This window comes from Paraburkholderia caledonica NBRC 102488 (assembly GCF_000685095.1).
GTDB classification, from domain to species: domain Bacteria; phylum Pseudomonadota; class Gammaproteobacteria; order Burkholderiales; family Burkholderiaceae; genus Paraburkholderia; species Paraburkholderia caledonica.
Map to the genome: position 1 here is coordinate 397,613 of NZ_BAYE01000006.1, position 51,330 is coordinate 448,942.

Annotated in this window: 42 protein-coding genes and 1 pseudogene (1 of these 43 running past the window's edge); 23 read left to right on the forward strand and 20 right to left on the reverse strand. The window is 62.2% G+C overall.

Features of this window, described 5'->3' with window-relative positions:
- Together BCA01S_RS15700 and BCA01S_RS15705 are read right to left on the reverse strand one after the other, a co-directional pair.
- A protein-coding gene (locus tag BCA01S_RS15700) for a substrate-binding domain-containing protein (protein WP_027777721.1) crosses the window boundary here: on the reverse strand, nt 1–371 show its 5' end (the start). Its footprint begins 412 nt before the window's first position; only the first 371 of its 783 coding nucleotides appear in the window; its start codon is at nt 369–371; its stop codon lies off the left edge, out of view.
- A 54-nt stretch (nt 372–425) separates the two neighbouring features.
- Complete coding sequence (locus BCA01S_RS15705) at nt 426–1,724, reverse strand: MFS transporter (protein ID WP_027777722.1); 1,299 nt, start codon at nt 1,722–1,724, stop codon at nt 426–428.
- A 274-nt stretch (nt 1,725–1,998) separates the two neighbouring features.
- Here BCA01S_RS15705 and BCA01S_RS15710 point away from each other — a divergent pair, with 274 nt between their 5' ends.
- From BCA01S_RS15710 to BCA01S_RS15730, 5 genes are all read left to right on the forward strand, one after another.
- A complete protein-coding gene (locus tag BCA01S_RS15710; protein ID WP_027777723.1) occupies nt 1,999–2,886 on the forward strand; it encodes a LysR family transcriptional regulator in 888 nt (295 codons plus the stop codon).
- Between the two features lie 111 nt (nt 2,887–2,997).
- Nucleotides 2,998–4,014 (forward strand): succinylglutamate desuccinylase/aspartoacylase family protein, encoded by a 1,017-nt coding sequence (locus BCA01S_RS15715; protein WP_027777724.1) that lies wholly within the window; start codon nt 2,998–3,000, stop codon nt 4,012–4,014.
- A 28-nt stretch (nt 4,015–4,042) separates the two neighbouring features.
- Nucleotides 4,043–5,401: an MFS transporter gene (locus tag BCA01S_RS15720; RefSeq protein ID WP_027777725.1), complete on the forward strand. Its 1,359-nt coding sequence runs from the start codon at nt 4,043–4,045 to the stop codon at nt 5,399–5,401.
- Between the two features lie 60 nt (nt 5,402–5,461).
- A complete protein-coding gene (locus BCA01S_RS15725; RefSeq protein ID WP_027777726.1) occupies nt 5,462–6,337 on the forward strand; it encodes an MBL fold metallo-hydrolase in 876 nt (291 codons plus the stop codon).
- A 428-nt stretch (nt 6,338–6,765) separates the two neighbouring features.
- Nucleotides 6,766–8,283, forward strand: coding sequence for an MltF family protein (locus BCA01S_RS15730; RefSeq protein WP_027777727.1), 1,518 nt, complete (start codon nt 6,766–6,768; stop codon nt 8,281–8,283).
- A gap of 59 nt (nt 8,284–8,342) precedes the next feature.
- Here BCA01S_RS15730 and BCA01S_RS34905 read toward each other — a convergent pair.
- Nucleotides 8,343–8,699, reverse strand: a pseudogene (locus BCA01S_RS34905) (ester cyclase); the annotation flags it as partial.
- Nucleotides 8,700–9,056: 357 nt separating this feature from the next.
- Here BCA01S_RS34905 and BCA01S_RS15740 point away from each other — a divergent pair.
- Nucleotides 9,057–10,262, forward strand: a complete 1,206-nt coding sequence (locus BCA01S_RS15740; RefSeq protein WP_027777728.1) for an NHL domain-containing protein — start codon at nt 9,057–9,059, stop codon at nt 10,260–10,262.
- Nucleotides 10,263–10,697: 435 nt separating this feature from the next.
- On the opposite strand, the gene BCA01S_RS15745 is transcribed toward BCA01S_RS15740, so the two are convergent.
- A complete protein-coding gene (locus BCA01S_RS15745) occupies nt 10,698–11,570 on the reverse strand; it encodes an endonuclease/exonuclease/phosphatase family protein (RefSeq protein ID WP_027777729.1) in 873 nt (290 codons plus the stop codon).
- 351 nt (nt 11,571–11,921) lie between these two features.
- On the reverse strand, nt 11,922–12,854 hold the full coding sequence (locus tag BCA01S_RS15750) for a LysR family transcriptional regulator (RefSeq protein ID WP_027777730.1): 933 nt from the start codon (nt 12,852–12,854) through the stop codon (nt 11,922–11,924).
- Nucleotides 12,855–13,141: 287 nt separating this feature from the next.
- Here BCA01S_RS15750 and BCA01S_RS15755 point away from each other — a divergent pair, with 287 nt between their 5' ends.
- The 3 genes from BCA01S_RS15755 (at nt 13,142) to BCA01S_RS15765 (ending at nt 16,486) form a co-directional block, all read left to right on the forward strand.
- Complete coding sequence (locus tag BCA01S_RS15755; RefSeq protein WP_027777731.1) at nt 13,142–14,455, forward strand: serine hydrolase domain-containing protein; 1,314 nt, start codon at nt 13,142–13,144, stop codon at nt 14,453–14,455.
- A 63-nt stretch (nt 14,456–14,518) separates the two neighbouring features.
- A complete protein-coding gene (locus BCA01S_RS15760; protein ID WP_027777732.1) occupies nt 14,519–15,385 on the forward strand; it encodes an NmrA family NAD(P)-binding protein in 867 nt (288 codons plus the stop codon).
- Nucleotides 15,386–15,466: 81 nt separating this feature from the next.
- The gene (locus tag BCA01S_RS15765) at nt 15,467–16,486 is read left to right on the forward strand and encodes an aldo/keto reductase (RefSeq protein ID WP_027777733.1); all 1,020 of its coding nucleotides are present in this window, start codon (nt 15,467–15,469) and stop codon (nt 16,484–16,486) included.
- Nucleotides 16,487–16,906: 420 nt separating this feature from the next.
- Here the strand turns inward: BCA01S_RS15765 and BCA01S_RS15770 are convergent, their stop codons facing one another.
- The 5 genes from BCA01S_RS15770 to BCA01S_RS15790 all read right to left on the reverse strand — a co-directional run bounded on the left by BCA01S_RS15770 (nt 16,907) and on the right by BCA01S_RS15790 (nt 22,608).
- Nucleotides 16,907–17,914, reverse strand: coding sequence for a zinc-binding alcohol dehydrogenase family protein (locus BCA01S_RS15770; protein ID WP_027777734.1), 1,008 nt, complete (start codon nt 17,912–17,914; stop codon nt 16,907–16,909).
- Between the two features lie 18 nt (nt 17,915–17,932).
- Nucleotides 17,933–18,982 carry an aldo/keto reductase gene (locus BCA01S_RS15775; RefSeq protein ID WP_042318699.1) on the reverse strand — a complete coding sequence of 350 codons (1,050 nt, stop codon included), beginning with the start codon at nt 18,980–18,982 and terminating at the stop codon, nt 17,933–17,935.
- Between the two features lie 67 nt (nt 18,983–19,049).
- Nucleotides 19,050–19,997: an ABC transporter substrate-binding protein gene (locus BCA01S_RS15780; RefSeq protein WP_020068425.1), complete on the reverse strand. Its 948-nt coding sequence runs from the start codon at nt 19,995–19,997 to the stop codon at nt 19,050–19,052.
- Between the two features lie 39 nt (nt 19,998–20,036).
- Complete coding sequence (locus tag BCA01S_RS15785) at nt 20,037–21,068, reverse strand: ABC transporter permease (protein WP_020068426.1); 1,032 nt, start codon at nt 21,066–21,068, stop codon at nt 20,037–20,039.
- Nucleotides 21,061–22,608 (reverse strand): sugar ABC transporter ATP-binding protein, encoded by a 1,548-nt coding sequence (locus BCA01S_RS15790; RefSeq protein ID WP_027777736.1) that lies wholly within the window; start codon nt 22,606–22,608, stop codon nt 21,061–21,063. Before BCA01S_RS15790 ends, BCA01S_RS15785 begins: the two co-directional genes overlap by 8 nt.
- A 251-nt stretch (nt 22,609–22,859) precedes the next feature.
- On the opposite strand from BCA01S_RS15790, the gene BCA01S_RS15795 reads away from it, so the two are divergent.
- Entirely contained in the window at nt 22,860–23,561 is a 702-nt protein-coding gene (locus BCA01S_RS15795; protein ID WP_027777737.1) for a FadR/GntR family transcriptional regulator, read from the forward strand.
- A 167-nt stretch (nt 23,562–23,728) separates the two neighbouring features.
- Here the strand turns inward: BCA01S_RS15795 and BCA01S_RS15800 are convergent, their stop codons facing one another.
- The 7 genes from BCA01S_RS15800 to BCA01S_RS15830 form a co-directional block, all read right to left on the reverse strand.
- The gene (locus BCA01S_RS15800; RefSeq protein WP_027777738.1) at nt 23,729–25,993 is read right to left on the reverse strand and encodes a xanthine dehydrogenase family protein molybdopterin-binding subunit; all 2,265 of its coding nucleotides are present in this window, start codon (nt 25,991–25,993) and stop codon (nt 23,729–23,731) included.
- Entirely contained in the window at nt 25,990–26,502 is a 513-nt protein-coding gene (locus tag BCA01S_RS15805) for a (2Fe-2S)-binding protein (protein ID WP_020068430.1), read from the reverse strand. The genes BCA01S_RS15800 and BCA01S_RS15805 overlap by 4 nt, the downstream gene beginning before the upstream one ends.
- Complete coding sequence (locus BCA01S_RS15810) at nt 26,499–27,776, reverse strand: c-type cytochrome (RefSeq protein ID WP_027777739.1); 1,278 nt, start codon at nt 27,774–27,776, stop codon at nt 26,499–26,501. Before BCA01S_RS15810 ends, BCA01S_RS15805 begins: the two co-directional genes overlap by 4 nt.
- 103 nt (nt 27,777–27,879) lie before the next feature.
- Nucleotides 27,880–29,022, reverse strand: a complete 1,143-nt coding sequence (locus BCA01S_RS15815) for an alkene reductase (RefSeq protein WP_027777740.1) — start codon at nt 29,020–29,022, stop codon at nt 27,880–27,882.
- Nucleotides 29,023–29,184: 162 nt separating this feature from the next.
- Nucleotides 29,185–30,399 carry an MFS transporter gene (locus BCA01S_RS15820; RefSeq protein ID WP_027777741.1) on the reverse strand — a complete coding sequence of 405 codons (1,215 nt, stop codon included), beginning with the start codon at nt 30,397–30,399 and terminating at the stop codon, nt 29,185–29,187.
- Between the two features lie 43 nt (nt 30,400–30,442).
- A complete protein-coding gene (locus tag BCA01S_RS15825; RefSeq protein ID WP_027777742.1) occupies nt 30,443–31,591 on the reverse strand; it encodes an FAD binding domain-containing protein in 1,149 nt (382 codons plus the stop codon).
- Nucleotides 31,588–32,241, reverse strand: coding sequence for a DsbA family oxidoreductase (locus tag BCA01S_RS15830; protein WP_027777743.1), 654 nt, complete (start codon nt 32,239–32,241; stop codon nt 31,588–31,590). The genes BCA01S_RS15825 and BCA01S_RS15830 overlap by 4 nt, the downstream gene beginning before the upstream one ends.
- A 118-nt stretch (nt 32,242–32,359) precedes the next feature.
- Here BCA01S_RS15830 and BCA01S_RS15835 point away from each other — a divergent pair, with 118 nt between their 5' ends.
- Together BCA01S_RS15835 and BCA01S_RS15840 are read left to right on the forward strand one after the other, a co-directional pair.
- Nucleotides 32,360–33,292, forward strand: a complete 933-nt coding sequence (locus tag BCA01S_RS15835) for a LysR family transcriptional regulator (RefSeq protein WP_027777744.1) — start codon at nt 32,360–32,362, stop codon at nt 33,290–33,292.
- A gap of 156 nt (nt 33,293–33,448) precedes the next feature.
- Entirely contained in the window at nt 33,449–34,762 is a 1,314-nt protein-coding gene (locus tag BCA01S_RS15840; protein WP_042318705.1) for a chloride channel protein, read from the forward strand.
- Between the two features lie 86 nt (nt 34,763–34,848).
- Here BCA01S_RS15840 and BCA01S_RS15845 read toward each other — a convergent pair whose 3' ends face one another.
- Nucleotides 34,849–35,817: a LysR family transcriptional regulator gene (locus BCA01S_RS15845; RefSeq protein WP_027777746.1), complete on the reverse strand. Its 969-nt coding sequence runs from the start codon at nt 35,815–35,817 to the stop codon at nt 34,849–34,851.
- Between the two features lie 361 nt (nt 35,818–36,178).
- Between BCA01S_RS15845 and poxB the strand changes: the two genes are divergently transcribed.
- The 11 genes from poxB to BCA01S_RS15900 all read left to right on the forward strand — a co-directional run bounded on the left by poxB (nt 36,179) and on the right by BCA01S_RS15900 (nt 48,795).
- Nucleotides 36,179–37,900, forward strand: coding sequence for a ubiquinone-dependent pyruvate dehydrogenase (gene poxB / locus BCA01S_RS15850; RefSeq protein WP_027777747.1), 1,722 nt, complete (start codon nt 36,179–36,181; stop codon nt 37,898–37,900).
- 202 nt (nt 37,901–38,102) lie between these two features.
- Nucleotides 38,103–40,274: an FUSC family protein gene (locus BCA01S_RS15855; protein WP_027777748.1), complete on the forward strand. Its 2,172-nt coding sequence runs from the start codon at nt 38,103–38,105 to the stop codon at nt 40,272–40,274.
- Complete coding sequence (locus tag BCA01S_RS15860; protein ID WP_027777749.1) at nt 40,271–41,770, forward strand: efflux transporter outer membrane subunit; 1,500 nt, start codon at nt 40,271–40,273, stop codon at nt 41,768–41,770. Before BCA01S_RS15855 ends, BCA01S_RS15860 begins: the two co-directional genes overlap by 4 nt.
- On the forward strand, nt 41,754–41,954 hold the full coding sequence (locus BCA01S_RS15865; RefSeq protein WP_027777750.1) for a DUF1656 domain-containing protein: 201 nt from the start codon (nt 41,754–41,756) through the stop codon (nt 41,952–41,954). The genes BCA01S_RS15860 and BCA01S_RS15865 overlap by 17 nt, the downstream gene beginning before the upstream one ends.
- Nucleotides 41,955–42,003: 49 nt before the next feature.
- The gene (locus BCA01S_RS15870) at nt 42,004–42,966 is read left to right on the forward strand and encodes an HlyD family secretion protein (protein ID WP_027777751.1); all 963 of its coding nucleotides are present in this window, start codon (nt 42,004–42,006) and stop codon (nt 42,964–42,966) included.
- Nucleotides 42,967–43,162: 196 nt separating this feature from the next.
- Nucleotides 43,163–43,600 (forward strand): PRC-barrel domain-containing protein, encoded by a 438-nt coding sequence (locus tag BCA01S_RS15875; RefSeq protein ID WP_027777752.1) that lies wholly within the window; start codon nt 43,163–43,165, stop codon nt 43,598–43,600.
- 330 nt (nt 43,601–43,930) lie between these two features.
- Nucleotides 43,931–46,135 (forward strand): PAS domain-containing sensor histidine kinase, encoded by a 2,205-nt coding sequence (locus tag BCA01S_RS15880; protein WP_244145999.1) that lies wholly within the window; start codon nt 43,931–43,933, stop codon nt 46,133–46,135.
- A complete protein-coding gene (locus BCA01S_RS15885) occupies nt 46,125–46,817 on the forward strand; it encodes a response regulator transcription factor (RefSeq protein ID WP_027777754.1) in 693 nt (230 codons plus the stop codon). Before BCA01S_RS15880 ends, BCA01S_RS15885 begins: the two co-directional genes overlap by 11 nt.
- A 345-nt stretch (nt 46,818–47,162) precedes the next feature.
- On the forward strand, nt 47,163–48,113 hold the full coding sequence (locus BCA01S_RS15890) for a helix-turn-helix domain-containing protein (RefSeq protein ID WP_027777755.1): 951 nt from the start codon (nt 47,163–47,165) through the stop codon (nt 48,111–48,113).
- Nucleotides 48,100–48,357: a hypothetical protein gene (locus BCA01S_RS15895; RefSeq protein WP_027777756.1), complete on the forward strand. Its 258-nt coding sequence runs from the start codon at nt 48,100–48,102 to the stop codon at nt 48,355–48,357. Before BCA01S_RS15890 ends, BCA01S_RS15895 begins: the two co-directional genes overlap by 14 nt.
- Before the next feature lie 24 nt (nt 48,358–48,381).
- On the forward strand, nt 48,382–48,795 hold the full coding sequence (locus tag BCA01S_RS15900; protein WP_027777757.1) for a DUF3331 domain-containing protein: 414 nt from the start codon (nt 48,382–48,384) through the stop codon (nt 48,793–48,795).
- A 76-nt stretch (nt 48,796–48,871) separates the two neighbouring features.
- On the opposite strand, the gene BCA01S_RS15905 is transcribed toward BCA01S_RS15900, so the two are convergent.
- Entirely contained in the window at nt 48,872–49,861 is a 990-nt protein-coding gene (locus BCA01S_RS15905) for a cytochrome d ubiquinol oxidase subunit II (RefSeq protein WP_027777758.1), read from the reverse strand.
- A gap of 24 nt (nt 49,862–49,885) precedes the next feature.
- The gene (locus BCA01S_RS15910) at nt 49,886–51,283 is read right to left on the reverse strand and encodes a cytochrome ubiquinol oxidase subunit I (RefSeq protein ID WP_027777759.1); all 1,398 of its coding nucleotides are present in this window, start codon (nt 51,281–51,283) and stop codon (nt 49,886–49,888) included.
- Nucleotides 51,284–51,330: the final 47 nt, after the last annotated feature.

Consider the following 51,330-nt stretch of genomic DNA (forward strand, 5'->3'; position numbering starts at 1 on the left):
TCGGGCTTCGTCGCACCTTCGCGCACGACCATGCCGATGCGCGAATCGGCCAGCTCGACCCGCGATCCGGGGACGACCTTGCCTTTCTGGATCAGATCGTCAAGCGCATATCCGACCATGATGACGGCGTCCGCCGGCTCGCCACGCTCCAGCCGGTTGGGAATCGCTTCAGGCGATTTGCCCATCGACGGACCGAGCGCGGTGTCGAGCGTGTTGCGCGTCTCCGCCGAGAATTTCGGGCCGAGCACTTTGTACGCCGCAGTAAAGCCGCCGGAACTCATGACGTGCAGATCGGCGGCTTGCACGTTCGCCGCGGCGGCCGAGGTTGCAACCAGTGCTGCGACGCACAGTTTTCGAATCAGGTTTCTCATGATCGTAGTGTTGTCGGAATGTGGGTGTATCTGGATGCGGAGCGCGGAAGCGGATCAGTGCGCCGGAGTCAGCGTCGTTGCGCGGCGGCGATACAGCGCGAACGTCGCCATCAGCGCGCATGCAGCGGCAAAGCTCATCCAGTAGCCGGGTGCGGCCTTGTCGCCTGTCATGTGGATGAGCGCCGTGGAGATCGCCGGCGTGAAGCCGCCGAATACCGCCGTCGCGAGGCTATAGGCGAGCGAGAAGCCCGCGACGCGTACTTGTGCCGGCATCACTTCTGTCAGTGCGACGACCATCGCGCCGTTATAGATGCCGTACATGAACGAGAGCCAAAGAAGGGCGAGCAGCATGTTGAGGAAGCTCGGCGCGTGCGCGAGGAGTGACAGCGCCGGGTACGCAGTTGCGATGGCGAGCACCGTCATCGCGACGAGGAGCGGCCGGCGGCCGAGCTTGTCGGACAGAGCCCCGCCGATGGGCAGCCACACGAAATTCGACACGGCGACACACAGCGTCACAAGCAGACTGTCGGCGGTGCTCAAGTGCAGAACGGTCTTGCCGAAAGTCGGCGCGTAGACGGTGATCAGATAGAAGCTCGCGGTGGTCATCGCCACCAGCATCATGCCTGCAATCACTACGGTCCAGTTCTGGACCAGCGTGCGGAACACTTCCTTCATGCTCGGACGATGCTGGCGCGCCTTGAACTCCTCGGTCTCCTGCAGGTTACGACGCAGCATGAAGATGAACGGCACGATCATGCAGCCGACGAAGAACGGAACGCGCCATCCCCAGGCCGCAATGGTAGCGGCGCTCATCGACTGGTTGAGCGCGAAGCCAAGGGCCGCGGCCACGACGATCGCGACCTGCTGGCTCGCAGACTGCCAGCTCGTGAAGAAGCCCTTGCGGCCCGGCGTGGCCATCTCGGCGAGATACACCGAGACGCCGCCCAGTTCCGCGCCCGCCGAGAAACCCTGCAGCAGTCTTCCGATCAAGACGAGCGCGGGCGCCACGAGGCCAAGCGTTGCGTAGCCCGGCACGAACGCGATCAGGATGGTGCCGCTCGCCATGATGGAGAGCGTGACGATAAGACCTTTGCGGCGACCGACGTCGTCGATGTACGCGCCCAGCACGATTGCGCCCAGCGGTCGCATCAGGAAACCGGCGCCGAAGACCGCGAACGTCATCATCAATGAGGCGAATTCGCTGTCAGCCGGGAAGAAGACCTTGGCGATCTGGGTGGCATAGAAGCCAAACAGGAAGAAGTCGAACTGCTCGAGAAAGTTTCCGGCCGTTACGCGGAAAACCGCCGCGGCCTTTGAACGGCCCGAGGAAAGGGTAGAGGGCGAGGGGTGCATCGTTGTCTCCTGGCATCCCGAAAGATGCTGTGGTTCCGCTCTTTGTGGATTCGCGAATATTGGCCCTTGCCCGACCAAACGATAAGTGCAATCTTTTTAACGATTGATGTTCATTGGTTATCAATCGGCGCTTCTCTTACGTAGCGCGCTTTCCCGGCGCCGTTTGGCCGGCCAACGACAAAAATCGGCGCTGTGCCGGCTGTGTCCGGCCGAGTAGCGTGCTTGCGGCGCAATTCTGCGATCATTGCTGACAATCTGAACTGCTGGAATGAGCATGGAACTTCGGCATCTTCGCTATTTCATCGCTGTTGCTGAGTTGCGAAGCGTGCGGGCGGCGTCCGAGCAGCTGCACGTCACGCAACCGGCGATTTCCCGCCAGATACAGGATCTCGAAGACGCCATCGGCGCGGCGCTGTTCGAGCGCACGCCGCGCGGGCTTAAGCTGACGCCCGCCGGCGATGCGTATCTGCTGGAAGCACGCGAGATCCTTGCGCGTGTCGATGCCGCGAACCGGCTGGCGCGGCGCATCGCATCCGGTGTGCAAGGTCACCTGCGCATCGGTTTCGTTGAAAACGCCGTGTGGAGCGGCCCCGTTTCGAGCGCGTTGAGCGCTTTCGAACAGGCAGCACCGAACGTCGCCCTCGAACTCACGCCGATGAACACGCCCGAGCAACTCGACGCGCTCGCCGCGGGACGGCTCGACGGCGGCTTCTGCTATCGCTTCGGCGCGTTGCCGGAAGGCATTGCGAGCCTGCATGTGCTCGATCAAAGCGTGGTGCTTGCCGTGCCGCAAGCGTGGCCGCACGGCAGCGCGGGCGCGGTCAGCGCACATGAACTCTCCGGCAGGCCGTTCATCGCGTTCCCGCGCCGCGTCTATCCCGCTTACTACGATCGCCTGCTATCCGCCTGCGCCGAACGCGGGCTCACGCTCGATATCAGACAGGAGGCGTCGACGGAAACCGCGATTCTTTCGCTGGTTTCGGCGGGGATGGGCGCGGCCATCGTCAATGCCGCGAATCGCGACCGGCCGCCCGCGCGCGTGCGTTTCGTCGACTTGCTCGACCTGGAGATTTCCTTGCCGCTCGAATTCTGCTTCGTCGCACACGAGGCGGCGCACGAAGCGAATCGCACGCTTAAACGTTTTTTGGACCTGCTGACATAGCGGCCGGCAAGCGATGCCTGCAAGGCATCGCCCAGCGCAGAAAACGGCATTGGCCGGACGTTTTTTCGTCACCGATAGTAAAGGCACCCCAGGCTCTTTACTGTTCGCGCCATGTCCACTTCCGCTTCGCTCATCGCTACCGATATCGACTTCGAACGCTCCGGCTTCCAGACCGGCACGCTGCGTCTGCCGTATTCGCATGACCGCTCGGCATACGGCCACGTGCCGATCCCGCTTGCCGTGCTCAACGCGGGGGCCGGTACGGGCCCGACCGTTCTTCTAACGGGCGGCAATCACGGCGACGAATACGAAGGACCCGTCGCGCTGATGAAGCTGATGCAGCGCATGCCGTCGATGTCCATACGCGGTCGCCTGATCGTGATACCCGGCTTGAACTTTCCGGCCTTCATCAACGGCACGCGCACGTCGCCGATTGACCGCGGCAACCTGAACCGCCTGTTTCCCGGCGCACGAAATGGCCAGCCGACGGAAATGATCGCGCACTACGTCGAAAGCGAACTCCTGCCGCGCGCCGATGTCGTGATCGACCTGCATGCCGGAGGCGCGTCGTTCGAGCATGCGCCCACGCTGCTCGCGTCGCCGCCTGCCGAAGGCGAATGGCACGCGTTGTATATGGACCTCGTGCGCGAGTTCGGCGCGCCGAACACGATGATCATGGACCTGCTCGGCGAAGACCGCACGTTCGCAGCCGCAGCCGAACGGCACGGCAAGCTCTTTCTGTGCGGCGAGCTCGGCGGACATGCGGGCTGCGACGCGGCGAACCTGGCGATCGTCGAAAGCGGCTTGCAGCGCGTGTTGGTTCGGCTCGGTGTGCTCTCCGACACGCAGCCGGCGCCGGCCGGCAAAACGCGCTTTCTGCGCGTAGAAGGCGCTCGTGCGTACGTGTATGCGCCGCTTGCGGGTGTATTCGAACCCGCGTTCAGACTCGGCGATCAGGTGCGCGAGGGTCAGCTCGCAGGGCGCCTGTACGATCCGCACCGCCCGTGGCAGGCGCCGGCCGATATCGCGTTCCGCAGCGACGGCATGGTCATTTGCATGCGGACCTTTGCACGCGTGGAACCCGGCGACTGCATCGCGCTGCTCGCTGCACAAGCCAACGCCGATTGAGCCAAGTCCACCAACGCCGGAGCCGCGCATGAACGTTCACCCTGTTTCAACCCAGCCCGCCGATGTCGTTGCACGTACCGGATCTTTCGATAGCGTGCGCCATCCCGTGTATGTCGTGCTGCTGTTCTTCGTCTGTTTCGCGTTTTCATATCTGGACCGCCAGGTCGTCAGCATTCTCGTACAGCCGATCAAGCAGTCGCTCGCGCTTACCGATACGCAGATCGGCCTGCTGCAAGGATTTTCATTCACGATGTGCTACGCAACGGCAGGGGTGTTCGTCGCGAGGCTCGTCGATCGCGGCAACCGCGTGAAACTGATCGCCGCGTGCATCGCGATCTGGGCGATTTCGACAATGGCGTGCGGCTTCGCGACCAACTTTACGGAATTGCTGCTTGCCCGCGCCGGAACGGCGGTTGCCGAGGCCGCCTTGAGTCCCGCGGCGCTGTCGATCTTCAGCGACATATTTGCGCCGCGCCGCGTCGCGCGCGCGAGTAGCGTGTTCATGCTCGGGCCATACGTAGGCGGTGGCGCCGCGCTGTTCGGCGGCGGTATGCTCTTGTCGGCGGCAGCTGCGGGCGACGGCAGTGCATGGCTCAGCGAGCACGGCTTTGCGCCGTGGCAAGCGGTGTTCGTTGCCGTGGGATTGCCCGGCATACTGCTGGCCGCGCTTGTCGCGTTCACGGTTCGCGAACCGGCGCGGCTCGAAACCAGCATGCGTGGCGCGCATGCGCAGAACGAGATGCCGTCGCTCCGCGACGTGCTCGCCGAACTGTTCGTGCGTAATCGCTTCTGCCTGCCTTACTTTGCGGCTTACGTCGCGCTGATCACGCTGTTCTACTCGCACGCCGCATGGTTCCCGACCTTGCTGATGCGCCACTTCCATCTCGCGCCGAAAGCCGTCGGACAGATGGCCGCACCTGCGTACATGGTCGGCGGTATGCTCGGCGTGGCATGCGCGGGAATGCTCGCGACGCGCGTCACCGACGACACCACCTTGCGCAAAGTGCTGGGCTTCTCCGCGTGCGCCGTTGCCTTGCTCGTGCCCGCCGCCATCGCGATGCCGCTCGTCGCGAGCAGCAGCCTTGCCATCGTGCTCTATGGCGTCAGCGCTTTTACCGCCAGCATCGCAATGGGACTTGCACCCGTGCCATTGCAAATCGCAGTGCCGAACCGCATGCGCGGCCGTTCGCTGGCGCTACTCGTCTTCATGACGAATGCGATCAGCGGTGGCGTGGGCCCGCTGTCGGTTGGCTATCTGAACGAACGGCTGGGGCACACGGGAACGAGTCTTGGAAGTGCACTGGCGCTGGTCGGTGGCGTGTCGGCGCTCGTCAGCGCGTTACTCTATGCAGTGGCGACCCGGCGCGTTCGCGCTGCGACGGCTTAGTGAAATGCGCACTGACACACATACAGAAACCTGCATTCGAACCGAAGAGAACGGATTGCCATGAAACCCGCCTCACAAGTCCATCACGTCGGCGCCGCGACCATCACGCGGGTCGATGAAACCGGCTTCGCGCTCGCGCCGAACCTGTTGTTCCCGGCGTGGAGCGATGAAGATGGTCGCGAGCTCGAGGAACGCTTCGCCACCGAAAGTCTGGATCTCACTAACGCGCGAGTGCCGTTGAAAACGCATCTGTGGGTCGTGGAAGTCGGCGGTGTGACGATGGTCGTCGATACGGGCATCGGCAATGGCAAATCTCGGCCGTTCAGCGCGCTCTTCGACAAGCTCGATAATCCCGTGTTTGAACGCTTCGAATCCGCCGGCTTCAGGCGCGAGGATATCGACTACGTGCTGCTCACGCATCTGCACGTCGATCACGTCGGCTGGAATACGCATTGGCAGGACGGCCGCTGGGCGCCGGTGTTTCCGAACGCGACCTACGTGTTCGGCGAGCGCGAATGCGACTTCTTCGCTACCCCGGAAGGCGCATCACGGCGGATGGTGTTCGACGACAGTGTCCTTCCGGTCATCGAGTCCGGTCAGGCGCGTGCCGTGCCGGATGCAGGTGCGGAGATTCTCGACGGCATCCGCTTCCTGCCGACTTTCGGCCATAGCATCGGTCACATGGCCATCGAGCTTCGTTCGCGTGGCGAGACAGCGCTCTTTTCCGGCGACGTGATGCACAGCGCGGTGCAAGTGCATCGGCCCGAATGGAATTCAATGTTCTGTCTCGATCAGCAGCAGGCCCGCGCTTCGCGCGAGCGTTTGCTCGCGCGTGCAGCGGACGTGGGCGCGACGGTGTTTGCCGCGCATTTTGCCGAGACATCGGCGGGGACCGTGCGGCGCGTCGAAAAGGGTTTTGAATGGCGCTATGCGTGAGGGCGGGGAAGTGAGCTTGCCTTGCGGTTCATCGGCGAGACAGCACGCACGAGTCCGCGCAGGACGCATCGCCCTCGGACTCGCGCCGCGCGCAAAGTATGGCGTCCCTTCCAATCACGGAATCTGTCATGCCGATCGCCTTGAAGCTGGCTACGCCGACGCAGAACTGATGAAGACCGACCACGAGCGATGAAGGCCAGCGCGAAGCCAGCAGAGAGCATGGGTATTGCCAGCAGCTTGAAACTACCGCCGCAATCACCGCTTTAAAGCCGCGATAAACCTTGAACCGTTTTCGCAGGCAACTATGCTTTAAAAGAGCCGGAGCGCAGTGCTGAAACGGCTTCCCGCTCGAATCGACCGCCCCGCAGGACGACGGTCAACATGGGCTAACGCTGACGCAGGGGCCCGGAACCGCAACGGTGTACATCATGCGTTCTGCTCGTTTCTGGACGGTGGCAGGCCTGTTTGCGCTGTGTGTGTGGAGTACGGTTTGCGCCGCAGCTGGACCGGCATCCACGGCTTCGGCTGCGTCGTCGCCGTCCGTGCCTTCCAAACCGGTGCCTGCGAGCCCGCCGCGCCGGATCGATCTGACAAACAAGCCCTGGCGCGGCGATTTCGACGCAATGCTCGAACGCCGCGTGATCCGCGTGCTCGTACCTTTTAGTCGTACGCTGTATTTCAATGACCGGGGGCGTGAACGCGGATTGAGCGCAGATTTCGTGCGCGATTTCGAACGGTACGTCAACAAGACCTACGCCGATCGCCTCGGCAAGCGCCCGATCACCGTGTTCATGATTCCGACGACGCGCGATCGGCTGCTGCCCAGCCTCAACAGCGGCATGGGCGATATCGCCGTTGGCAACCTGACCGTCACCGACGAGCGTTTGAAACAGGCCGACTTCGTCACGGCGCGCGCTCTCAAGCCAACGCGTGAGCTGGTACTGACGGGGCCGAAGTCGCCGGAATTGTCGAAGCTCGACGATCTAAGCGGAAAAACCGTTCACGTGCGCCGCTCCAGTAGCTACTACGAAAGTCTGAGTGCACTTAACGGCCGCTTGCAGAAAGCCGGTAAGCCCCCGATGCGGCTCGCGCTGCTGCCGGATGCGCTCGAGGACGAGGATGCGATGGAGATGCTGAACGTCGGTCTGCTTCAGATCCTGGTGGTGGACGACTGGAAAGCGCGGATGTGGGCGCAGATGCTGCCGCATGTGAAGGTGCACGACAACATGTCAGTGCGTGATGGAGGCTATGTGGGTTGGGCTATTCGCAAACAGAGCCCCAAGCTCAAGGCTGTAATCAGCGATTTTTACGACAATTTCATCACGAAGCAAAGCGTCGCTGAGGTTCGCCTCAAACAGTATATGCAAGGCATCAAGCAGATCCATAACAATGCTGAGAGTGCCGAACTCAGTCGCTTCAATCAGACGGTGGCCTTATTCGCGAAGTACGGCCAGCAATACGACTTCGATCCGCTCATGCTGGCGGCGCAGGGTTTTCAGGAGTCGCAGCTCGATCAGCAGGCCAAGAGCCGCGTGGGAGCCGTCGGCATCATGCAATTAATGCCGGCCACGGGTAAGGAACTCAATGTCGGGGACATCCGGATAGCGGAGTCGAACATTCATGCTGGCGCCAAGTATCTCGATCGACTCATGACACGTTACTTCCAGGGCGCGCACTTCTCCGCGGTGGATCGCCCGCTGTTCGCCTTCGCGAGCTATAACGCGGGGCCTGGAAGCATCGCGAAGATGCGCAAGGAGGCCGCGGCCCGCGGCCTCAACCCGGACGTCTGGTTCAACAACGTCGAGATCGTGGTGGCAGAGAAGATCGGCATCGAGACAACCACGTACGTGCGAAACATCTACAAGTACTACGCGTCGTATCGCCTGCTCATGGAAGCGCAGGCGCAGCGAAGCCGCGCAGGGCAGCAACTGGGCCGCCAACCTTGACGTTTGGTGAATGCCACGCGGTTTGCTTCGGGCGCGCGCGACGTGGTTGCATACGGTGATTACTTCGCGACGACGCCGAGTTGCTGCAGGAATGTCAGGTTGTCTTCGAGATGCCAGTTGTCCGTGATCTTGCCTTCGCGAATGCGGTAAATGTCCGTTGCGATGAAATCGACTGTTTGGCCTTTGCCCTGAGCGCCGTTGAAGGTGCCGGTGAAGTGACCGGTGAAATGCAGATGCGTCACGACGCGATCGCCGGCCACGATCATCTGCTCGACCGACGCCTTAATGTCGGGCACGGCCGCATGGAACGCTTTGGATGCTGCGAGCGGTCCGGCGATGCCTTGCGCACGGCCCGGCGGCAATGTGCGATCCGTGAAGTTCTCCGCAAGCGCGGCGCGGGCCTGCGCTTCGTCGCCACGGGAAAGCGCGGGACATGATTATTCTCCGGATGCGTAGGTGTGGTGAGAATCGGTTTTGAGTTGCTCGCTGTCACGGAGCGCTGCGAACCGAAGGCATTCTCTATTCAGCAGGGCTTTTTTGATAATTGGTCTAGGGCTTGATTGTTTTTCAATAGAAACTGAATAATGCTTCGCCCCAGAAGGCGCAAAAAGCATAGGTATCGGCATGCATCGGCGACGCGGGTGTCTATTCTTCAGACACTATGACCAACGCGTGTCAGGTCAACTCTCAGTGGTGGCAAGCGCATGGACCTCGCCATGAAGCAAATGCTTCCGTGAAAATCGTTTCAGCTGTTCACCTCAGGGAGGTCAGCGATGAAATGTTCCATTCGTGCAAGGCTTATCCAGTCTGCCTGGATCATGCTGCTCGCCGTACCTTATGCAGCATGGGCGCAATCTCAAACAATAGTCACGATCGCAGGCACTGGGGTGCAAGGGTACGCTGGCGACGGGGGGCAGGCTACATCGGCGCTCATCGCTCCAGAGGGTCTCTCTGTCGACCACCACGGCAACCTGTTTGTCGCCGAACCAGTGAATCATGTGATCCGGCGTATCGACCACGCCACGGGGATCATCACCACCTTCGCGGGCACCGGTCAAACGGCCTATAACGGCGATGGGTTGAAAGCAACAGCGACAAACCTCGGCTATCCACAAGGTGTCGCGGTCGGACCAGACGACGATGTGTATATCGCCGATTATGGGTCGACCAGCCGCATCTTGCGCGTCGATCATCACACGCTGACGATTCACACGGTTGTCGGAGGAAGCCAACGTGGGTTCTCAGGAGACGGAGGACCGGCAAGTGCTGCGTTGATCAACGCGACGGACATCGCCTTCGATCGCGACGGAAACCTCGTCATCAGCGATTCTGGCAACCAGCGCATTCGCCGCGTCGATCGACGCACCGGCATCATCGCGACAGTGGCGGGCGGTGGCGTAAATGGAGCAGGTCCGGCCAGCGGCCCTGCGGCAGCAGCCGGCTTCCTCTACTACATCACGACGGCGTTTAACCGGCGCAACGACATGTTCTTTGCCGACGCTGGTCTTAGCACCGTTCGCGAACTGGATAGACAGCGTCAAACATTTACGACAGTCGCGGGCGTCTATCCGGGGACGACAGGAGTAGCTTTTCAGGCGGGCTACAATGGTGATGGACAGCCTGCCACACAGGCGCTACTTAACTATCCCTCGCATATTGCGGCCGATTGCGCAGGAACCCTAACCATCAGCGATAGCGCCAATTCCCGCGTGCGGCAGGTAGACCGGGAGACGGGAACCATTGAGACTATCGCCGGCACGGGCACGGCGGGCTACTCGGGTGACGGAGGTCTCGCCATTCAGGCTATGATCATGCAGCCACGGGGCCTCGCGTTCGCGCGTGACGGTGCCCTGTATGTCGCCGATGGTTTTCGGATTCGCAAGATTGCCGGGCTATCGGGCCATCATCGCTGGGATTGCCGCGACAACCGTCGCTACGGTCTTGACCGCGACGGTCGTGACGGTGACGACAACCACTGAGGAATTGTGCTGTGCGAAGGCGCATCCAGACGCGCCCTCTGGCAGGCCGATTACCGGTCGAGTTCCCGGATGAGCAGCCGCAGTATCGCTGGGGAGACCTCACCGCAGATCCGAACGGGCAACGCATTCGAAGCCACCTCATCACGTGTACGATCAGCGTGCTAAGAGGAACACCTCTACGCACTGTACGGAGGCGCCCGACGCCAGTGCACAGTGCAAGGAACGCTGAACGCCGCAAGCTGGCGCGTGTTTGCGCTCCAGCTTGCGCCTGCGTGGGCTGCCAAACACGTCTGGCCCTTTCGCGCCTCTGACAAAGCGGTCATCTGGCTGCATACGAGATGCCCGGCGCGCGTCTTGCAAAGAGGTTGCCGCGGGGTTCGGCGCTTGTTGCCTGAGTGACGGTAGCCATGGCTTGCCCATATCCGTGTTCGTGGATCAGCGCAATTCGAGCCACAGCGGCTGATGATCGGACGAGCGGCTATTCTGGTCCACGCCACAATCCACGATGCGCGGCTTCAAATCCTCGGTGACAAAAACAAAATCGCACGCGAACGGTCCGTCGGACCATTGCTCGTGATCATATAGACCGACTGTCGCAGCCCGCCGGGCGCCGGGGTGCGCGCAGGTCCATGCGTCGGCGAAGGCGGGCGCGCCAGGAATCGGCTCCAGCATCCTGCAATAAGCAGAACTTTCGAAAGCGCTGTTGAAATCACCGCACACGATGGCAGTCATCGGACGTGCAGTGTCGGCGAACGGACTGTCCAATTTTTCCGCTTGCGCGGGACGGCGGGCATGGTCGCACGCTTCCTTATGCAATTCGTGCAGCCTCGTCACTTGCGCCAGCCGTTGTGCTTCGGAGTAGAACTCAAGATGAGTGCTGAAGACGCGCAGCGGGCCAATATCGGTTTCGATCACTGCTTCGAGAGCGACACGCAGCATCGACGGCTTGGCGGGGTCGGCCGGCCACGGGAGCGAATGACGCAGCACCTGCTTGACAGGCAGTCGGCTCACGATTGCATTGCCGAAATGGCGCCGCTGTCGTGCTGCCCCGACAGGCGGAAGATCGGAACCGATCGCATCGACCACAGTCGCGCCCGGCAGCAACACGGCGAGTTCGGCGAACTGATCGGCAGAGGGGCCGCCTGCCAATCCGCCCTGCGCCTGTCCCTCATGAAAGCCGCGCGTGACTTCCTGAAGGCACAGGATGTCGAAATCGCACAGCGCCTTTGCCTCGCGCACAATGCGGGCGAGGTCGACGCGGCCGTCTACACCGCGTCCCCACTGGATGTTCCAGTCGACGAGACGCATGACGTTCTCCTGAAGAAGCCTTGGTTCACAGTTTACCGCCGCGACGTCCGATGGATAAGCCGTGAATGCCCAGGAAACGACAACTGTTTGCCTGGTTGCGAGCGCGCCCTCCACATACACGTCAGGCTATTCCCGGCGACGCTGCACGTGACGCCATTCCAGCCGTCAAATCGGGCCGGCCGATGCTGACGTGCTTTCCAGACGGAGGTTTGAATGCAAGCAGAGGCGGATAGCGGCCGGCCGTCGGTCGCTGCCCGGCCAGAACTGGACGTTCGTAACCTGATCATGGCAGACCGCAACCCATACGTAACCGGCCATTCGATATTGCCTCGCCAGTTCGCCGAAACAGCACTAGCGCGCGCCGGCGCGCTCGTGATTGCCTGTCAGTTCCACCACGAAGTCAAGAAAAGCACGGGTCTTTGCCGGCACGTGGTGCCGAGATGCGTAGTAGACGTATAACGGATACCGTTCGTCTACCCATTCGGGAAAGAGATTGATCAACCGGCCGTCGGCAATCAGGGGCTCGGCACCGAGCAGCAACATCTGCGCAATTCCCGAACCGGCGAGACATGCGTTGAGCAGGGCACCCGGATCATTGACCGTGAGTCGTCCCTGAGTGTCGACCACAATGCGTCTTCGCTTGCGATGAAATTCCCACTGAAACGGCTTGCCTGTCTCCGGGTTGCGAAACTCAAGGCATCTGTGGCCTCGACCTTCTAAGTCCTCGGGTCTTGACGGCCGTCCCCAACGGGCAACATACGAGGGCGCTGCGACAGTCACGATGCGGGTGTCGAGCAGCTTTCTCGCGATCAGGGTAGACGCTTTGGGTTCGCCGAATCGCACGGCGAGGTCGAAGCCGTCCATGACGAGGTCGCCAAGACTGTCTCGCGCGATGAATTCGATTTCGAGTTCGGGGTGTGCGTCCATGAACGCATCGAGTTGTTGCCCGAGAATGGTCCGGTAGACGACAGGATCCAGATTGATTCTCAGCTTTCCACGCACAGCGGACGCGCCACCTGCCGCAGCGGCCGCGGCTTCCTCCAACCCGGCGAGATGGGGCATGACCTGCTCGTAAAAGCGACGGCCCTCTTCAGTCAGGGAGACGGAGCGCGTTGTCCGGCTGAAGAGCCGGATGTTCAATCTTTTTTCCAGCCGCGCAATCGCCCGACTGACGCCGGGCGGCGTCATTCCTATCACCTCCGAAGCGGCCACAAACGTTCCCGCATCCACTACGGCGGCGAACACGCTAATGCTGCCGGAAAGCTTCTCGCTACTGGATCTCATGGTTGCTCGAGTTAATACGTGTGGCAGAGCGCGATCGACCGCGTGAAAGCGAACGCTGCGCCGCGCAGCAGTGGACGTATCCGTTGATCATGCCAAATCGGTGACGCCTTGTCACTTATATGATGACATCCATGTCATTTTGTTTCGTTTGGTGCTTGGCCAGAATACGTCTCACCGAGACATCCGCTGGACGCCTCAACGGGAACCGCTCGCGGCGCGCGTTTTTCGCCCATCACTGAAGCACTGTAATGCCGCGATTCATTCATTCATTCGGGAAGAAACGGAAAATGGCAGTTCAAACAGATCGTCGTCGTCTTCTGAAGGGTGCATCGAGCCTGCTGGCTCTTGCGACACTTGGTGGCGTCGCAAGCCGCGACGCGCGGGCAGTATCGCAGCGCGCGAGTGGCGACGCCGCGCTGGCGCATCACCCGGCCTACAGTTCGATCGATCAATGCCTGCAGAGGGCGGTGGACGACGGCACGGTTGCCGCTGTTGTCGCCATGGGCGCAACCGACCGCGGACTGGTTTACGAGGGAGCATGTGGCCGGGCGAACGCCCGCACTGGCGAGGCCATTAGTCCCGACACAGTCTTCTGGCTCCTGTCGATGACAAAGGCGATTACCGCAACCGCGTGCATGCAGCTCATCGAGCAGGGCAGACTGCGGCTGGATCAACCTGCGGGCGAAATCCTGCCGCAATTGAAGTCGCCTCAAATCCTCGACGGATTCGACGTCTCCGGGCACCCCAAGCTGCGTCCTGCGCGCAATGCGATCACGGTGCGCCATCTCCTCACGCATACCTCCGGATTTACGTACAGCATCTGGAGCGACAAGCTCAGCCGGTACGAGACGGTGACGGGCATGCCGGACATCGGCTATTCGATGAACGGTGCATTCGCGGCGCCGCTCGAGTTCGAGCCGGGCGAGCGCTGGGAGTACGGCATCAGCATGGACTGGGTCGGCAAACTGATCGAGGCCGTGACCGATCAGTCGCTGGAAGTCTACTTCCGCGAGCACATCTTCGATCCGCTGGGCATGCGCAACACGGGCTTTCTCATCGGTAGCAAGCAGAAGCAGCGCGTCGCGACCATGCACAGGCGTCAGGCGGACGGCTCACTCGCGCCTGAGCCGTTCGAAACCAACCAGCGCCCCGAATTTTTCATGGGCGGAGGCGGACTGTTCAGCACGCCGCGCGACTACATGGCGTTCCTGCAGATGCTGTTGAACGGCGGCACGTATCGCGGCGAACGCGTGCTACGCGCCGACACCGTCGCGACGATGTTCCGCAATCACATTGGCGATCTGCAGGTCGCGGAAATGAGGACGGCGCAGCCGTCGTGGTCGAACAGCTTCGATCAGTTTCCGGGCACCGCGCACAAGTGGGGGCTGTCGTTCGACATCAATACAGAGCAAGGACCCCACGGGCGAAGCGCTGGCAGCGTGAGCTGGGCCGGGTTGTTGAACACCTACTTCTGGGTGGATCCGGTCAAGCGGGTCGCCGGATCGCTCTTTACACAGATGCTGCCCTTCTACGATGCGCGCGTCGTGAACCTATACGGACAGTTCGAGCAGGCGTTTTACGAGGGTTTGCGTCGCGCCTGAGCGATTGACCGTCGGCAAATCGACGCTGCGTCACCCGATATATCCACACATGGAGAACGAGCAATGTATGCAATCACAGGAATCACCGGCAAGGTGGGCGGCGCACTGGCCCGCGAACTGCTGGCTACTGGTCAGCCGGTGCGCGCAGTCGTGCGCGATGCGACGCGGGCAGAGGCGTGGGCAGAGCGAGGTTGCGAGATCGCGACGGCTTTCATGGAAGACCCTTCGTCGCTCGCCGCCGCGTTCGAAGGCGCGACGGGCGTTTTCATCCTGCCGCCTTCGGAGTTCGATCCGGAGCCCGGGTTTCCTGAAGCGCGCACAGTGATTGAGGCTGTGTCCGCAGCACTCCTGAAGGCGCGGCCCGACAAGGTCGTTTGCCTCTCGACGATCGGCGCACAGGCCGATGGGGTCAACCTGCTCACTCAACGCACGCTGATGGAGCAGGCGCTGCGCGAGATGCCGATGCCCGTGACGTTCCTGCGCCCTGGCTGGTTCATGGAGAACGCCGCGTGGGATGTTGCGTCTGCAAGCGACGATGGCGTCATTGCCAGTTACCTGCAACCGCTCGACAAGCCTGTGCCGATGGTCGCCACCGCGGACGTAGGCCGCGTTGCTGCCGAACTGCTTCAGCAGACGTGGCGCGGTGTGCGCGTCGTCGAGCTTGAGGGTCCACGCCGGGTGAGTCCTAACGATCTCGCAGCGGCTTTCGCCGGCGTGTTGCGTCGTCAGGTACGTGCGGAAGTTGTCGAAAGGCAGACGTGGGAAGCGCTGTTCCGCACGCAGGGCATGAGACATCCTATGCCCCGCATGCGCATGCTGGACGGCTTCAACGAAGGCTGGATCGATTTCGAAAGCAGTTCTGACGAAATCTTGCGCGGCCACGTCGAACTGGAGACCGTTCTGGGCGAGCTTGTGTCGCGTCGAACCTGACCAGAGCCGATGGCGCGACGAGCGGACTCCAGGTCTTACTCTACCGATGCATCAGGTTGTCGTTCAAACAAGGAATACACGATGGAATACAGCACGCTTGGCAGAACTGGTCTACGCGTCTCACGGCTGAGCTTGGGCGCAATGACTTTCGGTGCTGGCTCGGGCATCTGGGGCAATATTGCCGGCTTGAACAGCGATCAGGCCGCCCGGCTCGTGGCGATGGCCGTGGAAGGTGGCGTCAACCTGATCGACACGGCGGACGCCTATTCGCAAGGTCGCTCAGAAGAGGTCGTGGGCCATGTGCTGAAAGCGCTGGGGCTGGACGAAGATCGAATGCTCGTCGCGACCAAGGTTCGGCTACGCACCGGCCCTGGCCAGAACGAAGTGGGATTGGGCCGCTCACACATCATGCGCTCGGTCGAGACAAGCCTGAAGAGACTCGGTCGCGATCACATCGACCTGTTCCAGTTGCATGACCGTGACGCGCTTGTTCCGCTCGACGAGACGCTTCGTGTGCTGGACGACCTCGTCACCCAAGGCAAGGTCCGCCATATTGGCGTGTGCAATTTCAGTGCAGGCGATCTCGAGCGGACCGTCGGCATAACGTTGCGTACCGATCGGGCTCATGTCGTGAGCAATCAGGTGCACTATTCGCTGACGAGCCGCGATATCGAGCATGAACTCATGCCGGTTGCAGCGAAAAACAGAGTGGGCCTCTTGGTCTGGAGTCCGCTCGCAGGTGGCTACCTGAGCGGCAAGTACTCGCAGAATGGCGAAGCTGTCGGGCGGCGTGCCAAACTCGACTTTCCGCCGGTCGATACAGTCAGGGCGGAGCCGATTCTCGCAGTATTGCGTGAAGTCGCCGACGAACTAGGGGCCACGCCGGCTCAAGTCTCATTAGGCTGGTTGCTCGCGCGCGAGCAGATCACTTCTGTCATCGTCGGAGCCCGCACGTGCGAGCAACTCGCAGCTAATCTCGATGCACAGAATCTCGTATTAACCTCCGAACAGTGCGCGCGGCTCGATAAAGTATCTGAACCATCAGTGCCGTTCCCCTACTGGATGCAACGCTTCCATGACCGGGATCGCGTCTGCGGATGAGGGGCGGGCGTCCGGAGTGTTGTCCGCGCGAGGCGGTTGAATGGGGAAAGTCTGTGGCCATGTGCGGCAGCTCATCCTCGAATAGCCGCCGTTCGAAGTCTGCTACTGGAGGATCGGATTGGGGCGTACAGCGTCCCTCGTTCTAACTTTGCGCAGGTAAGCGCCGACGACGTGCGGCGTTGATTCGCGGCACGGCATCCAGTGCTTATCGGCTTGCTCGAACGACGTGCGCACCGCCGGCCTAGGTCGTATAAGCACGCCGGAGCGTCTCAAGCCATCCGCGCGCAGGCGTTGCGCCAGTCGTCCAATGGTATTAATTCGAACGGGACACATACCGTATTCTCGAACCACATTGAGATCGAGCGGCGTGCGATCTGAAAGAGCACGTCCGCCCGAGTCAAACAACGGCAGCGGACCCAGTCAGCACTCGACCAGCGCCTTCACGACAGTCCGCCCAGGCTCCATCAGCTTTGGAAACTCGGTAGGCACGTCGGCCAGGCTCATGCGGTGAGTATTGAGCGCCTTGTCGGGAATGCGGCCCGCACGCATCGCTTCAAGAACCGTTTCGAAGTCTTCCGCGGTCGCATTGCGGCTGCCGAGCAGGGTCGCTTCGCGCTTATGAAATTCCGGATCGGAAAACGTGATCTGGCCGGGCACGATCGAAATCAGCACGTACTTGCCGCCGTGTGCGATGAACTCGAAGCCGCGGTTCATTGCATTGACGTTGCCGGTTGCATCGAACACTACGTCGAAGAACTCGCCGTCCGTGAGCGCCGCAAGTTCTTCCACGTCGTTCGGACCGATCTGAACTGTCGAAACGGCAATGTGCTCGCGGCAGAACGCAAGACGATCCGCTCGTGTATCCAGGCACGAGACCCGTCCGCCGCGTAGGTTCGCAAACAGCATGGCCGCCATGCCGATCGGCCCCGCGCCTACGACGAGAACCCGCTGACCGGCCGACACGTCGGCGCGTCGGACCGCGTGAGCGCCGATCGCGAGAAACTCGAGCATCGCCGCCTGGTCCAGTGTGACGCCATCGGCCTTGTGCACGAACTGCGCGGGCACCGACAGGTATTCAGTCAACGCGCCGTCACGATGCACGCCGAGAACCTTGATGTTGACGCAGCAGTTGGTTTTCCCCTGCCTGCAGGCAATGCACTGTCCGCACGACAGGTAGGGCATCACATAGACGGCGTCGCCGGGCGCGACGTGCGCGCCGGGATCCGCCTCGGCGACGATGGCCGACAGTTCATGTCCCATCACCCGCGGGTATTGCAGGTAAGGCTGATTCCCCGAGTAGATGTGCATGTCCGTGCCGCAAATACCCACGCGGCTGACCCGCAGAAGTACTTCGCCGTCTGCGCGGCGAGGCGGTTCGCGGTCTTCGCGGCGCAGCACGCCAGGCGATTCACAAATGACGCTGAGCATTGGCATCCTTTATTGGGATTATCGATCGCCGGACGGCTGATCGGTTGTGAAGAAACGGCGGGCCTCGGGAACCGGAGCCGATCCGGCTATCAGCCCTTCGTGCTGCAAGGCCTGCCACAGCTCCGGCGTAACTGGCGTTTCAAGCCATGCGATGTTCTTTTGCAACTGCTCGATACTGCGCGCACCGACCACGCAGGACACGACGGCCGGGTGGGCCAACGGAAACTGGAGCGCCGCTGCGGCGAGCGGAACCTCGAACCTCGCGCAGGCGTCGGCAAGACGCGCGACTTTCCGTGCCACTTCGGGCGGCGCATCGGTGTAATTGAACTTACCGTTGCCCACGAGCACGCCGGAATTGAATACGCCGCCAGCGACGATCCGCACGCCGTTGCTCACACACTGGTCGAGTAATGGCGAGAGCGCCTCCTGTTCGAGCAGCGTATAGCGCCCCGCCAGCATGACGAGGTCGAGATCCGCTTCCTGCATCGAATCGACTGCGACCTGCCATTCGTTCACGCCGAGTCCGATCGCGGAAACGGCATGCGAGTCTCGTAGTTCCGCGAGAGCCCGAAACCCACCGCCACGTGTCAGTTGTTCCCAGTAGCGTGAGTGCGCGTCGCCGTGCGTTGCCGCGCCAATGTCGTGAACATAGAGGATGTCGATCGTCTGCATGCCGAGACGTTGCTGGCTGTCCTCGTACGAGCGCATGATGCCGTCGAACGTATAGTCGAAACGAGGCCGGAAGGGCAGAGGTTGCGCCCAGTTGTCATCGCCTGGCTGCACCGTGTCGTCGGGCCGCATGAGCCGCCCGACCTTGGTGCTCAGTACATAGCGTTCGCGCTGTCGCATCTGCAGCGACTGTCCGACTCGCCGTTCCGAAAGCGTATAGCCGTAGAACGGCGCGGTGTCGAAATAGCGGATACCGGCGTCCCACGCCCACTCGAGGAGCGCATTGGCCTCGGCGGTCGACATGGGCTTGTAGAGGCCGCCCAGTTGCGAGCAACCGAGGCCGAGTGTGGTCATCGCCAGCCCGCTTCGTGGCAGCGCGTGAGTTGCAAAAGCTTTCATGGAGGCGTGTCTGAATGGAGAAGATGCCGGCGAACGGCTTTTAAAAACCGCTGCGCCGGCCCGTTCGTCAATAGAGAACGTTCTTTGCTTCGGACGAGTCGAGGTTCTGTTTCTCGACCATCATGACGCCCGTGTCCACCTGCTTGGAAACGGGCTTGCGTTCAATGACGTTGACGAGGGTCTGGATGCCCTTGTAGCCCATCTGATAAGAGCTTTGAACCGCGATTGCCTGAATCGTGCCGTCACGAACGAAGCCTTGCAGGTCCTGGTTGCCGTCGAAGCCGATTGCAATGACCTTGCCGCCTTTTCCGGACTGCTGAAGAGCGCGGCCCATCCCCACGGCGGTCGGCTCGTTCGCGCCGAATATGCCCTTCAGGTCGGGATTGGCCGACAGCACGTCGGTCGTCTGATTCAGGGCATTCGCCATCTGCGACTGCGAGTAGAACGGACCCACCAGTTGCAGCTTCGAATGCGCCGCGATGTACTTGCGGAAGCCGCCGACACGGCCGACTTCCGAGCCTGCCCCCGGCACGTACGACATGACCGCGACCTTGCCGGTCTGCCCAACCCGGTCGATCATGGCCTTCGCACAGAGTTCGCCGGCTTTCACGTTGTCGGTTGAGAGGAACGACTGGTAGTACTGCTTGCCGGCATCGGACACCGTCGAGTCGATCAGCACGACAGGGATATGGGCTTCCCACGCTTTCTTCATGGCGGGAACGAGCGCATCGGGGTCGGACGGCGCCAGCACGATGCCAGCGACATGCCGGTTCACGGCATTCTCGACCATGTTGACTTCGTCGGCGATGGCCGATTCGGCTGCCGGGCCCTGGAAGGTCATCGTGTAGCCCTTCGCATCGGCCATCGCGGCGGTCGCGCCTTTCTGCACGTTCTGCCAGTAGTTGGAGTTGGCCGTCTTCACGATTACTGCAATTTCGCCGCCTGCCGCCTGCGCATACGCGCTGAACATTGCACACATTGCTGCGGCCGCAGCCAGCACGGATACCTTTTTCATGTCTCGCTCCTTGATTGTGGTCTGGACTTCGTCTTCTGATTACAACTTCCGGTTTCGGAGTTGGTCGATCCATACGGTGCCGAGAATCACGACACCGATGATGATCTGCTGGATAAAGCTCGATACACCGTTCATGTTGAGGCCGTTGCGCAGCACTCCGATTACGAATGCGCCGATGGCGGTGCCGGAGATCGTGCCGACGCCGCCCATCAATGACGTGCCGCCGATCACCGCGCTTGCAATGGCGTCGAGTTCGTACATCACGCCTTCGTTCGGCTGGGCGGTGACGAGGCGCGACATCAGCACGCAACCGGTAGCGCCGGCCAGCAATCCGGACAGCACATAGGTGAAGAGCTTGACGCCCTGCACGTTGACGCCGGAAAGCCGCGCGGCTTCTGCGTTCGACCCGACCGCGTAGATGTGACGGCCGAGCGAGGTTCGCGACAGCAGAACAGAAACCGCCACGAATAGAATCACCATGATGACGACGGGATAGGGAATGCCTGGGAAGACCGTGTCGGGAAAGCCGTCAGCGCCGATATGAGAGACCTTGAAGAGCGCGCCGTTGCCCAGTTCGCCAAAGGCGTCGCCGAGCCCGGAGACGGGTCTTGCGCCCGTGATCTGCAGCGCGAGACCGCGAGCGACGAGCATCATGCCGAGGGTTGCGATGAACGGAGGCAGCCCCATGCGCGTAACGCAGATGCCGTTGACCCATCCGCAGGCGGCACCGACGAGCATGCCGCCCGCCATCGCGACGGGTACCGGTACGCCGGCCTTGACGAGCAGGGCGGCAGCGACACCCGCCAGCGCCAGCACCGATCCGACCGACAGGTCGATGCCGCCGGTGATGATGACGCACGTTGCGGCCACGCCGAGATACGCAATGGACGTGACCTGTAGCGCCACGGTCATCAGGTTGCCGACAGAGAAAAATGCAGCGCTGGTGAGCGAAAATGCGACGATCAGTACTACGAGGCTACCCAACGCGGCGAACTTCTGTATCAGATCGCGGCGGCGCTGTCGTGCCTGTTTGTCCAGGGCCTGCGTGCGGCCCGATGTGATTTCAAGCATGACTTCTCCCGGATGCGTAGTGCAAGATCTCCTCCTGACTGGTCTGTCTGGTCTCGAGTACTGCGGTAATGAGTCCCTCGTGAAACACGGCGATGCGATCGGTCATGCCGAGCAGTTCGGGCAACTCGGAACTGATCAGGACAACGCCGACTCCGTCCGCGGCCAGCCGGTCCATCAGCTTGTAAATGGCGTACTTCGCGCCGACGTCGATGCCTCGGGTCGGCTCATCGAAAAAGAGGATGCGCGAGCCGCGGTACAACCATTTGCTGATAACGATCTTCTGCTGGTTGCCGCCAGAAAGATTCCTTGCGATCTGCTTCACCGTCGGTGTACGGATCGCAAGTTCGCGAACGTAGCGCTCCGCAATAGCCGTCTCTTCCGAAAAACGCAGGAAGCCACGCGACGATATAGCGCGGACGTTGGCCAGCGTGATGTTTGCGGCCACCGGCATCGACAGTGCAAGGCCGTCTTTCTTCCGGTCCTCCGACAGGTAGGCGATCCCGTGGCGGATAGCCTCACGCGGCGAGCGGATCGCCACGGGCGTGTCACCCAGCTGGATCGAGCCGGAGTCGAGCCGCTCCGCGCCGAAGATCGCACGGGCGACTTCGGTGCGCCCCGCGCCCATCAGGCCCGCGAAACCAAGAATCTCGCCCTTGCGCAGGTCGAACGAGAGCGGGCCGAACGTGTCGGTCCGCTGCAGATCGCGCACCCGCATCAGGACCTGTTCCGTCGGGACCGACTCGCGCGGCGGATAGGCGTCGTCGAGCGCGCGTCCCACCATCCGGGCCACGATTTCGTTAATGGTGGTCGATGCGAAATCGCTCGTTGCGATATGGCGGCCATCGCGCAACACGGTGACGCGGTCCACGATCTCCGCCATCTCGTCGAGCCGATGCGAGATGTAAAGAATCGCTACGCCGTCGGCGCGCAGTTCGCGGATGATGCGAAAGAGTTGAACTGTTTCCGATTCGGTCAGCGATGACGTGGGCTCGTCCATGATGAGCACACGTGCATCCAGTGATAGCGCCTTTGCAATCTCCACCATCTGCTGCTGCGCAATCGAGAGGGCGCCGACCAATGTGGTTGGCGACACGTTCAGCCCGATGCGCTGCAGGCAGCGCTGCGCGTTGGCGTTCAGCGTGCGGTAGTCGACGAACGGGCCGCGCTTGGGTTCGCGCGCAAGGTAGATGTTCTCCGCGACCGACAGGTGCGGCACCAGGTTCAACTCCTGGTGGATGATCGCAATACCTGCGGCCTGGGCGTCCGAAGTGGAGGCGAACTGCACCGGCTTGCCCTCGTAGCAAATGACGCCTTCGTCCGCGTGATATTGGCCGCTGATGATTTTCATCAGCGTCGATTTGCCCGCGCCGTTCTCTCCGCAGACGGCGTGTACCTCTCCGGAGCGCAGATCGAGATCGATGCCATCGAGCGCCACGACACCGGGGAATCGCTTGCTTACACCCTTGAGTTGCAGGATTTCCCGAGGTGCCGGCACATCGGGCGGACGGCCCGGCCTCCGCTGCGTGGTCGCTTCTGTCAATCCCGTCTCCAATATGTTCAGGACTTCACCGTTCGACCCGTCGAAAGCCAAGCTAGCGGTCAGTCCAATTTGGGCAGATTAAAACGCACAAACGGTTGTTTGGTCAAGCCAATGTAGAATTTCATAACTGTTCATTCCAGTAGGGAAAACCCCGGCGGCGACTCTATCTGCTGGCCCGCCGAGGCCATCAGGCCCCATGCTAGACTTTGCTGCGGTCCGTTTCGCGGCTCGTCGACAGGACATTTTGAACAATGAAGCAAACTGAACCAAAGCGGCTTTACCAATCTGTTGCCGCGCAGATCCTTTCTCTCATTCGAAAGGACGAACTGGCGCCCGGCGCACGTCTTCCGCCTGAGCGCGAGCTCGCCAATACGCTGGGTGTCTCACGCCCTTCATTGCGCGAAGCATTGATTGCGCTCGAAATCGGCGGCCAGATCGAGATACGGATGGGGTCGGGGGTGTACGTGCGCGCTCCGGACGCGGGCGGTGACAACGCGGTGCCGGCTCTGGGCGAAAGTCCGTCCGAACTGATGCAAGCGAGAGCGGCGATAGAAGGGACAGTGATCGTACTGGCCGCCGGCAAGCTTTCGGCGGCCACACTCGACAGGCTGCGGCGCACGGTCGAGCGAATGAAACGCCTCGCATCTGCCGGGAAGTCGCCGGTCGATGCGGACCGGCAATTTCATATGCTGATCGCTGAGACGGCGGGCAATTCAGTGCTGAGTCGCTTCGTTGCCGAAATGTTCGATAGCCGCCACGACCCGATCGCTGCGGCAATTCGTGACCACTCGGAAAGCACCGAAACGTGGTCGGTCGCGGTAAGGGAGCACGAGGAAATCCTGAAAGCGCTGCAGTCGGGAGATCCGATCGCGGCGCAGACGGCGATGCGGACGCACCTCAAAGCGTCGGAGGAACGCTGGATAGCAGGTGCATTGCGGCAGGAAGACGTTTGAGTCTCCAGCCGGCGCATCTTCGCCTTAAGCGTCTTTCCGTGAACTAGCCGGCGGTCACGTTCAGCAGCGGAGCCGCCGGTCGTTCAGCAGATAACGTGCGGTGCGTCAGGCAAGCGCGTCGGCCGCTGCACCATCCAGCGCGCAACGCCGCGCCGGTGGTGAATGTTCTAGGCGTCGATCTGCCGACGCAAACTCTCTCCGGCCAACGGCATGTCGCGCAGCCGCTTGCCGGTAGCATCGAATAACGCATTGGCGATCGCGCCCGCGGTCGGACCCATCGATGCTTCTGCCGCGCCGAGAAACGGCGCGCCCGGCCTGTCGATCAAATGCACGTTGACGCTGTGCGGCGCCGCCGAGTACCGCAGAATGGGGTAGCTGCTCCAGTCGAAACTGCGAATTCTCGATGTATCGAACTGCAGCTCCTCGTAAAGTGTCCAGCTTGCCGATTGAATGACGCCGCCTTCGATCTGGTTGCGTATGCCGTCCGGATTCACGATCTGGCCCGAGTCCACGGCCACTTCCGCATGTTCGAGCCTGACCTGGCCGGTCTCGGGCACGACCGACACCTCGACGGCGATCGCGACATACGCCATCAGATTTTTATACTTCCCGAACGCAAAGCCCACGCCGTGATTACGCTTGCGTGGCGGTCTGGGCCAGCCGAATCGACGCGCGGCTAGCTCGATCACGTCGCGGGCGCGCGGATCTTGCATGTGCTTGAGCCGGAACGCCACCGGATCGGCGCCAGCGGCCGCGGCGAGTTCGTCCATGGTGGCTTCGATCGAGAAGACATTCATGTGCGCGCCCAGCGAACGCATGGCCGACGTGTGCAGCGGCATGGTCGGCGAGAAGTTGTTCATCACATGCATGTTGGGGAATGCGTAGAGCGGAATCGCATTGCGGTCGCCGCCGCCTTCCGGTTGCACCATCGGCACCGACGGCGCAGGCGCGAACGGCTTTTCCAGCATCTGCGCGGGAATGAGCCGCCCCGCGTTGACGATGCGTTCATTGTGGGAACTGCTCCACAGCGAATAATTCCAGTCGACCATAGTGCCGCCCGCATCGAGCGACGCGCTGACCTCCGTGACCATTGCAGGCGTGAAGTGATCCCACGTGTGTTCCTGCTCGCGCATCCACTGCACGCGCACGGGTGCGCCGTCCATCTCGCGTGCGATCAACGCCGCGTGCGCGGCCACGTCGTCGGCGCCGTTATGGCCGTAGCAGCCGGACCCCTCGACATGGACGCAGCGAATCTTCTCCTTTGGCATCGACAGCATTTCGGCGAGCCCGTCGCGCAGCGGATAGACGCCTTGCGAATGCGTCCAGACGGTCATCGTGCTGTCCTTGTAGAGCGCCACCGCGCAGGACGGTCCGATCGAGCCGTGCATCATGTAGCGCTTGCTGTACCTCGCGCTCAATGTCCTGGCCGGCGTTCCGGCCGGCGTATGAACGTTGGCGATCTCGATGTGTTCAGTTGAAATCTGCTTCAGGTCGCGATGCACCGTGGACGGATCGGGCAAGCTGCGCCCGGCAGTCCATCTGGAGCCCGCCGACAGCGCGCGCTGTGCTTGCACGGCCTGCCATTCACCTTTCGCAACCACGGCGAGCAGGCTGCCGTTGCGGACCACCCTGACCACTCCCGGCATCTTCAGAATCTCGGGCGCGTTGGTCTCCAGCAGTTTCGCCTCATAGACGGGCGGCATGACGACGCGTGCGTGCAGCATGCCGGGCATCGTCATGTCTTGCACATAGCTTGGCAGGCCGGTGACCTTCGCGGGAATATCCAGCCGCTGCAGCGAGGTGCCGATGACGTCGAACTTTGCCGGGTCCTTCAGCGGTGAAGTCGGCGTGGCCACCCGATGCAGATCCACAAGACGGACCGCTTCACCGTACGTCATGGCGCGGCCGTCCGGTGCCTTGATCACTGCGTTGCGAGCGATCAGTTCGCCGCTCTGCACGCCGAAGTGCGTCGCTGCCGCGTCGACCAGCAGACCACGCACCTGGGCTGCGGCGTTCAACAGTGCGCTGCCGCTGTCGGCAATCGTGTGGCTGCCGGCGGTGAGACCTTCGTCCGGCGACGCGCCGGTATCGGCTGTCAGAAACGTGATCAGCGAAGGTGCCATGTCCAGTTCTTCCGCCGCGACCTGCAACAGCGCGGTGCGAACGCCGGTGCCGAGTTCGACCTTGCCGGTATGGACGGTTACCTTGCCCGCCGCGTCGATCCTGATCCAGGCGTCGAGATACGGGTTGGTTTTCAGGCTGCCTGCGAGCGCTTGCGTTGCCTTGCCGATATGTACGGCGGCGCCTTCGTCGGCAATCACTTCCTGCGCCATTGCCTTGACGCCCGGCAACATGCTGAAGGTCACCATCAGCGCGCCGGACATCATGAAGCGGCGGCGCGTTTCATCGATCTTTTCGTCGTTGCCGCTCATTGCGCGCCTCCGCGGCTTGCCGTGTGTAACGGTTCGTTTGTGAGCGTGCCGCCGGCGGGCAGATGCGCAACCTCGCGAATCGCGGCGAGAATTCGCAGATGCGTGCCGCAACGGCAAAGGTTAGGCTCCATGTGTTCCAGCATTTCGCGCTCGGTCGGCCGCGGGTTGCGATCGAGCAGAGCCTGCGCGCGCATGATCATGCCGGCGATGCAGTAGCCGCACTGCGCCGCCTGATGATCGATGAACGACTTCTGCAACGCTCCGGGGTGCTCGACGGTGCCGAGGCTCTCGATGGTGCGAACCGGCCGCGCGCCGATCGACGAGACCGGAATCAGGCACGAAAACACGGCCTGATCGCCCACGATAACCGTGCAGGCTCCGCATTGTCCGAGCCCGCAGCCGAACTTTGCGCCATGCAGATGCAGGTCGTTACGCAGCGCATACAGCAACGGGGTGGACGGATCGATATCGAGCGAGTGCTGCACGCCATTGACGGTTAGGGTGATCATCGCGCGTCGTTCTCCTTTCTGACTTTAGCTACCGACTCTTCGACGTCGCCCCACGGGCCGCGCTGCGAGTAGGTCGCGCGAATGTACGACGCCAGGTCGGCGACCTGCCTGTTGTTGTAAATCTGTGCGAAGGCGGGCATGTAGTTGAGCGCATCTTCGCCATGCCAGTTGATGCCGCCAAGGATCATCTGGATCGCGTTGCGCGGCGTCGAGGCATTGACGGCCGTGCTGAGCGCGAGAGTCGGGCGCTCCCCGATGGATTGCATCGGCGCTTGGGGACCATGGCATTGCGCGCACGACGCGGCGAACAGCACGGCGCCCCTTTGCGCTTCTGCTGGAAGCGACGTGCTGGCCACCGGCCTTGCATCGGCTGGTCGCGGCTTCTGGATGGACAGGATGTAGGTGGCGATGGCCTGCACATCCTGCTCCGGCACGGTGGCCAGATCGCGCGTGACGGGCAGCATCGGCCCGGCTGCGGCGCCATGCTCGCTGGCCCGGCCGGTGCGCAGGTAGGTGACCAGTTGCGCCTGCGTCCAGGGCTTGGGCGCAGCATCCAGAGCATTGAGCGCGGGTGCTTCCCATCCGTCCACGATGCCGCCGTCGAACGCGTGGCCCGACTTTTCTCCGCCGATGGGATTGAGCGGGGAGTGACACGACGCGCAGTGACCCAGGCCATCGACGAGGAGCTTGCCGCGATTCCACTGCGCATCTTTGGTTGCGTCCGCCGCTTCGGGGCCGGGGCGCAGGAACAAGATGTTCCAGAAAGCGAGCAGAGGCCTGAAGTTCAGCGGAAAGATCAACTCGTTGGCGGGCGCGTTTGCGTTCACCGGTTCGCGCGTCATCAGATACGCGTAGGCGGCCGAAATATCCCCATCCGACATGCGGGTGAAGTGAATATAAGGAAACGCGGGATAAAGCAGGTGCCCGTCACGGGCGACGCCGTGGCGCATCGCGCGCGTGAACGCTTCGAGAGACCAGTTGCCGATACCAGTGTCGACGTCGGGCGTAATGTTCGTCGAGTAGATCGTGCCGAAGGGCGTCGCGAGCGGCAGACCGCCTGCGAACGGCTGACCGCCCTTGGCAGTGTGGCAGACGATGCAATCGCCTAGTGCCACCACGCGCGCGCCGGCGAGCTTCGTCTGCGCGTCGAACGATGCGACTGGCGGCGCACCGACGGGCGCGATGGCCGGCTTCCACATCAAAGCCGCAGCGATAGCCAGCACGGCCACGACGGCCCCGCCGGTTCCCCACAGCAATCTGGGTCCTGGAGTCATTCACACGCCCTTTTCAAATGGATTGATTGCAAACTTCGGATGCCTTAGCGCATGCCCTGATAGATGCCTGCGCGCAGGTTGCGCCCACGTTGCCGCTGCGCTGTCAGGCTTCAGCGGCGCCTGGTCGCACGCCGTGGCTGGCGCTGCTGCCGAACGGATAGTCGATATAGCCGCTCTCGCCGCCGCCATACCACCCGGCCGATTTCGGCGTCGCGAGCGGCGTTGCCGTTGCAATCCGCGCGACGAGGTCCGGGTTCGCAATGTAGGCGCGGCCGAACGCGACGAGATCGGCGTCGCCAGCGCGGATCAACGCGTCGGCCCGGTCGATGTTAATGCCGCCGTTGACCATCAACGTGCCGTCGAAAACCTTGCGGGTGCGTTCGATAATGCGCGGCAAGTCCGGTGCGCCGCTCCAGCCGTTCGTATCAGCCGCATGCACATACGCGACGCCGAACTCGCCGAGCATCGCGCCGACGTAGTCGTAGGTGCCGTCGGGGTTCGTGTCGCGAACGTTGTTGTAATGCGCGTACGGCGAGATACGCACGCCGACCTTGTTCAGCGGAATCGCCGTGCCGATTTCCGTCAGTACATCGCGCAGGAAATTGGCCCGCTTTGCAATCGACCCGCCGTAGCGGTCGTCGCGGGTGTTCGTTGTGGACGAGAGGAACTGGTGCGGCAAATAACCATTTGCTGCATGTACTTCCACACCGTCGAATCCCGCGGCGATCGCGTTGACCGCGCCTTGCCTGAACGCATCGATCGCGAATCTGACTTCCTGCAGCGACATCGCACGCGACGGCGTTGCATGAATGCGCGTGTAGTGGCCGTTCTGCAATTGCCCCCACACCTGCAAGTGTTCCAGGTCGTCATTCACGCCGGAGGGTGACAGCGGCACGTCGCCTTCAAGCAGTGTGAATGAACTGACGCGCCCGCCGTGCCAGAGCTGCATGATGATGCGGCCGCCGGCGGCATGCACGCGGCTCGTGACCATGCGCCAGCCGTCGATCTGCTCAGCGGTCATGATGCCCGGCGTGAGTTCGAATGCAGCCGATGCGGGACTGACATTCGTCGCTTCGGTAATGATCAGTCCGGCCGACGCGCGCTGCGCATAGTATTGCGCCATCATTTCGTTTGGCAGCCCACGCACGGGTGCGCGCGAACGCGTCATGGGCGCCATGACCACGCGATTAGGCAGACTCAGGCCATTCAGGTCGTAGCTGTTCAGCAGGGACGATTGGGAAGACATGTTCTATTCCTTTTGCACGATCGGGCGTTGCTAAGACGCGGCACTGCACGCAGTAGCGTATTCGCAGTGCCGCGCTTATTCCTGAAATCGCGCTGAATTTTTGTTAAGCCGGTCGGCTTGTGCGCTCGACCCGGCGGCAACTCGCATCTCTGCAAGATCGGCTTATGCGTTGCGTGCGGCGTGCGGCCGTCCGATGACGAGGTAATGAATCAATGCGACGACCGGGAAGGCCGTGGCCACTGCCGCGACCAGCGGCCAGCCGCCGTGCTGATACAGCGGGCTTGCGAGTGCGGAACCGGAAGCGCCGCCGACGAAGATGCTCGTCATATACAGCGCGTTCAGCCGGTTCCTGCTCGCTGCGTGTAACGCGTAGATCTCGCGTTGACCCAAGACCATGTTCATCTGCACGGCGAAGTCCAGAATGATTCCCGTCGCGACGAGGCCGAACACGCCCCAAGCCGGATGGATCAAGGCCGGTGTATAGGCAAGCGCGCCCACCACGAGTGCGATCAACGTGGCGCGGACTGTGTGACCGGCGTCGGCAAGGCGTCCTGCGACCGGTGCGGACGTCGCGCCGATTGCGCCGACTAGCGCGAAGATGCCGATTGCCGTTTGCGACAGCCCGAAGTGCCGCGTCAACTCGACGGGAATCGCGGTCCAGAACAGGCTGAACGAAGCAAACATCAGCCCTTGATACAACGAACGGTGACGCAGAATGGGCATGGTTCGCAGCAGATGCGCAAGCGAGCCGATCAGCTCGAAGTAGGTAGCCTTATGTTCCGGCTGGCGGCGCGGAATGGTCAGTGCAAGCACGCTCGTCACCAGTGCCATGAGGACGGCGGCGGAGCCGAACACCGCGCGCCAGCCGAAATGACCGGCGATGACGCTGGAGATCGGGCGCGACAGCAGGATGCCGAGCAGCAGGCCGCTCATGATCGTGCCGACTACCTTGCCGCGCGATTCGTCGGGCGCAAGATGGGCGGCAAGCGGAATGAGGATCTGCACGGCTACGGAACTGAAGCCGACCAGCAGCGAGATACCGAGGAACCAGCCCGGCTGATGCGCGAACGCCGCAGCGCTCAGACTCGCGATGGACACGAGCGCGGTCGTAATCATCAGCTTGCGGTTCTCGAGCAGATCCCCGAGCGGCACGAGAAAGAACAGCCCGAGCGCATAGCCGATCTGGGTCAACGACACGATCAGACTCGCCGTATTGGAGGACATGTGAATGTCCGGGGCGATCAGCTCGGTGATCGGCTGCGCGTAATAGAGGTTGGCGACGATTGCGCCGCAGCAGAATGCGAACAGCGCGATCAGCGATTGCGTTAATTTGACGGTACTCGTGCCGGGAGTGGCAACAGATGCCTCGGTTGACATGACAGCTCCTTGAACTGGGGAAACAAAATAGGGAAAGCGAAAATCAGCGCGCAATGTTCATTAGCCGGTTGCCGAGCGATATGCCCAACTCGGTCATGCGCCTGCCGCGCTCTAATTGCTGGGTCTGCCAACGCTTGAGCGCCGAATCGATCGAGTCGCCGCTTTGCTGTGCCGAGCGCAGCGCGAGCGCCAGCGCGTGTGCATTGGAAGCGGCCTTTGCCGTGCTGCCCGCGGTGTGCGGACGCGGCACCGAAGCGGCGTCGCCGAGCAGCAGGGCGCGGCCGAAGACCATCTGCGGAGCGCGCAGATCGACGATAGGCTGCATGAACGGCTCGTCGGTCGCATCGACCAGCGCGCGGAATGTCGAGCCCATCATGAGCTTCGCGTCGTCCCGCAACTGGGCGATGTCCGCACTCTTCGTCGAGCCAGGCGGCAACGAGAACGACCGCGCTACGCCGTGACGGTCCATGAGCAGCGCGTCTAGTTGCGCGCGGCTGTATTTGCGGTACCAGACCCAGTTCCAGCGACGCTCTCCAGCCACCGTCGAATCATCGTCGCCGGGTATCAGGTACGACAGCGCCGAATGGCCGTCGCCATGCTGGAACGAAAAGCGCTCACGCAGCGTGTCGGCCGCGTGAACCGGCAGATCGCGTTCCTGGACGAGTCCACGCCACGCGACATAACCGGCGTAGGCCGGCACCACTTCAGGCAGCAGGCGGCCTCTCACCGTCGAGCGGATACCGTCGGCGCCGATCAGCAGATCCGCCTCTTCATGCCGGCTGCTTTCGAATAGCGCGATTGTTTGCTCGCCATGCGCGCGATAGTTGACGAAGGCTTCGCCAGCATGCAGATGTTCAGCCGGCAGTGCGTTCTTCATTGCGCGATACAGCAGACTCCACGACGTCTGCATCTGCGGCATGTGCAGCTTCTCGACAATGTCGTCATGCCGGTCGAGATAAATGCGTTCGCCCGAAGCGACGCCCGGCGGGTCGGGCAATGCGACGCCGGCAAAGTGGAGCGCCTCCAGTACGTCGGGCTGCAGCACGACGCCGCCGCCGCGGCTCTCGAGTTCATTCGGCGACGTCTCGAACACGTCGACGTGCCAGCCCACCGCGCGCAACGTTGCGGCCGTCAGCAGGCCGCCGAGCGAACCGCCAATGATCACGGCGCGAAGTCCGGAAAAGGAGTTCATGCTGCGCTCTTCAGCGCCGCGGATCGCAGCGCATGCGCGAAGACGACAGCTGGCTGTGCGCCGCTCACTGTTTCGCCCTCGATCACGGTTGTCGGCACTGCCTGTATGCCGAGTTTGTCGGCCCGCGCCCGGGCAGCATCGATCTGCTCTTCGCCTGCGTTCGACTGCAGATACGCGCGCACCGCCTGTTCGTCGAAGGCATGCGCGGCGGCTATTGCAGCAAGCGTGTCGAGCGAACCGATGTCGCGTCCTTCGGAAAAATAGGCGCTGTAGATGGCTTCATAGAGCGCCGCTGTCCTGTGCGGTTGGTCGCGGTCCTGGGCGAACTGCATCAAGCGATGCGCAAGACGCGTGTTCGGTGTCAGCGACACCCGGCTGTAGTCGAAGTGCGCGCCGGCTGTCAGTCCGGCGGCCGCGACCTGCGCGTCCATTGCCTGCGAATGCGCCCAGCTACCGAACTTCTTGCTGCGGTAGGCGCGCCGGTCCATTCCTGCCACCGGCATCGACGGATTCAACTCGAACGGCACATAGCGGATCGAAACCGCGTGAGCCAAGCCCGAATCCGCGAGCGCGGCGGCAAGGTTGCGTTGACCGATCCAGCACCACGGGCAAATGAAGTCGTAATTGACCTCGATATCGACGGTTTGCATGTTGCACCTCTCACCATGTGTAGGAATGCAGCATGGGCGTTGCGCTGCGGTCGCGGAATGGGCATAAAATGCAATCCCGCGTTGCGCTGAGCGCAATGAAACGTCGATTGGGTCAAATATGGATAAGCTCCTCGCTCTCACTACATTGCTCGAAGTCGCCGATGCGGGCGGCTTTTCGAAGGCCGCACAGCGTCTTGGAGTGGCGACCTCGTCGGTCACGCGCCTGATGGATTCGCTCGAAGCCTCGTTAGGCACTGCTTTACTGACTCGCACGCCGCGCAAGGTGAGCCTGACTGACGCCGGCATTGCTTATGTGGAACAGGTGGGCAAGGTGCTCGACGATCTGGCCGAGGCGGACGAGAGCGTGTTCGACAGCGGCGCCTCGCCGGTGGGGGCGCTGCGCATATCGGTGCCGTCCACCTACAGCCGGTTGCGGCTTGCCCCGCACCTCGCAGCGTTCCTGTGCGCCAATCCCCGCGTGTTTCTCGACGTTGTCGTTGCCGATCACTTCTCCGACCTCGCGCTCGACCGGATCGACGTCGCAATCCGCATCGGTCTGCCCGATCGCGACGCCAACCTGATCGTGCGCAAACTGACGGACAACCCGCGTTATGTCGTGGCGAGCCACGATTACCTGGCGCGCTGCGGCGCCCCGCCAACTCCAGACGCGCTCGCCTCGCACGAGTGCCTTCGGATTGCATACGGCGGCGGCTATCGTTCGCGGCAGGTGTGGACTTTCCGGCGCGAGTCGGTTGAAGGGCGCGTCGAAGAGCGTGTCGAGGTGCGAGGTCATCTGCTATCCAATAGTCTCGATATCCTTCACGAAGCCGTTCTTGCAGGACGGGGCGTGGCCTTGCTGCCGGAATGGCTCGTCGGCGACGAGATTCGTGCGGGACGTTTAATGCGACTCTTCGAAAGCTTCGATGCAAGCCCTCATCAGGGCGACGCAATCGTGTACGCGGCGTACCTGCCGAATCGACGTCATTCGAGCAAGGTGCGCGCGCTCGTGCAGTTTCTCGAAGCCCGGCTTCAGATGGCGCTGGAAGGCTGAGCGCCGACGCGGCAATAAAGGGTACTTTTGCAGGCGTTCCTATACGAAGATTCAGTGCGTTTTCTACAGGCTGCATTAAAAGCGCATCGGTAGAATGGGCCTCTATTTAGCCGGCACGCACGCCGGTTTCTGAATCCCTTAACCCGAACGTTCCACATGCATCCACTACCTGAATCGCGCTCCATTGGGCATTCGTTGCGCTGGGCCGCAGTGGTGGTTCTGATCGGGGTAGCCGGCGGCGTGGCCGGGCTGGGTCTCGCCGCGCTGTTGCATACGGTTCAGCATGTCGCCTACGGCTACAGCATCGAAACGATCTTCAGCAAGGAGAGCTTTCAACAGGGCGTGACGGCTGCGAGCCGCTCACGGCGAGTGGAAATGCTCGCGCTCTGCGGGCTGGTCGCGGGTGTCGGCTGGTGGGCGGTCTATCGCTGGTGCCGACCGTTGGTGAGCATCGCGCGAGCGGTGGGGAGCGACGACCCGCGCATGCCTGTTTTCGCGACTGTCTGCCACGCATTGCTGCAGATTGTCACCGTCGCGCTGGGCTCGCCGTTGGGGCGGGAAGTCGCGCCTCGCGAAATCGGCGCGATGCTGGCGGGCAGACTGACGTCGTTCGCCGGACTCACGGTGGCCGAGTCCAGAATCCTGGTCGCATGTGGCGCTGGCGCGGGCCTTGCCGCCGTCTACAACGTGCCGGTGGCGGGTGCGGTTTATGTGCTGGAAGGATTGCTTTTCACTATCGGCTGGCGAGCCGTTGTGCCGGCTGTCGTCACTTCGGCGATCGCGGGGTTCATCGCGCGAGCCGGTCTCGGCGACTTTCCACAATACGACGTGCCGCATTATGCGTGCACCGCTTCGTTGATCGTGTGGTCGGCGCTGGCGGGGCCGCTTATTGGCCTCGCGGCCTGGCAGTTCACGAGGCTCACCGACCATGCGCGCGCCCGCTCGCCGCGCGATAGCAGGCTGATGCTGCTGTGCGCGGTCAACTTTGTCTGCATCGGGGTGCTCGCCATCAAGTTCCCGCTGTTGCTGGGTAACGGCAAGGGACCGGCGCAGGTTGGGTTCGACGGCTCGCTCACGCTGCAGTTCGCCGCTGTTCTGCTCGTGCTTCGCGTGCTGATAACGTGGACGAGTCTGCGTGCTGGCGCGGCAGGCGGACTGCTGACGCCCGGCTTGTGCAACGGCGCATTGTTCGCCATCGTGCTGGGCAGTGTCTGGTCGGCGGGGTGGCCCGGCGCGCCGTTGGGCGCGTTCGCTGTGATCGGCGCGGCGGCGTTTCTCGCTACCTCGATGCGCGTTCCGTTGACGGCGATCGCACTGATCTTCGAGTTCACCCGGCCGTCGCCCGAATTCATGATTCCGGTATTGATCGCCGTTGCCGGATCGGTCGCCATGTCGAGCTACGTTCGCCAGGTATTCGATCCGGCGCGCCGCACCGACTTGCCCGCGAAAGTAGAGCGCGCGAACGTGTAGGCCGCGTCCTGTTCGAGTGTCGATTCCGCCTCGCTTTCGATACGTCCGCTCAGATACGTCGCGCAGGTTGTCGGCATCACGCCGACTTATTGCAACTCGGCGTATTGTTGCCCGCTAACCGTCTGTACCGGCCGCCCCGGCTGCAAGCGTGCAACCTGCACATCAAGTTTTTGCCGCAACGAGGTGGTGAGAAAATTAACGAACGTTTTGACCTTCGCATCGACGTACTGGCGCGACGGATAAATAGCGAACACATTCACGTTTTCCAGTGGGTAACCGGGGAAGAGCTGAACGAGCTTGCCTTCCTTGATGTCCTGCGCGACTGAATAAGTCGGCACCGCGCCCACGCCCGCGCCTTCGAGCAATGCGATCCGCAGCGCCTGCATATTGTTGACGATGAAATGCCCTGCCAGCTCCGTGCCGGCCGCATTGCCGGCCGTGTCCGCTGGCCACTCGGGGGGCGCGTCGAACGCGGAGCTGACTTGCATGAGCGTGTGATGCGCGAGGTCTTTCTCTGCGGCGATGGGATGCCCCGCGAGATATTCGGGCGCGGCCACGAGAATGCGTTCGCACTGCCCGATCAGCTTGCTGATGTTGCGGGAGTCCGGCAACGTCGACGCCGATACGATCGACACGTCGAAGTCGTCTTCGATCAGATTAGCCATGCGCGGCAGCAGCTTCAGGTCCACAGAGACAGCCGGGAAGGCCTCGCGATATTCGACGATCGTCGACGTCAGTTGCTTCAGCCCAATATCCGGTACGGCGTGAACGCGCAATCTGCCGCGTGGCAGGGTGTGCGCATTGCTCGCTTCCGCCTCGGCCGCGTCGAGATCCGCCAGAATCTTCTTGCAACGGTGGTAGTAGCGTTCGCCGCATTCCGTCAGCGATACGCTGCGTGTCGTTCTTTGCAGGAGCCGCGTGTGCAGATGTTCTTCGAGCGATACCACCGCGCGCGAAACATTGCCGGCGCTGCAGTCCATATGTTTTGCCACTGCGCTGAAGTTGCCGGTCTCCGCGACTCGCGAGAACACGCGCATGCTGAAGATTCTGTCCATAACTGCTTCGCCTCCCGATCAGATTGAGCCGGGCATTCAATGTCGCCCGTTGAGAGAACAATACGATTGGGGACACGCGCGCACCATCACCACAAACGGGTGCCCGGATCATCAATGCATTCAGCCATCTAATCCGGAGGTATAGGTGGGGCCTCGTGCCGCCGGGCGACAGACACGATTCTGCCCGGGCAATTAAGTAGTTTTTAGATGCGTTTCAGGACATCTGGCCGCAACTCACATAATGTTGGACAGGTCTGAAAGCGTTTGCCTCCGCGCATGCGTGGGCGCATTCGCGTCGGTCCGGACACGCGTTCGAGTTCGGCGCCCAGTCGATCTTCATCTTGCGAGAAAGGAGTCAAACATGGCTAGCAACACGATCGCCGCATATCTTGCGGGCAGTCTCGCCGCGGCAGGCGTCGAGCGGATTTGGGGCGTGACCGGCGACAGTCTGAATGGGCTGGCCTACAGCCTCGACCAGATTGGCTCGATCCGCTGGATGCACACGCGTCACGAGGAAGCGGCCGCCTTCGCGGCCGGCGCGGACGCGGCTTCGACCGGGCGTCTCGCCGTGTGCGCGGGCAGTTGCGGACCGGGCAACCTGCATCTGATCAACGGTTTGTTCGATTGCCATCGCAATCATCAACCGGTGCTCGCCATTGCGGCGCACATTCCGTCGACGGAAATCGGCACAGGCTACTTTCAGGAAACGCATCCCCAGGAATTGTTCAAGGAATGCAGCCATTACGTCGAGCTGGTCTCGTCCGCGTCCCAGTTTCCGCGTGTGCTGGCGCGCGCAATGCGCACCGCGATCGAGGAACGCGGCGTGGCCGTCATCGTCTTGCCAGGCGATGTTGCGCTGAGCGAAGGGCCGACGGAAGCGCCTCTATGGGTCGACAGCGCACCGGCACGCATCCTCCCGGCCGAGGCGGACCTGGACCGGCTAGCGCAAATGCTCAATGATTCCGACGCGGTGACGATCATGTGCGGCAGCGGCGTGCAAGGTGCGCACGACGAAGTGGTCGCGCTCGCCGATACGCTCGGCGCGCCGGTGGTTCATGCGCTGCGCGGCAAGCAGTTCATCGAATACGACAATCCCTACGATGTCGGCATGACGGGACTGATCGGCTTCAGTTCGGGCTATCACGCGATGATGTCGTGCGACACGCTATTGTTGCTGGGCTGCGACTTTCCCTATCGTCCGTTCTATCCGGCTGACGCGAAGGTCATCCAGATCGACTGGAAGGGCTCCCAACTCGGACACCGGGCGCCGCTTGCACTCGGACTCGTCGGTACTGTGAAGGAAACCGTGGCCGCCACGCTACCCAGGCTGCAACGTAAAGCGGACCGCGGCTTCCTGGAAAACGCCCGCAAGCACTATGCGTCGGCACGCAAGGGTCTCGACGATCTGGCGACGCCTTCCGGGGCGGGCCGCCCGATCCATCCACAGTACCTGGCGAAGATGATCGACGAGACCGCGAGCGACGACGCCATCTTCACAGCCGACGTCGGCACGCCCACGGTCTGGTCCGCCCGCTATCTGACCATGAACGGCAAGCGCCAGTTGCACGGTTCGTTCAACCACGGGTCCATGGCGAACGCCATGCCGCAGGCCCTGGGCGCGCAAGGCGCGAACCCTAGGCGGCAGGTGGTCTCGCTTTCGGGCGACGGCGGTTTGTCCATGATGCTGGGCGACCTGCTCACCGCCCGCCAGCTCGACCTGCCGATCAAGGTCGTGGTGTTCAACAATAGCCTGCTCGGATTCGTCTCGATGGAACTCAAGGCGAGCGGTTATCTCGACACGAACGTCGATCTGAGCCAGACCGATTTTGCGGCGATCGCGAAGGGCGCCGGCATCTTCGGCATTCGCGTCGAGGAATCGGAAGACGTAGCGGGCGCGTTGCGGCAGGCGTTCGCCCATCCTGGGCCGGCGTTGGTCGACGTCGTCGTCTCCAGACACGAACTCGCCATGCCGCCAACAATCGAGCTTGCTCAGGCAAAGGGCTTCAGTCTTTACATGATGCGCGCGATCCTGAACGGCCGGGGCGACGAGATCGTCGAGCTGGCACGGACCAATCTGCGCTAGCCATACGCGTAACAGGCGTCACATGAAAGCGGCCGCTACCGGCCGCTTTCTCTTGAACGTCGCATAGACAAAAACAGTGCATTTGCGCAAATCGCGGCGGTCGGTCTATCGCAAGCTAGACGCGTGAGAAGGCCAGGCGCGGCGCCAGTCAGGGCCGCGCGGAAAATCAACGCTCCCGAAGCCCACGCCCGAAGAGCAAGCCATGAATGTGCAGACGGACAGCGTCGTTCTCCCGCGATGGCGGGACGAGTTGACGGCGTACTGGAAAGACGACGGGCCGCGCTTCTTGCATATCGCCAAGGTCGCGGTCGCGGTGACGCTTGCAATGGGGCTATGCATGCGGCTGGAGCTTCGCGCGCCCGGCACGGCAATGGTCTCGTGCGTCATCGTCATGATGCATCAGCAGAGCGGCATGGTCATCGCGCGAGGCTTTTACCGCGGCCTCGGTATGGTGTGCGGCAGCTTTGCCGGCCTCGCGATCGTCGCGCTGTTTCCGCAGCAGCCCCTGCTGTTCTTTCTTGCGTTGGCAACGTGGATCGGCGTCTGCGTTTTCGGTGCGTCGTACTATCGCAACTTCCAGTCGTACGGTTTCGTCCTGACGGGATACGGCACGGCCATCACGGCGATGCCGGCCTGGTCCAACCCGTATGGCGTGTTCGACAACGTCGTGTTCACGGTCAGCGAAGTCGTGATCGGCGTAGTCAGCGCCTGCCTGGTGAGCGCGCTCGTGTTCCCCCGGCGGGTCACGCCGGCGCTCCTTGCGGCGGGCAGCAGGAACTTTTCCGAACTGCTCGAAGCGCTGCACACGATGCTTGGAAGGGCGCCCGCAGGCGCTGGGTTCAAACCGTTTGTCGATCTGATCAGCGAGCGGGCCGGTATCGAAAGCCTGCGCAGCGGCGCGTTGTTCGAGGATCCGTCGATCCGGCTGCAACATCACGTCTTGCTGGCGCTCGATCGAAGCTTTCTCGACATGGTCGCGTGGATTCACGCGCTGCATCAACTGAAAGCGCGCGCGGCGGCTAACGCGCACCCGCGCGCCGTGGCCGCGATCGACGAACTGATCGACGCGTTGCTCGCCATCGTGCCGGACCCGATTCAACCGGAGATCGTCACGCTCGACCAGGTGCGGGCATTGTGCAGCCGGCTCGCCACGTTCGAGCAGGCTCTGCCCGCGCGGCTGAGCGGCATGCTCGAGTCGCTGGCGGACCTGTCGCCGCATCAACGGCAGTTCGTTGCGACGACTGGGGCCGCATTGTTTTTTTCGATTGCCGACCTTCGTGTGTTGTGTAGCAGCTATCTGCAGATACGCACGACAGACGGGCGCTCATGGCCGCAATCGGTGATTCAGGCGCTCGGCCGTTTCGGCCGCACACGTGCAACTGCCAATCGCGTCGGCGCGCTGATTGCCGGCGTGCGCGCTGCCGCCGCGGTGTCGGTAGTCGCTGCGGCGTGGCTCGCATCGGGCTGGCTCGGCGGATCGAGCGCGATTGTCGCGGTCGCCATCACGAGTTCGCTGTTCGCGCTAGTGCCCAATCCGACGGTTGCGAGTCGGCAGATTTTCGTCGGTTGCCTGCTCGGCTGGGCGGCCGGCTTCGCATTCAACTTTCTTCTGTTGCCGCATTTCGACACTTTTGAGTTGCTCGCACTGTCGATTGCGATTTTCGTGATGGTGGGCAGTTACCTGAATACGTTTCCAAAAACCGCGATTCTCGGGCTCGGCTTCAGTCTGTATTTCTGCTTCATCGTGAATATCTCTAATCCCACCGTATATAACCCGAGCGCTTATCTCGACACCGGGTTTGCGTTGCTCGTCGGCATCGGCACTGCGGCGGTTGCGTTCTCAGTCATCGTGCCGCGTGCCGGAGACTGGATCACGGCTCAGTATCTGAAGCAGATACGCGCCCTGGTCGCGACAGGCGCGCGCGACGGTGCACTGGACGATCTGCTTTTCACTTTTGAATTGAACCTGCGCGATTTCATCATCGAGATCGCGTCGGCGCCCGCGGATGCCCGTGTGGATCGCAGCCGGCTGATCGGCTGGGCGTTCGCAGCGCTCGAAATCGGCCGGGCGATGATACAGGTGCGGCTCGACACGGAGGAACTCGGCGAAACGCTGCCGGCGAAGTGGCCCGCCGTCCAGCAGGCGTGGCTATCGGCAACCGCCAATGTATTCGCGCAGTGCTCGCCGCAGGCCGCAGATGCCGCGCTCGCCGCGACCCATGAAGCGCTCGAAGCGCTCCCGCTCGCGCCGACCATCACGGTCGATGCGGCGATGCTCACGCGCTGCCGGATGCGCGCACTGCTGCATATCACTGAACTGACCTTGCAGGACGGTACGTTGTCCTTCTGGCACAACGGGGGGAAGCCGGCATGACGGCGCGCTGTCTGTCGTTTGGCGCGGCATGCCGCTCGCCGGTCGTCGCGCTTGCGTCTGCGCTGCTCATGAGCGGATGCATCAACAGCGGCGGCATCCATACGCGCGAGTCGATGATCGATCCTGAATCACTCGATCCGGGCGCCGCGCTAAACGCTACCCGACATGACGCGAACTGGCCAACCGATCGCTGGTGGCAGCGCTGGAACGACCCGCAACTCGACACGCTGGTGCGCGACGCCACCGCCGGCAACCCGGGCTTGCGCACGGTCGAGGAGCGGGCCGAGGCGGCGCGCTATCAGGCGCAAATCGCCGGTGCCGACGAACTGCCCCAACTTAACGCCGGCGGTACTTTCGAGCGCAGACGTTATGCACGCTACACGACGCCTGCGCCGCCCGGCGGAACAACCGTGTGGAGCAACAGCGTTCAGGCGGACCTGTCGTTCGACCTCGATCTATGGGGCAAGACACGCGCGATGCGCGAGGGCGCGCTCGACAACGTGCGGGCTGCTGCCGCGGACGCGCGCTTCGCCGAGATCGAATTGCAGACCGCGGTGGTGCGCAGCTATGTGCATCTATCGCTGCAATACGCGCTGCTCGACGTTTATCGCGCGGTTCAGGAAGAACAGCAGCGCACGCTCGACATTGCGACCCGCCGCTGGCGCGCGGGCGTCGGCAGCCAGCTGGAAGTAAGCCAGGCGGCGACCCAGTTCCAGACCAGCGCCACGCGGGTACAGCAGGCGGAGCAGCAACTCGCGTTGAGTCGCATCCAGATTGCCGGTCTTGCGGGCAAGGGGCCCGGCTACGGCGAGGCACTGCGCCGGCCCGCGCTGGCCCTGAGCGTACCGGTCGCGCTGCCGGCATCGCTGCCGGCCGAACTGATCGGGCACCGGCCGGACGTCGTTGCCGCGCGCTGGAGAGTGTTGGGCGCGGACAAAGGCATCGACGCCGCCCATGCCGACTTCTACCCGGACATCAACCTGATAGCGACCGCGTCGCTCGGCTCGGCTGCGACCTTCGGCGGCTTCTTCAATTTCATCGACAGCAACGGTGTCGGCCATGGCGTCGGAGCGGCGATCTCACTGCCGATCTTCGACGGTGGACGCCGGCGCGGCCAGTATGGCGTGGCCGTCGCGTCTCGCGACGCCGCAGTCGACGCTTACAACCAGAGTGTCGTGAACGCGATGCAGGCCGTCGCCGTGCAGGTCGTGTCGTTGCGCTCGCTCGCGCAGCAGCAGGCATCGATTGAAAGCACGCTGGAGTCGTCGCGTCGCTCGTTCCGGCTCGCCGACGCCGGCTATCGCAGCGGCATCTCCGAATTCCTGAACGTGCTGGCGGCGCAGAACGTTCAGCTACAGCAGGAAGAAAACCTCGCGAATATTCAGGCCGGGCGCCTGGACGCCTGGGCGCTGCTGATGAAGGAACTGGGCGGCGGATTCACGCCGGAGCAGACAAGTTCCGCTTTTGAAGGAGCGCAACGTGCCGGGCGAGATTGAATTCTTTTCCCTGCTGCTGCCCGGACTGCTGCCGATCCTCGCGGTGTGCGCGGCGAGCTTCGTCGTGATCGACCTGTTTCTGGCGAAGCTGGGGCTATATCGCTATACGTGGCACCCCAGCCTGTTCCGCGTCGCGCTGTTCGCCGCCATGTTCAGCGGCGCGTCGCTGCTTCTATGGCGATGACCCATAGCCCAGGAGAGACCATGAAATCAACGACCGCCGACCCCTACAAATGACGATAAACAAGCAATCGATCTTACGCGCGGTGTTTACGCTCACGGCTCTCGCCGTGGCGGTCGTGCTGGTCCGCCTGTTATGGCTCGACTACATGTTTTCTCCGTGGACGCGCGACGGCAGGGTACGGGCGAACGTGGTGCAGGTCGCCACCGACGTCTCCGGCCTCGTCGCTGAGGTGCGCGTCAAGGACAATCAGTGGGTACGCAAGGGCGACATTCTGTTCATTCTGGATCCGGCGCGATTCCACTATGCGCTGGCGCAGGCCGACGCCGACCTGCTGAGAGCCGAGGCTCAGGTCGCACAAGCGAAGGCGCAGATGGCGGCCAGCGAATCCAGTTTTGCGATGAAGCGTGCGCAGGCCGCGCGCCGGGCTAATCTGGCCGGCGATGTCATCTCGGACGAAAGCCGGGCCGATTCGGCTTCGCTTGCCAGGCAGTCGGGCTCGTCTTACGCCGCCGACGCAGCCGCTTATAACGCCGCTCAGGCCGCGTATAAGGCGGCTGGGGTCGCGCGTCAGACGGCGGCATTGAACCTTGCGCGCAGCGAGGTTCGAGCGCCTTCGGATGGCTTCATCACTAACCTGAATCTGTATCCCGGCGACTTCGCCACAGCCGGCACGGCGCGCATGGCGCTGATCGACTCGCATTCTTTCTGGGTGTACGGCTATTTCGAAGAAACCAAGCTGCCGAAGGTCCATGTCGGCGACCGGGCGGTGGTGCGACTGATGTCGGGCGGAAAGGAGATCCAGGGCCATGTGGAAAGCCTGGCAAGCGGTATAGCGGACCGCGACAACCCGACCGGCAGCGACCTGCTTGCCGACGTCAACCCGATCTTCACCTGGGTGCGGCTCGCGCAGCGGGTTCCAGTGCGCGTACATCTCGACCGCATTCCGGCGGATATGAAGCTTGCCATGGGCATGACCTGCACCGTGACGCTGCAGCCACGAAGCATGGATTGATCGCGAGAAGGCGCGCCCGCGGGGGCGGTTGAGCGACCATGCCGCCGACGCCGTGCGAATTCGAAAACAGACCGGCCAAAATGAAGCCAAACTCCGGGACAGCGCAATGCATTCGAGCCGTCACGCGGCTGCGAGCGTGCGAATGGGTAGGCAGCGAGCGGGCATTTTCAACCGGTTGGTCTTTTGGAGAAACAATATGAAGCTCAAGTGGGCACTGGTATTCGTGGCGGCATCGACCTTCGGTGCTATGTGTCAATCCGCGAGCGCACAGGTGGCGGGCGCGCAACCCATCGGCATCAGCGTCGAGCAGGCTCAATTGATCATTGAAGGCTGGAGCGCCAAGAAGAGTTTGCTGGGCAAGAGCATCTACAACGACAACGGCGAGAAAGTGGGCGCGCTGCACGACATCATCATCGCGCCTGATAACGCCGCGTCGTTCGCAATCGTTGCGGCGCATCAGTTCCTTGGCGTGTCGGCGCACGATGTCGCGATTCCCATGTCGCAACTGGACTACGTGAACGGCAAGCTGGTGTGGGCGGGCGCGACTCGCGACGCCGTCAAGGCGATGCCTGTCTTCCAGTACACGAAGGTCCGTACGGTCCCGATCGCGCGCAAGGACTTCGGCCACCATTGAGGCGGCCTCCTGCAGCGGCACGATGCCCGCAACCGCCGTGGAACATGGCTTTCACGGCGGTTTGCGGTTCTACGACGGCAACTCGTCGTGCAACGTTTAAGGAAAAATAAGTATCACCTTTGTCGCGGGCTCGCGCATGATGCCATCAGATTTGAAAGGTATCGGTTCCGGTAGATCTGAGTGTCATGTGCCCGGACAGCCGCGCCGGCTGACCGGTGACGGACAGGCTGCCGGTATTCGTTCACGAACGCCCGTCCAAAAAGTCCTATGTCCATGGTTGTCAGCCTCGTCACGCCTGGTTTTCGCCTGGTAGCGCGTTGATCCGCCGCCATGAAAACTTACCCAAGCGTTCTACTCGCCGCGAACCGCGACACCAGCATCCCCATGGCGCTCGCCGCGCTCATAGCGCTGGTCGTGTTCCTGATCGACGCGCTCACGCCGCTCGATATCGCCATCGCAGTCCTTTACGTGGTGGTGGTGCTGCTCGTCGCGTCAACCAACAATCGTGCGGTCACTGTCTCGACCACCTGGGGCTGCGTGGCGCTCACGCTGCTCGGATTCGTGATGTCGCATGAAGGCGGCTATCTGAACGGTGCGGCCGCGCGCTGCCTCGTGAGCCTGGTCGCGATCGGCACCACGTCGGTCCTCAGTCTGAGGAACCAGGCCGCGGCGATGACGCTGCAGGAGCAGATCCAGCTGCTCAACCTGGCTCATGACGCGATCGTCGTTCACGACATGAACGACCGCATCACTTTCTGGAACCACGGCGCGGAAGCCTTGTATGGCTGGACTGCGCAACAGGCGCTCGGCCAGCCGATTCATCAACTGACACAAACCTCCTTTCCGGTTTCGCCCGAAGACATCAAGGACGAACTGCTGCGCACCAATCGCTGGCATGGCGAGCTTCAGCGCGTTCGACGCGACGGCCGCGTGGTCGCGGTTTCGACCCGCGCGGCGCTCTGGCGCGACGCGACCGGCACACCTCGTGCAGTGCTCGCCACGAACAACGACATAACCCGCCGCAAGGAAATGGAGGCTCGGGTTCAGCGTCAGCAGGAAGAGCTGCGCGCCACCATCGACGCGATTCCCGGCATGGTCTGGAGTTCATCCGGCGACGGCACGCTCACGTTCATCAACCGCCGCTGGACCGACATGGGCGTGACGCTGGAAGAGGGCGGGAGCGGCGCGGATGTCTGGTCGGCGATCGTGCATCCGGCCGATTTGCCGCAGATGCAGCGCGCCTGGCGCTCGGCAATCGCAACCGGAGCTTCGTTCGAGAACGTGTCTCGAGTCCGCACCGGCACCGGCGCCTACCGGTGGATGCACCTCGGTGCGGAGCCGCTGCGCGACGAAGCCGGTGCGATTTTGCGCTGGTATGGCGTCAATACGGACATCGAAGACCGTAAGCAGGCCGAGCAGGCACTGGAACGCAGTGAGGCATTCCTCGCCGACACCCAGCGTTTGAGCCGCACAGGCAGTATTGCCACGCATTTTCCCGAGGCGTCGATGTGGTGGTCGGACGAGTCCTACCGGATCTTCGAATACAGCCGGGAAGTCGTCCCGTCCTTCGACGCGATCCTCGCACGGACCCATCCCGCAGACATCACGACGGTTCGTGGCGCTTTTGAACAGGCGAAAGTCGGCGCGGCACTAGTCGATGTCAAGTACCGCCTTGCAATGCCCGACGGCTCCGTCAAATATGTGCACTACGTTGCCCATTTGACCAGGCCGCAATCCGGCGGCACGGAATATGTCGGTGCGCTGATGGATATCACCGAAACCACGCTCGCTCAGGAAGCACTCGCGCGCTCGAGCGCCGAACTCGCGCACGTGACCCGGATCACCATGCTCGGCGAACTCGCGGCGTCGATTGCGCACGAAGTCACGCAGCCGATTGCGGCCGTCGTGGCATGCGGCGGCGCAGCGTTGCGGTGGCTGAACAGACCGACGCCCGAACTGGACGAAGCCACGCGATCCGTCACGCAGATTGTCCGGGACGCAAAACGTGCCGGTGAGATCATCCAGCGAATCCGGGCAATGGCTAAAAAGCGCGACAGTGTTCCTGCACCGGTCGCTCTGAACGCCATCGTCACCGAATCCGCGGAATTGATGCGGCGCGAGTTCGAGTGGCATGCAGTCGAAGTGCAATGGGACCTGGACGAGCCGTCACCGGAAGCGTGCTGCGACCGCGTGGAATTGCAGCAGGTCTTGATCAACCTGCTAATGAACAGCGTGCAGGCGATGGCCGACGTGAGCGGCCCGCGAAAGCTTCGTATCGCCACAGGTATGTTCGACCCCGGCCATGCGCTCGTGAGCGTGCAGGATTCGGGTACGGGCATCAGCGAGGACAATGCGGACCGCATGTTCAGCACGTTCTTTACGACGAAGTCCGAAGGCATGGGCATGGGACTGTCGATTTGCCGCTCGATAGTCGAGGCTCACGGCGGCCGTATCTGGGCGGAGTCGCCGGCGACAGGCGGCGCGCTGCTGCAGTTCATCCTGCCGATCGACGATGGGAGATGTCATGAGCAGTAGCAATACGAACCGGGATCAGCCCGACGGTGCCGCCGCAACGATGGTCTACGTCGTGGACGACGACGAGTCGATGCGCGGCGCCGTCAGCATGTTGCTGCGTTCGGTGGGGCTAGCCGTGCAAACCTTCGCGAGCGCGCAGGAATTCCTTGCCTTCGAGATGCCCGACGTGCCCAGTTGCCTGATTCTCGATGTTCGCCTCAAAGGCCAAAGCGGACTCGCGGTCCAGGAGCAGATCGCGGCGAGCAAACTGGGCTTGCCGATCGTTTTCATGACGGCGCACGGCGACATTGCAATGACCGTGAAAGCCATGAAGGCTGGCGCAATGGATTTTCTGGCGAAGCCGTTTCGCGACCAGGACATGCTCGATGCGGTCACGCACGCGCTCGCGCGCGATCAGGAGCGGCGCGAAGCCAACCGGGTCGTCGACGATCTGCGCCGTTCTTATGAATCGCTGACCGCGCGAGAGCGCGAAGTGATGGCGTTCGTCGCTGCCGGGCTGATGAACAAGCAAATAGCGGGCGAGATGAACCTGAGCGAGATCACTGTGAAGATCCATCGCGGGCAAGCCATGCGCAAAATGGGTGCACGTTCGCTTGCGGAGTTCGTCTTGAAGGCCGAAGCACTCGGCGTAAAAGCGCCGCAAAGTACCGCTAGTCCGGCGGCGCGCGGCTCGCGTAACTGAACAGGCAGCGCTTTCGACTTTATTCGTCACGGAGCGCTGTTTCGCCCCGAAGACGATCCGCGTTATACGCGCGTATAGGTCATATATCCGCTTCGCTTTAGAAAAAAGCGCGGCAATGCTTTCTTTCCTGACACGCCAGAACCCCGGTGCACGCGACGCACGGCCCAGGGCCGCGCCCGCACGCCCGTTGCGCAATTAAACCTGCAGATGAGTCGACCGAACCATTGGTCATTTGACTCAACCTTATGTAGGGCTAGTGGGCGTATTTGCGGTGCGTTACCTTGTCGTCACTGCAGCATTCATTCCAATTCGCACTATCACATCACTTATTCTGGATGACCGATCATGACCAGTTCGATGTCTTTGTCCGCCGTGGATGTTATCCATAAAAGAAGGGTGAGTTCGATCGGCAGCGAGCGTCAATGGCGCTGTCCCGGCGATGGATGCGACGAGAACACGCCGCAGAAAAACGCTATTGTCGTATCGCGGTGGATACGTAACGACAGCGAGCGGATCGAGGTAGTCAATCACGGCAATACCGCGCATCATTGTATTGCGATGAATCTGAAATGCACGTCGCTGACTTTCTCTCACGCGGGGCAAATCTTGGTTCGCGGACGCGTCACTGCTGGGGCCATTCAGATTACCGCTCCCGACGTGCCATGCGGCGCGGTGTTCGACTCTGCCGCAGACGTGCTGCATCTATTCGTCTCCCAGCAGGTTCTGAGCGAGTGTTTCGAGGACACGTTCGGCCGTCCGCACAAAGGCGAATTACGCATCGACGATCCGAAGCTGGTGCGCGATCCCGCTCTTGAACGTCTCGCACAGGCGCTAGCCGTATCGCAGTCGGACGACGCAACGCTCGGCAAGCTCTTTACCGACAGCGTCAGTCTCGCGATTGTTTCCCGTGTCATTGCGCGTCACTTTACTGTGGTGGAACGCAAATCGCGGGAAGCAAGCGCACTGCCGCCGTGGCGGCTGAGTCGCGCGATCGAATATGTCGACGCCCATTTATCTGAGCCCATTGGACTCGCGGACATTGCCAACAGCACGGGTCTCACCCGCATGCATTTCGCCTCGCAATTCCGGCGTGCGACCGGCATGCGACCTCACGAATATCTGTTGCGCCGGCGGATCGAACACGCACAGCAGCTTCTTCTCAACTCGCGCCACAACGTTCTCGACGTGGCGCTCAGCTGTGGTTTCCGCTCGCAAGCTCACTTTACGACCGTATTCAAACGGCTGGTTGGAGAGACCCCGTATTGCTGGAGGATGAAAAAGAATGTCAATCGCTAAGCAGATCCATGCGTTTCTGGAAGTCAGTGAAGCTTTCTTGCGGCAGTCGGGCGCGCCCATGCATTTCTTCGCGATGCCAGGCGTCCAACAAGCTCTTGAGGCAGTTGACGCTGACGGCAACGAGGTTGCGTGCAGCGACGGCAGCAGGGCGTACGCGCATAACGACATGAAGATTTTAAATGACGTGCTGGCAGGTTCGGGCGCTGCGATATCGAACGAAGAACGGTGCCCGCTGATCGGCTGATTCACCTGATAGAGGAGTGTCATCATGCTGGACAAAGCGAACTACACGGACCCGTGGCTGCGCACACTCGGCTTGCTGTCCGCGCTGTCGGGCGACACGGATTTGGACGACCACGAGTTCGTGGCGGCTCTTACGCACAACGCACAGTGGGATCGCCGCGCGTCGGTCCGGGGACACCACCGCGAAGTCCAGGTCCGCGTGATCGACCGGCCTTCGCCGTCCACCGCGACGCTGGCGTGGCGCGACTCGACGCACTGCTCATATGGCGACCAGGTCTGGCACATGAGCCATGCACGCGTTGCAGGTGTCTGCGCGATGAGCGGACGGCCGATCCAGCGCGGCGACGCAATTTACAAGCCGCGTCCGTGCCGCCCCGCGCCGCTCAATGCCGGCGCAATGATTCTGTGTACCGTCCTGAACACTGCCCTTGAGGCGTGATCGGCATGCAACAAAGCCGGCACGAGGCCGGCTCAGTTTCCTCGCATCGGCGAGGTATCGGGTGAAGCACGTTGCGCTAGTCGCCCGCATGTGATCCGGTCATGACCTTGCCCCGGAAAATGTAGTACTGGTAGAGGTTGTAGCCAATCATTACCGGGAACAGAAAGCCAATCCCGATCAGCATGAAGACCAGCGTCGGCGTGTCCGAGGCGCTTTCCACGATGCCGAGTTTGCCTGGCACGAAGTCGGGAAAGAGGCTGATTGCGAGGCCGGCGAATGACAGCACGAACAGCACGACAGCGCCCCGGAACGGTCCGCGCGAACTGCCCAGATACAGCGCGGCCACGATGAACGCGAAGGCAACGGCTGCGGCAAGCCCCAGCAACACGAGTACGTGGAACACGCCTGGTTGACTCCAGCGGACGTGGCCCACGTCGCTGACGAACCACGTAGCAACGGTCAGAATCACGGCGGCCGCCACAGTGACGAACGCGCTTGGCAACGCAAGCCGGCGCGACCATTGTTCGATCGTGCCGACCGTCTTGTTGACCAGATAGGTCGAGCCGAGCAACGAATAGCCGGCCACCACGCCGACTGCCGACACCACGACGAACACGTCGTTCAAACCGCCGGGCATGAGACCCGTAATGACCTTGCCGAGCACGATGCCTTGCGCGATAGCAGCGACGAGGCTGCCGACTCCGAATACCTTGTCCCAGAGCGGACCGTGGCTCACGCTGTGCCTGAATTCGATTGCCGCGCCGCGCATGATCAGGCCCGCGATCAGCAGCATGATGGGCAAATAGAGATCTTGCAGAAGCAGCGCATAGGCCTCGGGAAAAGCGCCAAAAAGTGCGCCGCCCAGCACGACGAGCCAGGTCTCGTTGGCGTCCCACACAGAGCCGATTGTCTGCACCATTACATCGTGATCTTCGCGCTGCTTACGCAGCAGGCTGAGTATTCCGATGCCGAGGTCGAAGCCGTCGGCGATGACATAGAACACGAGCATGAGACCGATCACGCCGAACCATGTGATCGCGAGCATCGTGTGAGTCGAGCTGTCCATTCGAGGGCCTCGCAATGAAGTGGTTTAGTACTCGGTGACTGCCGTGTCGCGCTCTGTCAGCGTGGCGGACTGCGGATTCACGCTGAGGTCGGGGCCGGTTCGCAGCCAGTTGCGCGCCAGTACGAAGAAAGTCAGCAGCAGAACCACGTAGAAGGCGAAAAACATAACCATGCTCAACGTTACCGACGAAGCCGACACGGTGGAAACGGCGTCTTTCGTGCGCAGCAGACCATAGACGACCCAAGGCTGGCGTCCCACTTCGCGCACGATCCAGCCGGCCTCGACGGCCACGTAAGGCAGCGGGATGCATAGCACCCATGCAAGCAGCAGTTTGCGTCGCGCGAGCAACTGTTCGAGATTGCCGCGCGTCTTGCGCAGAACGTATGCGGTCCAGAGTGCCAGCACCATAAGGAGGAAGCCGATGCCGGCCATCACACGGAACGCGTAGTAAAGCAGCGGAAGCATCGGCGGCTGGTCGTCGGGCGCGAAGTCCTTGAGCCCCTTCACCTGGCCGTGCAGCGAATGTGTGCCGAGAATGCTCAACATGCCCGGAATTTCAATCGACCAGTCATTGCGCTGCGCCGCCTTGTTCGGCCACGCGAGCAGCGACCACGACGCGCCGGTGCCGGGCGCATTCGTGACCCAATGTCCTTCGATTGCCGCGCCTTTGGCCGGTTGAGTCTTGAACACGCTACCGCCGCTCGAATCGCCTAGCCAGATCTGGATTGGCGCTGCAAACACGAGCACGAGCAACGCGATCTTGAACGACTGCGCGAAGAATTCCGGATGGCGGCGCTTGAACAGATTCCATGCGGAAATGCCCGCGATCACGAACATGCCGGTTTCAATCGCCGCGACCCACATGTGGGTGACGCCCCAAACCATATCCGGATTGAAGATTGCGGCGGCATAGTCGGTGACGATGATCCTGCCGTTCTCGACCGCTACGCCCGCGGGTGTCTGCATCCACGAATTGGCAACCATGATCCAGAACGCCGAGATACTCGAACCGAGCGCGACCATCGAGGTGGCGAACAGATGCACGCCGCGCGGCACGCGTCCCCATCCGAGCACCATCACGCCGATGAAGCCCGCTTCGAGCATGAAGGCCATCGCGCCCTCGAAGCCGAGAATATTGCCGAAGAACTGTCCGCTATAGCGCGAAAAGCCCGCCCAATTCGTGCCGAACTGAAACTCCATCGGAATGCCGCTGACTACGCCGACCGCAAAGTTGAGCACCAGCAGCTTGCTCCAGAAGCGCGCCTGGCGGTAATAGGAGAACTCGCCGGTGCGCAGCCACAGGGCCTCGATCAGGACCAGGAATGCAGACAGGCTGATGGTGAGAATTGGCCACAGGATGTGAAAGATAGCTGTCATCGCGAACTGCGCACGCGACAGATCGAGCACGTCACTCAGATGCATGATGAACCCTCGCAGTATTGAGAACGGCCGCATGGTGGGGCGCATTC

What these genes read in the sequence shown, in the direction of transcription:
- BCA01S_RS15705 (WP_027777722.1), bottom strand. Translation starts at nt 1,724, where the DNA reads ATGCACCCCTCGCCCTCTACCCTTTCCTCGGGCCGTTCAAAGGCCGCG.
- BCA01S_RS15710 (WP_027777723.1), top strand. Translation starts at nt 1,999, where the DNA reads ATGGAACTTCGGCATCTTCGCTATTTCATCGCTGTTGCTGAGTTGCGA.
- BCA01S_RS15715 (WP_027777724.1), top strand. Translation starts at nt 2,998, where the DNA reads ATGTCCACTTCCGCTTCGCTCATCGCTACCGATATCGACTTCGAACGC.
- BCA01S_RS15720 (WP_027777725.1), top strand. Translation starts at nt 4,043, where the DNA reads ATGAACGTTCACCCTGTTTCAACCCAGCCCGCCGATGTCGTTGCACGT.
- BCA01S_RS15725 (WP_027777726.1), top strand. Translation starts at nt 5,462, where the DNA reads ATGAAACCCGCCTCACAAGTCCATCACGTCGGCGCCGCGACCATCACG.
- BCA01S_RS15730 (WP_027777727.1), top strand. Translation starts at nt 6,766, where the DNA reads ATGCGTTCTGCTCGTTTCTGGACGGTGGCAGGCCTGTTTGCGCTGTGT.
- BCA01S_RS15740 (WP_027777728.1), top strand. Translation starts at nt 9,057, where the DNA reads ATGAAATGTTCCATTCGTGCAAGGCTTATCCAGTCTGCCTGGATCATG.
- BCA01S_RS15745 (WP_027777729.1), bottom strand. Translation starts at nt 11,570, where the DNA reads ATGCGTCTCGTCGACTGGAACATCCAGTGGGGACGCGGTGTAGACGGC.
- BCA01S_RS15750 (WP_027777730.1), bottom strand. Translation starts at nt 12,854, where the DNA reads ATGAGATCCAGTAGCGAGAAGCTTTCCGGCAGCATTAGCGTGTTCGCC.
- BCA01S_RS15755 (WP_027777731.1), top strand. Translation starts at nt 13,142, where the DNA reads ATGGCAGTTCAAACAGATCGTCGTCGTCTTCTGAAGGGTGCATCGAGC.
- BCA01S_RS15760 (WP_027777732.1), top strand. Translation starts at nt 14,519, where the DNA reads ATGTATGCAATCACAGGAATCACCGGCAAGGTGGGCGGCGCACTGGCC.
- BCA01S_RS15765 (WP_027777733.1), top strand. Translation starts at nt 15,467, where the DNA reads ATGGAATACAGCACGCTTGGCAGAACTGGTCTACGCGTCTCACGGCTG.
- BCA01S_RS15770 (WP_027777734.1), bottom strand. Translation starts at nt 17,914, where the DNA reads ATGCTCAGCGTCATTTGTGAATCGCCTGGCGTGCTGCGCCGCGAAGAC.
- BCA01S_RS15775 (WP_042318699.1), bottom strand. Translation starts at nt 18,982, where the DNA reads ATGAAAGCTTTTGCAACTCACGCGCTGCCACGAAGCGGGCTGGCGATG.
- BCA01S_RS15780 (WP_020068425.1), bottom strand. Translation starts at nt 19,997, where the DNA reads ATGAAAAAGGTATCCGTGCTGGCTGCGGCCGCAGCAATGTGTGCAATG.
- BCA01S_RS15785 (WP_020068426.1), bottom strand. Translation starts at nt 21,068, where the DNA reads ATGCTTGAAATCACATCGGGCCGCACGCAGGCCCTGGACAAACAGGCA.
- BCA01S_RS15795 (WP_027777737.1), top strand. Translation starts at nt 22,860, where the DNA reads ATGAAGCAAACTGAACCAAAGCGGCTTTACCAATCTGTTGCCGCGCAG.
- BCA01S_RS15800 (WP_027777738.1), bottom strand. Translation starts at nt 25,993, where the DNA reads ATGAGCGGCAACGACGAAAAGATCGATGAAACGCGCCGCCGCTTCATG.
- BCA01S_RS15805 (WP_020068430.1), bottom strand. Translation starts at nt 26,502, where the DNA reads ATGATCACCCTAACCGTCAATGGCGTGCAGCACTCGCTCGATATCGAT.
- BCA01S_RS15810 (WP_027777739.1), bottom strand. Translation starts at nt 27,776, where the DNA reads ATGACTCCAGGACCCAGATTGCTGTGGGGAACCGGCGGGGCCGTCGTG.
- BCA01S_RS15815 (WP_027777740.1), bottom strand. Translation starts at nt 29,022, where the DNA reads ATGTCTTCCCAATCGTCCCTGCTGAACAGCTACGACCTGAATGGCCTG.
- BCA01S_RS15820 (WP_027777741.1), bottom strand. Translation starts at nt 30,399, where the DNA reads ATGTCAACCGAGGCATCTGTTGCCACTCCCGGCACGAGTACCGTCAAA.
- BCA01S_RS15825 (WP_027777742.1), bottom strand. Translation starts at nt 31,591, where the DNA reads ATGAACTCCTTTTCCGGACTTCGCGCCGTGATCATTGGCGGTTCGCTC.
- BCA01S_RS15830 (WP_027777743.1), bottom strand. Translation starts at nt 32,241, where the DNA reads ATGCAAACCGTCGATATCGAGGTCAATTACGACTTCATTTGCCCGTGG.
- BCA01S_RS15835 (WP_027777744.1), top strand. Translation starts at nt 32,360, where the DNA reads ATGGATAAGCTCCTCGCTCTCACTACATTGCTCGAAGTCGCCGATGCG.
- BCA01S_RS15840 (WP_042318705.1), top strand. Translation starts at nt 33,449, where the DNA reads ATGCATCCACTACCTGAATCGCGCTCCATTGGGCATTCGTTGCGCTGG.
- BCA01S_RS15845 (WP_027777746.1), bottom strand. Translation starts at nt 35,817, where the DNA reads ATGGACAGAATCTTCAGCATGCGCGTGTTCTCGCGAGTCGCGGAGACC.
- poxB (WP_027777747.1), top strand. Translation starts at nt 36,179, where the DNA reads ATGGCTAGCAACACGATCGCCGCATATCTTGCGGGCAGTCTCGCCGCG.
- BCA01S_RS15855 (WP_027777748.1), top strand. Translation starts at nt 38,103, where the DNA reads ATGAATGTGCAGACGGACAGCGTCGTTCTCCCGCGATGGCGGGACGAG.
- BCA01S_RS15860 (WP_027777749.1), top strand. Translation starts at nt 40,271, where the DNA reads ATGACGGCGCGCTGTCTGTCGTTTGGCGCGGCATGCCGCTCGCCGGTC.
- BCA01S_RS15870 (WP_027777751.1), top strand. Translation starts at nt 42,004, where the DNA reads ATGACGATAAACAAGCAATCGATCTTACGCGCGGTGTTTACGCTCACG.
- BCA01S_RS15875 (WP_027777752.1), top strand. Translation starts at nt 43,163, where the DNA reads ATGAAGCTCAAGTGGGCACTGGTATTCGTGGCGGCATCGACCTTCGGT.
- BCA01S_RS15880 (WP_244145999.1), top strand. Translation starts at nt 43,931, where the DNA reads ATGAAAACTTACCCAAGCGTTCTACTCGCCGCGAACCGCGACACCAGC.
- BCA01S_RS15885 (WP_027777754.1), top strand. Translation starts at nt 46,125, where the DNA reads ATGAGCAGTAGCAATACGAACCGGGATCAGCCCGACGGTGCCGCCGCA.
- BCA01S_RS15890 (WP_027777755.1), top strand. Translation starts at nt 47,163, where the DNA reads ATGACCAGTTCGATGTCTTTGTCCGCCGTGGATGTTATCCATAAAAGA.
- BCA01S_RS15895 (WP_027777756.1), top strand. Translation starts at nt 48,100, where the DNA reads ATGTCAATCGCTAAGCAGATCCATGCGTTTCTGGAAGTCAGTGAAGCT.
- BCA01S_RS15900 (WP_027777757.1), top strand. Translation starts at nt 48,382, where the DNA reads ATGCTGGACAAAGCGAACTACACGGACCCGTGGCTGCGCACACTCGGC.
- BCA01S_RS15905 (WP_027777758.1), bottom strand. Translation starts at nt 49,861, where the DNA reads ATGGACAGCTCGACTCACACGATGCTCGCGATCACATGGTTCGGCGTG.
- BCA01S_RS15910 (WP_027777759.1), bottom strand. Translation starts at nt 51,283, where the DNA reads ATGCATCTGAGTGACGTGCTCGATCTGTCGCGTGCGCAGTTCGCGATG.